General features: G+C 34.4%; 49 protein-coding genes, 1 pseudogene and 1 riboswitch (1 of these 51 running past the window's edge). Of the genes and pseudogenes, 30 read left to right on the forward strand and 20 right to left on the reverse strand.

All coding sequences use genetic code 11. The features are described 5' to 3' along the window. Window positions 1-1,533: 1,533 nt before the first annotated feature. Both BOQ62_RS07885 and BOQ62_RS07890 read right to left on the reverse strand, forming a co-directional pair. Window positions 1,534-3,027 carry a RagB/SusD family nutrient uptake outer membrane protein gene (locus BOQ62_RS07885; RefSeq protein ID WP_129038471.1) on the reverse strand — a complete coding sequence of 498 codons (1,494 nt, stop codon included), beginning with the start codon at window positions 3,025-3,027 and terminating at the stop codon, window positions 1,534-1,536. Between the two features lie 20 nt (window positions 3,028-3,047). Then, complete coding sequence (locus BOQ62_RS07890) at window positions 3,048-5,981, reverse strand: SusC/RagA family TonB-linked outer membrane protein (protein ID WP_129038473.1); 2,934 nt, start codon at window positions 5,979-5,981, stop codon at window positions 3,048-3,050. Window positions 5,982-6,064: 83 nt separating this feature from the next. Then, window positions 6,065-6,163, reverse strand: a riboswitch (SAM riboswitch). Between the two features lie 244 nt (window positions 6,164-6,407). On the opposite strand from BOQ62_RS07890, the gene BOQ62_RS07895 reads away from it, so the two are divergent. Beyond that, window positions 6,408-6,815: a type II 3-dehydroquinate dehydratase gene (locus BOQ62_RS07895; RefSeq protein WP_129038475.1), complete on the forward strand. Its 408-nt coding sequence runs from the start codon at window positions 6,408-6,410 to the stop codon at window positions 6,813-6,815. A 169-nt stretch (window positions 6,816-6,984) separates the two neighbouring features. Here the strand turns inward: BOQ62_RS07895 and pckA are convergent, their stop codons facing one another. From pckA to BOQ62_RS07940, 9 genes are all read right to left on the reverse strand, one after another. Beyond that, entirely contained in the window at window positions 6,985-8,601 is a 1,617-nt protein-coding gene (pckA, locus tag BOQ62_RS07900) for a phosphoenolpyruvate carboxykinase (ATP) (protein WP_129038477.1), read from the reverse strand. Between the two features lie 127 nt (window positions 8,602-8,728). After that, complete coding sequence (locus BOQ62_RS07905; RefSeq protein WP_129038479.1) at window positions 8,729-9,634, reverse strand: GYDIA family GHMP kinase; 906 nt, start codon at window positions 9,632-9,634, stop codon at window positions 8,729-8,731. A 9-nt stretch (window positions 9,635-9,643) separates the two neighbouring features. After that, the gene (gene fabD / locus BOQ62_RS07910; RefSeq protein ID WP_129038481.1) at window positions 9,644-10,519 is read right to left on the reverse strand and encodes an ACP S-malonyltransferase; all 876 of its coding nucleotides are present in this window, start codon (window positions 10,517-10,519) and stop codon (window positions 9,644-9,646) included. Window positions 10,520-10,589: 70 nt separating this feature from the next. Beyond that, window positions 10,590-12,563 carry a LysM peptidoglycan-binding domain-containing protein gene (locus tag BOQ62_RS07915; protein WP_228413809.1) on the reverse strand — a complete coding sequence of 658 codons (1,974 nt, stop codon included), beginning with the start codon at window positions 12,561-12,563 and terminating at the stop codon, window positions 10,590-10,592. Between the two features lie 38 nt (window positions 12,564-12,601). Continuing rightward, a complete protein-coding gene (gene bshC / locus BOQ62_RS07920) occupies window positions 12,602-14,188 on the reverse strand; it encodes a bacillithiol biosynthesis cysteine-adding enzyme BshC (protein WP_129038483.1) in 1,587 nt (528 codons plus the stop codon). Window positions 14,189-14,200: 12 nt separating this feature from the next. Then, complete coding sequence (locus BOQ62_RS07925) at window positions 14,201-16,141, reverse strand: putative porin (RefSeq protein WP_129038485.1); 1,941 nt, start codon at window positions 16,139-16,141, stop codon at window positions 14,201-14,203. A 92-nt stretch (window positions 16,142-16,233) separates the two neighbouring features. Then, window positions 16,234-17,040, reverse strand: coding sequence for a DUF4843 domain-containing protein (locus BOQ62_RS07930; RefSeq protein ID WP_129038487.1), 807 nt, complete (start codon window positions 17,038-17,040; stop codon window positions 16,234-16,236). Window positions 17,041-17,065: 25 nt separating this feature from the next. After that, the gene (locus tag BOQ62_RS07935; protein ID WP_129038489.1) at window positions 17,066-18,595 is read right to left on the reverse strand and encodes a RagB/SusD family nutrient uptake outer membrane protein; all 1,530 of its coding nucleotides are present in this window, start codon (window positions 18,593-18,595) and stop codon (window positions 17,066-17,068) included. Window positions 18,596-18,606: 11 nt separating this feature from the next. Beyond that, window positions 18,607-21,498 (reverse strand): SusC/RagA family TonB-linked outer membrane protein, encoded by a 2,892-nt coding sequence (locus tag BOQ62_RS07940; protein ID WP_129038491.1) that lies wholly within the window; start codon window positions 21,496-21,498, stop codon window positions 18,607-18,609. Window positions 21,499-22,422: 924 nt separating this feature from the next. On the opposite strand from BOQ62_RS07940, the gene BOQ62_RS07945 reads away from it, so the two are divergent. Further along, a complete protein-coding gene (locus BOQ62_RS07945; protein ID WP_129038493.1) occupies window positions 22,423-23,094 on the forward strand; it encodes a hypothetical protein in 672 nt (223 codons plus the stop codon). Window positions 23,095-23,420: 326 nt separating this feature from the next. Here BOQ62_RS07945 and infB read toward each other — a convergent pair whose 3' ends face one another. From infB to rimP, 3 genes are all read right to left on the reverse strand, one after another. Next, a complete protein-coding gene (gene infB / locus BOQ62_RS07950; protein WP_129038495.1) occupies window positions 23,421-26,405 on the reverse strand; it encodes a translation initiation factor IF-2 in 2,985 nt (994 codons plus the stop codon). Window positions 26,406-26,481: 76 nt separating this feature from the next. After that, on the reverse strand, window positions 26,482-27,717 hold the full coding sequence (gene nusA, locus BOQ62_RS07955; RefSeq protein WP_123909237.1) for a transcription termination factor NusA: 1,236 nt from the start codon (window positions 27,715-27,717) through the stop codon (window positions 26,482-26,484). 16 nt (window positions 27,718-27,733) lie between these two features. Beyond that, window positions 27,734-28,201, reverse strand: coding sequence for a ribosome assembly cofactor RimP (rimP, locus tag BOQ62_RS07960; protein WP_089692763.1), 468 nt, complete (start codon window positions 28,199-28,201; stop codon window positions 27,734-27,736). 214 nt (window positions 28,202-28,415) lie between these two features. Between rimP and BOQ62_RS07965 the strand changes: the two are divergent. The 21 genes and pseudogenes from BOQ62_RS07965 (at window position 28,416) to BOQ62_RS08060 (ending at window position 46,408) form a co-directional block, all read left to right on the forward strand. Continuing rightward, window positions 28,416-29,734, forward strand: a pseudogene (locus BOQ62_RS07965) (UDP-glucose dehydrogenase family protein). Between the two features lie 4 nt (window positions 29,735-29,738). Next, window positions 29,739-30,818 (forward strand): dTDP-glucose 4,6-dehydratase, encoded by a 1,080-nt coding sequence (rfbB, locus tag BOQ62_RS07970; protein WP_129038497.1) that lies wholly within the window; start codon window positions 29,739-29,741, stop codon window positions 30,816-30,818. A gap of 1 nt (window position 30,819) precedes the next feature. After that, window positions 30,820-31,281: a hypothetical protein gene (locus BOQ62_RS07975; RefSeq protein ID WP_129038499.1), complete on the forward strand. Its 462-nt coding sequence runs from the start codon at window positions 30,820-30,822 to the stop codon at window positions 31,279-31,281. Window position 31,282: 1 nt separating this feature from the next. Beyond that, the gene (rfbA, locus tag BOQ62_RS07980; protein WP_129038501.1) at window positions 31,283-32,146 is read left to right on the forward strand and encodes a glucose-1-phosphate thymidylyltransferase RfbA; all 864 of its coding nucleotides are present in this window, start codon (window positions 31,283-31,285) and stop codon (window positions 32,144-32,146) included. Between the two features lie 173 nt (window positions 32,147-32,319). Then, complete coding sequence (locus BOQ62_RS07985) at window positions 32,320-32,994, forward strand: ABC transporter permease (RefSeq protein WP_317127367.1); 675 nt, start codon at window positions 32,320-32,322, stop codon at window positions 32,992-32,994. 14 nt (window positions 32,995-33,008) lie between these two features. Further along, window positions 33,009-33,167, forward strand: a complete 159-nt coding sequence (locus BOQ62_RS24065; protein ID WP_317127368.1) for a hypothetical protein — start codon at window positions 33,009-33,011, stop codon at window positions 33,165-33,167. 33 nt (window positions 33,168-33,200) lie between these two features. Further along, window positions 33,201-34,460 (forward strand): polysaccharide ABC transporter ATP-binding protein, encoded by a 1,260-nt coding sequence (locus tag BOQ62_RS07990; protein WP_129038503.1) that lies wholly within the window; start codon window positions 33,201-33,203, stop codon window positions 34,458-34,460. Window positions 34,461-34,563: 103 nt separating this feature from the next. Then, window positions 34,564-34,857, forward strand: coding sequence for a WxcM-like domain-containing protein (locus BOQ62_RS07995; protein ID WP_317127369.1), 294 nt, complete (start codon window positions 34,564-34,566; stop codon window positions 34,855-34,857). Continuing rightward, on the forward strand, window positions 34,847-35,263 hold the full coding sequence (locus BOQ62_RS08000; RefSeq protein ID WP_129038505.1) for a sugar 3,4-ketoisomerase: 417 nt from the start codon (window positions 34,847-34,849) through the stop codon (window positions 35,261-35,263). Before BOQ62_RS07995 ends, BOQ62_RS08000 begins: the two co-directional genes overlap by 11 nt. After that, entirely contained in the window at window positions 35,260-36,042 is a 783-nt protein-coding gene (locus BOQ62_RS08005) for a DegT/DnrJ/EryC1/StrS family aminotransferase (RefSeq protein WP_129038507.1), read from the forward strand. The genes BOQ62_RS08000 and BOQ62_RS08005 overlap by 4 nt, the downstream gene beginning before the upstream one ends. Before the next feature lie 132 nt (window positions 36,043-36,174). Next, window positions 36,175-36,663 (forward strand): acyltransferase, encoded by a 489-nt coding sequence (locus tag BOQ62_RS08010; protein WP_129038508.1) that lies wholly within the window; start codon window positions 36,175-36,177, stop codon window positions 36,661-36,663. Continuing rightward, on the forward strand, window positions 36,653-37,585 hold the full coding sequence (locus tag BOQ62_RS08015) for a GNAT family N-acetyltransferase (RefSeq protein ID WP_129038510.1): 933 nt from the start codon (window positions 36,653-36,655) through the stop codon (window positions 37,583-37,585). Before BOQ62_RS08010 ends, BOQ62_RS08015 begins: the two co-directional genes overlap by 11 nt. Window positions 37,586-37,588: 3 nt before the next feature. Beyond that, complete coding sequence (locus tag BOQ62_RS08020) at window positions 37,589-38,689, forward strand: DegT/DnrJ/EryC1/StrS family aminotransferase (protein ID WP_129038512.1); 1,101 nt, start codon at window positions 37,589-37,591, stop codon at window positions 38,687-38,689. A 3-nt stretch (window positions 38,690-38,692) separates the two neighbouring features. Beyond that, on the forward strand, window positions 38,693-39,028 hold the full coding sequence (locus BOQ62_RS08025; RefSeq protein WP_129038514.1) for a hypothetical protein: 336 nt from the start codon (window positions 38,693-38,695) through the stop codon (window positions 39,026-39,028). A 193-nt stretch (window positions 39,029-39,221) separates the two neighbouring features. Further along, window positions 39,222-40,190, forward strand: a complete 969-nt coding sequence (locus BOQ62_RS08030; RefSeq protein ID WP_129038515.1) for a hypothetical protein — start codon at window positions 39,222-39,224, stop codon at window positions 40,188-40,190. 15 nt (window positions 40,191-40,205) lie between these two features. Continuing rightward, on the forward strand, window positions 40,206-41,318 hold the full coding sequence (locus tag BOQ62_RS08035; RefSeq protein ID WP_129038517.1) for a glycoside hydrolase family 99-like domain-containing protein: 1,113 nt from the start codon (window positions 40,206-40,208) through the stop codon (window positions 41,316-41,318). Further along, window positions 41,315-42,442, forward strand: a complete 1,128-nt coding sequence (locus BOQ62_RS08040; protein ID WP_228413811.1) for a glycoside hydrolase family 99-like domain-containing protein — start codon at window positions 41,315-41,317, stop codon at window positions 42,440-42,442. Before BOQ62_RS08035 ends, BOQ62_RS08040 begins: the two co-directional genes overlap by 4 nt. 104 nt (window positions 42,443-42,546) lie before the next feature. Then, entirely contained in the window at window positions 42,547-43,368 is an 822-nt protein-coding gene (locus BOQ62_RS08045; protein ID WP_129038519.1) for a glycosyltransferase family 2 protein, read from the forward strand. Between the two features lie 233 nt (window positions 43,369-43,601). Next, entirely contained in the window at window positions 43,602-44,513 is a 912-nt protein-coding gene (locus BOQ62_RS08050) for a glycosyltransferase family 2 protein (protein ID WP_129038521.1), read from the forward strand. Window positions 44,514-44,757: 244 nt separating this feature from the next. Then, window positions 44,758-45,426 carry an NAD-dependent epimerase/dehydratase family protein gene (locus BOQ62_RS08055; RefSeq protein WP_129038523.1) on the forward strand — a complete coding sequence of 223 codons (669 nt, stop codon included), beginning with the start codon at window positions 44,758-44,760 and terminating at the stop codon, window positions 45,424-45,426. Window positions 45,427-45,550: 124 nt separating this feature from the next. Beyond that, window positions 45,551-46,408 (forward strand): glycosyltransferase family 2 protein, encoded by an 858-nt coding sequence (locus tag BOQ62_RS08060; protein ID WP_228413813.1) that lies wholly within the window; start codon window positions 45,551-45,553, stop codon window positions 46,406-46,408. A gap of 155 nt (window positions 46,409-46,563) precedes the next feature. On the opposite strand, the gene BOQ62_RS08065 is transcribed toward BOQ62_RS08060, so the two are convergent. Continuing rightward, window positions 46,564-47,472, reverse strand: a complete 909-nt coding sequence (locus tag BOQ62_RS08065; protein WP_164976708.1) for an acyltransferase family protein — start codon at window positions 47,470-47,472, stop codon at window positions 46,564-46,566. A 293-nt stretch (window positions 47,473-47,765) separates the two neighbouring features. Between BOQ62_RS08065 and BOQ62_RS08070 the strand changes: the two genes are divergently transcribed. The 3 genes from BOQ62_RS08070 to BOQ62_RS08080 are packed head-to-tail and all read left to right on the forward strand — an operon-like array spanning window position 47,766 to window position 50,301. Beyond that, window positions 47,766-48,308 (forward strand): acyltransferase, encoded by a 543-nt coding sequence (locus BOQ62_RS08070; RefSeq protein WP_129038526.1) that lies wholly within the window; start codon window positions 47,766-47,768, stop codon window positions 48,306-48,308. Next, window positions 48,308-49,147 (forward strand): glycosyltransferase family 2 protein, encoded by an 840-nt coding sequence (locus BOQ62_RS08075; RefSeq protein ID WP_129038528.1) that lies wholly within the window; start codon window positions 48,308-48,310, stop codon window positions 49,145-49,147. The genes BOQ62_RS08070 and BOQ62_RS08075 overlap by 1 nt, the downstream gene beginning before the upstream one ends. Continuing rightward, window positions 49,147-50,301, forward strand: a complete 1,155-nt coding sequence (locus BOQ62_RS08080) for a glycosyltransferase (RefSeq protein ID WP_129038530.1) — start codon at window positions 49,147-49,149, stop codon at window positions 50,299-50,301. Before BOQ62_RS08075 ends, BOQ62_RS08080 begins: the two co-directional genes overlap by 1 nt. A gap of 1 nt (window position 50,302) precedes the next feature. Here the strand turns inward: BOQ62_RS08080 and BOQ62_RS08085 are convergent, their stop codons facing one another. From BOQ62_RS08085 to BOQ62_RS08095, 3 genes are read right to left on the reverse strand one after another with little or no spacing between them, the layout of a single operon-like run. Beyond that, window positions 50,303-51,061 (reverse strand): SDR family NAD(P)-dependent oxidoreductase, encoded by a 759-nt coding sequence (locus BOQ62_RS08085; protein ID WP_129038532.1) that lies wholly within the window; start codon window positions 51,059-51,061, stop codon window positions 50,303-50,305. After that, window positions 51,061-51,294 carry a phosphopantetheine-binding protein gene (locus BOQ62_RS08090; protein WP_129038535.1) on the reverse strand — a complete coding sequence of 78 codons (234 nt, stop codon included), beginning with the start codon at window positions 51,292-51,294 and terminating at the stop codon, window positions 51,061-51,063. Before BOQ62_RS08090 ends, BOQ62_RS08085 begins: the two co-directional genes overlap by 1 nt. A gap of 27 nt (window positions 51,295-51,321) precedes the next feature. Further along, on the reverse strand, window positions 51,322-52,293 hold the full coding sequence (locus tag BOQ62_RS08095; protein WP_129038536.1) for a 3-oxoacyl-ACP synthase III family protein: 972 nt from the start codon (window positions 52,291-52,293) through the stop codon (window positions 51,322-51,324). A 146-nt stretch (window positions 52,294-52,439) separates the two neighbouring features. Here BOQ62_RS08095 and BOQ62_RS08100 point away from each other — a divergent pair, with 146 nt between their 5' ends. From BOQ62_RS08100 to BOQ62_RS08115, 4 genes are all read left to right on the forward strand, one after another. Continuing rightward, entirely contained in the window at window positions 52,440-52,916 is a 477-nt protein-coding gene (locus BOQ62_RS08100; protein ID WP_227941083.1) for an acyltransferase, read from the forward strand. Window positions 52,917-52,952: 36 nt separating this feature from the next. Then, window positions 52,953-54,101, forward strand: a complete 1,149-nt coding sequence (locus BOQ62_RS08105; protein ID WP_129038538.1) for a glycosyltransferase — start codon at window positions 52,953-52,955, stop codon at window positions 54,099-54,101. Window positions 54,102-54,112: 11 nt separating this feature from the next. Further along, entirely contained in the window at window positions 54,113-54,667 is a 555-nt protein-coding gene (locus BOQ62_RS08110; RefSeq protein ID WP_129038540.1) for a serine O-acetyltransferase, read from the forward strand. 532 nt (window positions 54,668-55,199) lie between these two features. Beyond that, the gene (locus tag BOQ62_RS08115) at window positions 55,200-56,693 is read left to right on the forward strand and encodes a phosphoethanolamine transferase (RefSeq protein WP_129038542.1); all 1,494 of its coding nucleotides are present in this window, start codon (window positions 55,200-55,202) and stop codon (window positions 56,691-56,693) included. A gap of 9 nt (window positions 56,694-56,702) precedes the next feature. Here BOQ62_RS08115 and BOQ62_RS08120 read toward each other — a convergent pair whose 3' ends face one another. Both BOQ62_RS08120 and BOQ62_RS23045 read right to left on the reverse strand, forming a co-directional pair. Further along, window positions 56,703-57,308: a DUF2306 domain-containing protein gene (locus BOQ62_RS08120; RefSeq protein ID WP_129038544.1), complete on the reverse strand. Its 606-nt coding sequence runs from the start codon at window positions 57,306-57,308 to the stop codon at window positions 56,703-56,705. A 133-nt stretch (window positions 57,309-57,441) separates the two neighbouring features. Then, window positions 57,442-57,671 carry the 3' portion of a helix-turn-helix domain-containing protein gene (locus BOQ62_RS23045; RefSeq protein WP_228413815.1) on the reverse strand. The gene runs 88 nt beyond the window's last position, so the window shows 230 of its 318 coding nt (coding positions 89-318); its start codon lies beyond the right edge, outside the window; the stop codon is at window positions 57,442-57,444.

Consider the following 57,671-nt stretch of genomic DNA (forward strand, 5'->3'; position numbering starts at 1 on the left):
AGATAAAAGTGTTTCATCTGAAATTTCCCGTAAAACTTCCAAAATTCTTCCGTAATTTGCAATTAAGTTGTTCATTGTAAATGTTTTGTAGCAAAAAAATTACTGGTTTTCAATCGAATGAACAACTTATTTTTTTGCATTCATAATGCACAACGGGTTACTGTTATAATAAAGTATCATTACAAATCAAGCATCTGAATGAATCTATTTACATCAAAACTAAAAATTTCCTTATTGATCATCTACTTCATTGTTCATCAAAGCTGTCTAGCTCAGAAAAAAGATGAAATTCATTTGGTGTATAAGGATATTTTTTATCATGATAAAGTAATTGATAGAATTAAATCTTATGATAGCAAAACCGCAATCTATCAAGTAAAACAATTATATCCCGATGGAAATTACAAGATAAAAACAGTGACATTAAATCTGACAACAAAAACATTAAAGACATTTATAATTTGTATTTAAAACTACAACCTAGAAATTTGCACAATTGTACATTTAATGATAATAATGAACTCTTCTTAAGTTCAACAATCAGTTTTAATAAAAATGAAAATGTGGATAATTTACCATGTAATATCGATTGGGAAGACAAAGAGAAGTATAATCAAATTGAAACAAAACTATATGAATTTATTTTACCTACGTATAGGTTACAATTTCCGGATGAATCTGTACAGAAGTAATATCAAAGCTTCAGATATGTTAGCAAAACAATAAGTATCATCAATCCCCCAATCATTTGGGGGATTTTTATTTCACAAAAAAGCCACCGCAAAAGCAGTGGCTAAAAATCAAATCTAATTATAAGTATGTCCCCTTATAAGTTCGGGTTGTTTTCAGATCATCTTTGTGGAATACTGAATAAATAATAACTACTGTTTGGTGTGAACCCATTAATTAGTAATCAAAAGCTTAATTTTGCACACTAAATGAAATATTTTTTATTTATACCTTTTATGATCTATCAGTTTTTGAAAAAGCGAAATAAAACTGATAGCGATGCTTATATGAATAGCATTCTCATTTTTTTTATATATACATTCCTCTATACTTTTTTTTAATCCCTCAAAGTGTAGATTTTGTATTTATTATAATCAATAAAATTTCTACTGTTCTGGGATTTTCAACGAATAATAAGTTGGTGAAATATGCATTTTTCATTATATTAACAATACCCTTTTTTGCTTTTATTAGAAAAAAAAGGTTGGATACTATAAAATTTAATGACTTTGAATATAAAATAGCTTACGTACTCACAGGTTTTATCCTCTGGTTTCCTATAGCTTTGTTTATTTTTTTACTTATTAAACTTTTACTAGTTGAAAATAAAGTAGTATAAATTTAAAATCTACGAGTTAAAAATTATTATTTATTCTCGAAAAAGGTTGATTAATTTAATAGTGTAATATATTTAAATCAGAATAGGAAGATTCCTATTCTGATTTTGTTTTTTACAGTTTTTTATTAAAAAAGCCACCGCAAAAGCAGTGGCTAAAAATCAAATCTAATTATAAGTATGTCCTCTTATAAGTTCGGGTTGTTTTCAGATTCTCTTTGTGGAATACTGAATAAATAATAATTACTGTTGGGTGTGAAAGCCGATTTATCCGGGAAATCAAGAACAGAATGTCCTTTACCGTCTACGGTTTTCACTGTTCCGTCCGGTGTAGTGATCTGTACTTTTATCGGTTTGCCATCTGCATCTACAAATGGCTTTCTTACCACTGTACCCTGCGTTCTGATAATATCTGAAAGGGAGAATCCTTCTCCGAATAATTCTTTTCTTCTTTCAATTAAAACAGCATCTATCACCGCGTTCTGAGATAATGAACCATTATAAATATTGGCATTTCTTGCTGATTTCAACTGATTCAGAACTGCTACAGCTTGAGAAACATTTCCGTTTCTGGCTTCAGCTTCAGCTTCAATCAGATACATTTCCGCAGCTCTCATGTACACAATATCTGCAATAAGGGTTGGTTTAAATTTAAACTTAGCATATCTCAGCAATCCTTCTCTTCCTTTCTGTCCGTCCCATGAAAACAACTGGGATCTGATATCATTGGCATCAAAAAGGTCTTTAAAATAAGGATCCGCCATAAAGCTGTAATAATAACTTCCTGATGATGATACATCCAGATAATGGAAGGCATAGCTCGCATCAGACTGCTCCTGAGTTTGTGCATGCCCCCAGATCCATTCAACATTGTTGATATCATTGAAGCCATCTTTATATTTTTCCGGAGCCATTAAAGGAGAACCTTCTCTTGCAATTTTGGCCGATGCTGAAGCTTTACTCCATTCACCGGTATTCAGGTAGGTTCTTGCTAAAAGTCCGTTCACAACAGCACGGTTGATCTTATCCTTATTATTTCTTGTATAGCTTTTCAACAGGTTATCCGCATCGGTAAGATCACTTTTAATCAAAGTATAGATTTCCTCAAGGCTCGCTCTTTTCTTCCCTACTGTACTTGTTGTGGAAGGTTCAGTGTAAATGGGAGCCGTTAAAGCTGTTTTGTCTTTCAGGTAGCTGAACTGATAAAAGCTCGCCAGATTCAGATAACAGAAAGCACGTAATGCTTTCGCCTGTCCTTTCACCTGATTCTTTTTCTCCTGGCTACCTTCTGTTCCATCAATTCTTGTAATCACATTATTCATATTATTGATGGTAGAATACAACATAGTCCAGATAAACAACGGACGGCTTGCTGTAGTGTTCACCATCTCTGTGAAAGCATAAGTAGAAGCAAAACCATATTTATTAGTCAACACTGCTACATCACTTCCCATCGCATCACTGGCTCTTAGAACAGTGGAGTAACCGATATTAGCATACGTTGTCCCGTCATTATTAAATTTTGCCCAGGTACCATTCACCACTGTTTCGGCACTTTCGGCGGTTTTGAAAACCTCCACACTGTTAGCCTGATCCGTTGGCGCAGTATCCAGATCATTTTCACAGCTTGTCAGCGACAAAAACCCGATGAGTGCAAACGATATATATTTTAATTGTTTCATTGTTTCAATTTTATAAAAGATTAAAGAGTTGCCTGAAGACCGAAAGTGATGGTTCTCATTGCAGGATATCTGTAATACGTTGTTCCGTCCAAAGCCTGCTCAGGATCCATTCCTTTATGTTTATAGAAAGTCAGAAGGTTTTCTGCCTGAATATAAATTCTGAACTTTTTAAGTCCGATTTTCTCAAAATAAGATTCAGGAAGGGTGTATCCTAAGCTTACATTTTTAAGTCTTGCATACGTTCCGGAATATAAAAATCTGGAAGATGTTGATGTCCAGTTATTTGTTGTTGTACTTAATCCAGGAACATCCGTGTTAGGATTATCTGGAGTCCATCTGTTCAGCATTTCTGCGCTCCATGCGCGTCCTCCTGCACTTCCGTTATGCATGATCGAAGTATAGTCATTATCCAAAATTTTGCCTCCTATTTTGAATGTCAATAACCCTGAGAAATCAAAATTCTTATAATTGATACTTGTACTGATTCCTCCCGTCAGTTTAGGTAAGGCAGAACCTTGCAACAGTTTTGTAGCTTTTGAATATTCTGACGTCGTTCCTTCCACTGAGTTTCCGCTGGCATCTGTAGTAACTGTTTTCCACAGCGGCTTTCCATTGCTTGGATCTACCCCGGCCCATTCAGGAATAAAGAAATCATATACAGAACCTCCTACTGTTAATAACTTAGTTCCCACCACAAGAGAACCTCCGGGTAATTTGGTTACTTTATTGTTTAAAGTACTCAAGTTCACATCTACATTCCACTGGAAATCATCTGTCTTAACTGGGGTTGTGAATAATGAAAATTCAAACCCTGTATTCTGAATGGTTCCGATATTCGCAGGATAATCACTGATTCCCAGAGATGGTGCCACCGGCATGTTAAACAGAAGATCCTGGCTTTTTCTTTTAAAATATTCTATATTTCCTTTAATTCTGTTATTCAGAATAGCGAATTCCAATCCTACGTTTAAATTAAGATTGGTTTCCCATTTCACATTATTGGTAGACGTTTTCTCCAGTGTTGTCCCTGGTTCACCACCAAGGCTGATAAATCTGTATAGTTCCTGATATGCGTAATAAAGCGGCTGCCCGTTAGGTCTAAGCAATTTATCATTCCCCTGACCTCCATAGCTGGCACGCAATGTCAATTGATTGAAGACATTCAGGCTTTTAATAAATTCTTCATTGGATATCTTCCATGAACCTCCTACTGACCAGAATCTTCCCCATCTGTTATCTTTTGCAAATCTTGAAGAACTGTCTGCTCTTCCTGAAGCTGACAGGAAATAGGTATTATTATAGTCATATTCTACTTTTCCAAGGAAACTTAATAAGCTTAATTTATTACTGTTTCCGCTGAAGCTTCCTAATAAAGAGGCTGCATCCGGCTCATAGTAATAAGGCAGTGAGAACTGACTTCTTGTTCCGGAAATCGTCTGATAATCGTATTTATAGAATTCATGTCCTGCCAAAGCATTGATGTGATGTTTTCCAAATTTCTTATCATAGGTAAGAATATTACTGGTTGTATAAGAAAGCGTTCTTGTATTGGTTTTCGTCACCGAGCCTCCTATTTCGGCACCTTGCCCCAACAATGGATTTGAATAATAATGTCCATTATAATTCACCAAATCAACAGAAAAACTTGTTTTGAATTTCAACTCTGGTAAGAAGGTCAATTCCATGAATCCTTTTCCTGAGAAGTTATCTTCTTTATTATCATTTTTATCTAAAGGCAGTGTTGCTGCAGCATTCTGATTCTGAAGAGCATTCGTAGGTCTGTATTTTCCAAAATCATAAATCGGGTTTCCATCAGATCCCAAAATATAAGTACCATCCGGATTTCTTTCATAATAAGGATAAAATGAAGGAATAAATCTTGCCGCATTGATGATGTTGCTCGCCTTGGAATCTGAAGAAGTAGGAGCCTGCTGAATACTGTTTGTATAATTTAAGTTCACTCCGACATTCAGCCATTTTTTCACTTCAGAATTGATCTTTAATCTGGTGTTGTATCTTTTATATCCTGATTCTATCGCCATTCCTTTATCATCCAGATACCCCAGTGAGAAGAAATAATTGCTTTTCTCGCTTCCTCCACTGATGTCTAGATCTACCTGATTTCTCGAAGCTACTCTTTGCAAAATGTCTCTCCAGTCGTCATTCCAAAGTGCCGATGCACCAGGTAATAGTTTTCCATCTGTTCCTACCGGCTTAGGGTAAGCAGTTCCATATGGATTGATGCCCAATGAAGAAACAAGGTTGTCCGTTGCCATCTGAGCCGCTTGCTGAGCATTCACTTTTCCAGATTGATATCCGTTTCTCAACGCTTCCCAATACAATTGGAAATACTGATCTGTATTAACCTGTTCATAATCTTTCACCGCTCTTCCGGAGAATCCCTGACTGATATTAAAATTGACTCTGGCTTCTCCTTTTTTACCAGACTTTGTGGTGATGATGATAATTCCGTTAGCTCCTCTTGATCCATACAAAGCACTTGCTGTAGCATCTTTCAGAACACTGATGGATTCAATATCGCTTGGGCTGATAGAGTTCAGATTTCCGTCAAAAGGAATCCCATCCACTACATATAGCGGATCACTGGAAGCACTTATGGAACCAATTCCTCTGATTCGAATGGTTGAAACTGCACCAGGCTGCCCAGATGCGCTGGTCGTTTGAATTCCTGCAACCTGTCCTTCCAATGCTTTGGTAATATTGGTGACAGGTCTGTTATTAATTTTATCACTTGAAATGGTTGCTACGGAACCGGTATAGCTGTTTCTTTTAGCTTTTCCATAGGCTACCACTACTACTTCATCAATCTCCTTTTCATGAAGGCTATCTTTTTTCGGCTTGGAATTCTGTGCATTCATACTGGTCACTCCAAGAAAAAAAGCAGCAACCGGAGGTATCCAAGCTTTAGAATTGAATAAATTTTTGCTAATCATAATCAATTTTATTTATCATATATTAAAATTTAGCCCTTTGCAGAAAAGCCAGCAAAGGGCATCGATAAATACGATAAACCAAATGCTTATTTCTCCTAAAAAGGCTGAATGTAACACCTTGCCCCACGGGTAGGTTGTCAAGATCTCACAGGGTCAGTTCCCTCCATCTTTCTTTATAAGCCGATCGAAATATGGTTGCAAAGCTAAAAACTTTTAGTCTACAAAACAAGTAGACTTATTTGTTTTTCATGATAATTTTTCAAAAATTAACGTAAATTTTTAATAAAACTCCCTACAACAAAGTGTTACACTCCTTATCATTTTATCAGACATGATAAATATCATTATTAATAATTCAATTAACGAAAAGCGAATCAATGAAGAAATTTTTGACCATTAATTAAAAAAAGTTTTTAATTTTATAGTATGAAAGTTTTGATCATCAATGGCCCTAACCTTAATCTGTTAGGCACAAGAGAACCGGAAATCTATGGAAATGTTTCTATGGAAAGCTATTTGGAGATATTAAAATCCGAGTTTCAAACTCATGAATTAAAATATTACCAGTCTAATATTGAAGGAGAGCTTATCAACAGACTTCAGGAGGATGATTTTGATGCAGTAGTAATCAATCCGGGAGCTTTTACTCATTATTCTTATGCTATTGCAGACTGTCTAAAAAATATCAGGAAACCAAAAGTAGAAGTTCATATCAGTAATATCTACAAAAGAGAGGAATTCCGACAAAAATCTGTAACAGCAGCTAATACGGATGCGGTTTTATCTGGTTTTGGAATGGATGGGTATAGATTGGCTTTATTGAGTTTAAAATAAGTTTTTAACCACAGATTGCACAGATTTTCACAGATGCATATGGATAATTAGAAGATAATTTATGAAGATAAAGGATAAGATTTAATATAAACATCTTAACTGAATCTGCGGAACAAAAATAAAAAAGCCTCATCGATGATGAGGCTTTTTGTATGTTGATAGGTAACTATTAGATAGTCTGTTCCTGCAATTGAGGTCCTGAAGCAATTAATTTCTTACCTTCTTCAGTATCACAATATTGCTCAAAATTTTTGATATATCTTGAAGCAAGATCTTTTGCTTTTTCTTCCCATTCTGAAGCATTTTCATAGGTATCTCTAGGATCTAAAATACCTGTAGAAACATTTGGTAATTCAGTAGGAATCTCAAGGTTCATGATTGGAACCTGAGTTTTTGGAGCATTATCAATAGAACCGTCAATGATAGCATCAATAATTGCTCTTGTATCTTTCAGAGAGATTCTGCTTCCGGTACCATTCCAACCTGTATTTACTAAATAGGCTTTAGCACCATGTTCCTGCATTTTACCGATCAATGTTTTAGAATACATTGTTGGGTGTAATGTAAGGAATGCTTCACCAAATGCAGGTGAGAAAGATGGTTGAGGCTCTGTAATTCCTCTTTCAGTTCCTGCTAATTTTGAAGTATAACCGCAAAGGAAATGGTATTGAGCCTGATCTTCATTCAGGATAGAAACCGGAGGAAGTACTCCGAATGCATCTGCTGAAAGGTATACGATCTTCTTAGCATGACCTGCTTTAGAAGGCAATACAATTTTGTTGATATGATAGATTGGATAAGAAACTCTTGTATTTTCTGTGATAGATCCATCAGTATAATCTGCTACTCCATTGTTCACAACAACGTTTTCAAGAAGTGCATCTCTTTTGATCGCTCTGAAAATATCCGGTTCTTTTTCTTCTGATAAGTCAATTACTTTAGCGTAGCATCCCCCTTCGTAGTTGAATACTCCGTTGTTATCCCATCCGTGCTCATCGTCACCGATAAGATATCTTTTAGGATCTGCTGACAAAGTAGTTTTACCTGTTCCTGAAAGACCAAAGAATAAAGCAACATCCCCTTTTTCACCTACGTTTGCAGAACAGTGCATTGAAGCCATACCTTTTAATGGAAGGTAATAATTCATCATTGCAAACATACCTTTCTTCATCTCACCTCCGTACCAAGTACCTCCGATGATCTGTAGTTTTTCAGTAAGGTTGAACATAATGAAGTTTTCAGAGTTTAGTCCCTGAGCTTCCCAGTTCGGATTTGTTGTTTTTGATCCGTTGATTACTGTGAAATCCGGCTCACCAAAGTTTTCAAGTTCATAGTGAGAAGGACGGATAAACATATTGGTCACGAAATGTGCCTGCCATGCTACTTCAACGATAAATCTTACTTTAAGTCTTGTATCTGCATTTGTTCCACAGAATGCATCTACTACATAGATTTTCTTAGCTTCAGAAAGCTGATTCATCACTAGTTCTTTACAAGAACCGAAAATTTCTGCAGTTGTAGGTAAGTTTACTTTACCATCCCAGAAAATTGTATCTCTTGTAACATCATCCTGAACAATATATCTGTCTTTAGGTGAACGACCTGTGAAAATTCCTGTTTTTACCGATACTGCGCCAGACTCTGTAAGCTCAGCTTGCTCAAACCCCTGATTTTCAGGAGAAACTTCAGCCTGGTATAATTCTTCGTAAGAAGGATTATACACTACCTCATAGTTTCCTTTAATCCCTAATTTCTCTAAATCCTGGATGATTTTAGTGTTTTTCATTTTACTTATATTTTCTATTTCTTTATTGACTTCAACAAAAATAATATTAATTATTTGTTAAAGACGGTTTAAATATACTGATATAAGTCAGAATGGCAAATAAAAAAACAGGTTTGTAAGATATTGATTATAAATCAATTATATTTTCCCATTCCAAAACGGTTGTAAAACCTTTCTCCCAAAAATAGTTCTTATAGCCCCCAAATTTGGCACTCATTACAAAATCTCCACCCCATGCGCCTAAACTTTTGACAAATGAAGGGCAATCTGAGAATAATTTCTCTTTAACTGTCGATATTTCAAGAAAATTGGATATTTTATGCTCATGAATCATCATTAATTCGGAAAAATTTTCCAATTCATTGCATAACAATATTTTTTTTGTGAGATCGGAAAATTCATTCACCAATTCCGGAGACTTCTTTTTCGACTTGTAAAAATTTATTCCTTCTCTGCTATCTTGCTTCTGATTTAAATGAATAAAAATCAGTTCGTTTTTAAAAGATGGATTAAAATTTACCTTTTCATATTTTATCTCAGGCTTACTTTGGAAAAGCACTGCTGATTTTTCTTTCGCCACTGCAATGTCATATCCACTTCCTCCCAAGCTGATGGAGTTAAGATGAAAAGGATCAATCTCTGCCCATTCTGCAAGATTGTTCATCAGGGTAGAACTACTCCCAAGCCCATAATCTGCCGGAAACTGAAGGTTTGTTTTTAAATGGTAATTAAGATCAGTCTTGAATTTACTGTTAGAAAGCAGCTGAACATTTTGTAATGTTTTGGCAATAAATTCAGCGCTTGATGGAATATTGGTTTCTAAAATCTGCCAGTTTTTATAATCAATGACAGCTCTTAACCATAATGTATTCTGATGATAGGCTTCCCAAAGAATAAGTGACTTTCCGTCTTTTATTTCTTCAAAAAAAAACTCTTGTCCCAGCTTGGTAGGTACCGCTAAGACAAGAGCTCCATCTATTGCGAAATATTCTGAAGTAAGCATAAGCTTGCCCGGTGAAAATATCGCATTCATATATTTTTATTAGATTGCAGAAACTGCGTCTACAGATCCATCAATTTTTTTGATCAATCCCTGTAGGGTCTTACCTGGCCCTACTTCTACGAAGTTAGTGGCACCATCTTTAATCATATTCTGTACAGACTGAGTCCATTTTACAGGACCTGTAAGCTGAGCGATAAGATTTTGTTTAATCTCATCAGGATTGGTTACCGCTGTAGTAGTAATATTCTGATATACAGGAATAGTTGCTTTTCTGAATTTTGTGTTTTCAATCGCTGCTGCCAGTCTTTCCTGTGCAGGCTGCATCAAGGGTGAATGGAAAGCTCCGTTTACGGGTAATAATAATGCTCTCTTCGCTCCTGCTTCTTTCAGCTTAATGCAAGCTTCTTCTACTGAAGGTGTTTCTCCTGAGATTACTAATTGCCCCGGGCAGTTATAGTTTGCCGGAACAACAATTCCGCTGATTTGTGCACAGATTTCTTCAACCTTAGCATCTTCTAATCCTAAGATAGCTGCCATTGAACTTGGATTGGCATCACAAGCTTCCTGCATAGCTTTTGCTCTTTCAGAAACTAATTTCAAACCGTCATCAAAGGATAAAACTCCGTTGGCAACCAAAGCTGAAAACTCACCTAAAGAGTGTCCTGCAACCATTTCAGCACCAAGACCATTTACGGCTTTTAATGCGGCTACTGAATGTATAAATATTGAAGGCTGGGTAACCTCTGTTTTCTTAAGATCCGCATCCGTGCCATTAAACATAATGGAGAGAATGTCGAAACCTAAAATTTCATTGGCAGATTCCATCAGATCTTTAATATCTTTTCTAGAATCATACAATTCTTTTCCCATTCCTACGAACTGAGAACCCTGCCCTGGAAATACAAGTGCTTTCATGTATTGAATTAAATATTATGCAAATATAATTATAATGTTAACAATATTCTTTTAAACAGTTATAAATCATTTAAGGTACTAACCTGATTACTCTATAACCGGTATTTACATAAGCACCATTAGCTTTAGATTTTACAAACTCAAATTTTGTAGCAAGCTGAGTCTGCACCTTATTCATCTGTTTAAAGATCTCTCCTTTTTTATTTTCTCTGGTTAACATGTCATTGACAACATCAAAACCTACGATAGCATATTTCGGCGGAGTTTTACAGTATTTGTTTTTATAAGCAGCCAGAATTTCTTTTTCAAAGTTTCCGTCTGTATTGATCTTTCTATCCATCAAATATACAAGACTTGCCTGGCTTAGCTCATCTACTCTCTTCTCAAAAGTTGGAGAATAAAACATACTGAATGCCTTCATTCCCTGTACTTCTTTAGACATAGCAGCAATTCTGTTGGCAAAAGCATCCCCTGCTGTATTATCATCACTGGCTAAAATGGCAATAACTGGTGCAGACTGTCCTGTCATCATATTCTGATCCGGCTGAATATCTGCCGAAGAGTTAACAATAATAATATTTGGATTTTTTACTGCTTTTTCAAGTCCTGCTTTGATATAGTTTGCATCTTCTTTTTTAGCGTCTGCTACTATATATATTTTCTGATCAGAATAAATTCCTTTTACTTCTTCTACAATCTTATCAGCATAGGTCTGATTGTTGGTTTCAACAATAATAAGATTACTGTAGTTATATAATTCCGGAGAGTTGGCAAATGGTGCCACAATCGGGATTTTCTGATTTTTGGTAAAATCAAGAACATCAATGACATTGGACTTAAAGAAAGGTCCGATAATAAGATCTGTATTATCAGGATTGATCTGTGTCAAAGAATTTTTGAATGAAGCTTCATTTCCTGAATCCACTACTTTAATGTCCAGTTTTTGGCCTCCTCTTGCATTTCTTTCGATAGCAAGCTTAGCTCCCGTCAAAAAGTCAAGAGCCATACTTCTGTATTGAGTTTCGTTGGTACTGTACCCAAACGGAAGCATAAGGATAACACTAAGAGCGTCTCCGTTTTTCTTTATATAAGCTGCATCCTGTTTTTTGATTTTTAAAACCATTCCGGTTTTTAATCCATGTGAAAGGTCAGGATTAAGTGCTATAAGTTCATCTATTGAAATACCAAATTTATTCACAATAGAGAATACAGTATCTCCTTGTTGAACGGTATAGGTTACATAATCATCCCCCGCAGCAACGTTGGAAGAGGTAGTTGATTTTTCGTTTCCTGAATCCATTTTTGCTTTTGGATTCGTAGATTCAACCACTGTTTCAGAGCTGTTGGTATTATTAGTGCTGGATTTTTTTATTTTAATAGTATCACCAGGTTTAAGTCCTTTTTCTTCCAATCCTGGATTTAAAGCATAAAGATCCTGCTGGCTGATTCCAAACTGCTTTGTAATTCTATAATAATTGTCTTTAGACTGAATCACATAAGATTCTCCTTCTACAGCAGTGGTAACAACGGTAGGTGTAATTGTTGTTATTGTTTTTTCTACAGGGGGTTCAGCATGTTTTTCTGCTGTTACAGCCTGTTGAGTACCTCCATATTTTTTGATACTTGCAAGAGGTAAAGTAATCTCGTCTCCGATTTTCATGTGAGAATCCAGTTCAGGATTCAGTTTTCTCAAATCGGTTTCAGAAATTCTGTATTGTTTTGTGATACCGTAAATGGTCTGCTTTGGCTGTAAAACAATTTTCCCCAAAGAAGAAGTACTTGTGCTTACAATTGCTTTTTCAGCTGGAGCTGATTTGGTAACAGCTGCTGTAGCTGTTTTCTCTGATTTAATTGTTAAAACATCTCCGATAGCCAATTTACCATCTTTATGTTTTGGGTTGAGCTTCAGCAATTCATCTACAGTTATTCCATACTTTTTTGCAATGTTGTAAGGATTATCACCTTGCACAACGGTATGTGATTTCTGGGCTGAAACTCCCAAAACCATACATAAACTGGATAGAATAAAAAACCTCTTTATCATATTCGATAATTATAATTTACAAAAATACTTCTTTAAAATTAAATGGCAACAATTATTAATTTTGAATCTTGAACGACCATTTCCTCTAAACAATTTTCAAGCCACGAATAACCATAATCTGAAAAGAATACACTAAAATTATAAACTCTTTCCTGCCATGTTTTTGCAGGATGAACATCTAAAAACAGATTTTCAAGTCTTTCCAGCAATTCATTCTGTTTTATTTTTTCGGCATGAAGCAAACGTTTTTTCATTCTTTTAAATGACTTTAGTTGTCTTACTTCTTCAGCCTTCACCATATTTCCGAAAGATTTTTCAGTAGTTTCTGCAGAAGTTCTCAGTGCAGAGAAATTGCTGATTAGTGACTCTTCTTTCTCTTCCAGTAATTGTAAAATCGGATTATCTTTTAAAATTTTCTGATTGGTAAGCACTGTAAAATTCTGAAAGAAATCTTCAATTTTAAGATCCAGTTTCTCAATTTTCCCTACAGTTTTCTCTTTCAGGAAAAGCATTGAATTTCTTGGAATCAAAATAGGGAAAGAAATCGAAATTTTGGAGAAATAATCTTTCAATTCCAGCCAGTACATAATTTCGGCATTTCCTCCAATATAGGCCAGATTAGGAAGTACGTTTTCCTGATACACCGGACGCATTAAGGCATTCGGACTGAATCTTTCAGGATGATTTTCCAACTCGTTAAGAATTTCTTCTTCAGTAAACTGAATCGTTTTATCTACAATGATATATTTCTGTCCATTAAATTCTATTCTATCTCTGGTTTCAGAAAGATAGAAAAGATTAATTTCACGAGGATTTACCTGAACCTTTCCATATTTTTCTGTCAGAAGATCTACTTTATTTTTGGAGTTTTTCTGTAAACTAAAATGAAGAAGTTCATCTTTAAAAATCTCCTTCATCTGGCTTTTAAGTTCCTTAGAATCTCCATCTAAAATCAAAAGTCCAAATTCTGAAAAAAGACGGTTGACAAGAATCTTAATTGCTTTAGTTAAAGTATTTCCGGATTTATAAGCTTCTTTCATCATCAAGATCAGCTCTGTTCCGAAGATAGAGTCTTTGAATTCTTTTTCAAATTCAGAAATAAAATAGGTGTCGCTGATTTCAATTCTCCCTACAGGACCTCCTGATTTCTCGTTGGTTTCGTAATAATTATTTTCGGTCTTAAAGTGATTGATCTCTGCGAAATCATGATCTTCCGAAGCCATCCAATAGATTGGGACGAAATTAAAATCTGGAAACTTTTCTTTCAGATACGTACATGTCTTAATAGTCTGAAGAATTTTATATACGAAGAACACAGGTCCTGAAAACAGATTCAGCTGATGTCCTGTTGTAATTGTAAATGTATTAGGCAGCTTAAGATGATCTAGATTTTCTCTTTGTTTTGAGGAAAGAGTGAAATCCGAAAGCTGGCTTTCAAGTACTCCAGATAAAGTTTCTCTCTTTTCTGATGAAAAGGAGTCTTTTTTAAGATGAATTTGTTGTCTGAAATGATCTAAAGAAAATGTATTATTTTCAAAACCCTCAATTTTTTGATTTAAAAAATCTTTTACGAGCTGAGGAATGCTTTCGATATCGTTAAATGATATTTTATTAATTGTTTTCAACCTGTACAGTTTTTAGTTGAACAAATACCACACAATCCCAATGTTCAGTCTGAAATCATATACCGGGTAATGTGGAAATGCATATGCTTTGTTATTGGAAATAACGGTTCCTATCTGCTGACCTTCTATGAAAAAGAACATCTTTTTCACTTTCATATTGATATAGATATCTGCGATAGGCTGCCCTCCAATTGAAAAAGAATCTGCTCGCGGAAGAATATATTCGTTAAGAACAGGGAAATATTCTCTTGAAGCAAATTTCGAAAAATAATATACTTTAACCCCTGCCTGAATCTCCGCTGCTTTTTTGAATGCCTGTGTCTGATAGAAGAAATTGGCTCTACCAATAAAACTTGGTAAAGGAAGTAATTGTTTATTAGTCAGCGTATTTTGGAAATGCAGTCTTGTATTCAGATGGAATTTGTTGAAGCTGAATGTAGCTTCTCCTCCGATCTGAGATATGTTCACAGAGTTATTACTTTGCTTCGGACTCATACTGCTGTCAAAGTATGTATAGTTATCTATTCTGAAATAATTGGCAAAAATTTCAGTTTTAAACCATTTTAGATTGATACTTCCCCCTACTTCCATGACAGACTGATTTTTTGCATTTTCCAGATAATAATTGAAATTATTGTAAACGGAAGTATTCATTAAATAATTGAATGAAGGGTATGCATTTTGGAAGTTTACCTTTGCATTAACAAAGTAATCTTTGATTGGCTCAAATTTCAGATTATTGGTTGTTTTGAGATAGCTTTTAAACTGGCTTCCGTTTGAAAATTCCAGGAATGAGTTCAATTGAATCTTATCCCAAAGTTTTACCTGCAGATTTCCTACAGCTCCGATTCTGTTTTCTTTAAGTTCATTCGGAAAAGGAAATGCATTATTAATAGACGCAATATCTGTTACCCCAAACTTAATGATCTGATAACGTAGCCCAGCATCCAGCTTGAATCTCTCATTATTAAAGATCAAGCTTACCGTATTGCTGAAATTTTCGGAGTATTTTTTTGTGGTTAGCGGAAAACCACTTACTAAATCCGTTGGAGCATCATACCAATAGGTTTCCGGAGTTGTTTGGTTATAATAATATTTATTTCCCTGATGAGAAAGAATATGTCTTATACTAAATGGAAATTTCTCAGAATTAAATGGTTTAAATTCCTGACTCAAATAGTATCTTCTGTAAGCAAACTGTGAGCTGGAAGAAGCTAAACTTACCTGAGCATTCTGTCTGTTGCTATAATTACTATCCCCATTCATGAATAGATTATCTTCCGTAATACCACCACTTTCCTGATTGTTTACATTCTGGTGAAGATAGTGAGCAAAAAGTTCATAGTTTCCACTTTTTGAAACATAATGGCCTGAGAAAAGTGTATTGTTATTTGCGGCTAATGAGTTTCTGTAAAGTCCCTGAGAACGCAGTCCCATATATTCAAGTGCAAAATTGAATCTCTTCCCGATATTCTGGGTATAAGTGGATCTCAGAGCAGCTCCGTTTCGCATTGCATTGTGATAAATAAATGTAGCAGTAGGTGTTTTTACGTCATAATATTTCACATCATTTGCTCCAATGATCATATACGATTTATTGGATGGCAATAAGGAAAGATTCTCTTCAGCATTAACTTCGAAAACAAGAGGATTGAATCCCGCCCCAATGTTGGCAGGCTGTATTCTTCCAAAGTTATCTTTATTATTTTGCTGTGAAAAGATATATGTTTTATCAAAAGTCATTACGGTATCAAAGACTTTCTTTTCAGAAAACTGAGTCTGATACAGGTAATCATTAATAGTAGGTTTGAAAATTTTCAGGGAATCTTTCTTCCCGGAATCGATCACCAATGTGTCTTCTTTTTTGGTTTGAGGCTTGGTATCAGCTTTATTAACAACCTGAGCCTTGGATACAAAACTTAAAGACAAGAGTATGAAAAGGATGTACTTCATTATTCATTATTGTACAGCAAAAATAAGAAATAAAAGGACATAAAAAACCCCACAAAAGATGTGGGGTTTGAGATATTTTTATTAGAAAAATTTTAGTTTTTCACTAAGACAAATTTATTACCGCTAGAAGTACCTGCCGCTCCTGAGAAAGTAAGAGCAGAAATATTTATACCACTAGTACAAAAGTTAACTGTCCCAGTACCACTTACATTCATATTACCTGTAGTTCCTCCATAGCTAAAAGCTTCATTGGAAGCTACTGTAATATTTCCATTATTCTGAACAGTAACAAGCATGTAAGATGTAGTTGGATTGCTAATATAAATATTGCTGGTTGACAATATCTTAAATTGGTTAGCAGCAGGACCTGGCTGTATAGTAATCGTTGCTCCTGGTGAATAATCTTCCCAAGTATCCGTTACCACCTTATACGTTCCCGTGAATCCAGACATATTAAATGGACATTCTAATGAATATTTCATTGTATGAACCTGGTTGAATGTAGCATTGCCAACTGAGGGAGAAGAAATCTTAAAAGTAATTGTTTTTTGAGTTTCCGTAGCTCCACTTTCTAATAATTGTACTTTAAAACTACCAACCTTCTGCCCCGCAGCAAGATTATCTGTTTTATTTATAATCTTGAAGTCTACACCTTCTACCGCTGTAGAATTAGCAGCATCAACAGCAATTTTTACTTCTGTATTTTGTTTTGCTTCACTTAAAGTAGTATACACCACTGCAACTTCTTTAGATGTTGATCCTTTTACTACTGTAGCCTCTGAGCTTACAGCACCAAAACTCACAAAATTATCACCGTCATACACTGCATCGTCTCTCTCTGAACAAGCAGAGATCATTAATGCAAAAATCGGAATACTTAAATATTTTAAAATTTTCATAGCTAAAATTCGCTTTTAATTAATATTAATAACCAGGGTTTTGTTGCACTTGAGAATTTAAGTTAATCTCCTGAACAGGAATAGGCAATGTATACTTATAGCTATTGTTCGGAAGGTTTGTAACTGTAACCACGTCATCCGTCTGGTTTCTATCCATAGTAACACCTGCAGCTACAGCCAATCTTTTTAAATCGATGTATCTGTGTCCTTCCAATGCAAGATCTACTCTTCTCTCTTTCAAGATATCAGCATAAGCTGCTGTTGAAGAAGCATATACCGGAAGAGGAGCCGTCCCACTGTTATATCTTTTCGCTCTTACTTGCTGAATTAATGTTGCAGCACCAGCAAAATTGTTAGCTGCAGTTTCACATTCTGCTAAGATGAAATACATTTCTGATAATCTAAATACCTTTAAATCATTTCTTGTAGCAGCACTTGTTTTACCAGGATATTTATCTACTACGAGCTGATCAGTATCTCTAGGAGAAGTACTTGTTAAATAATTAGGATCAATTATAGACGAAGCATCAACATATACTGTTCTTCTAACGTCACCTGGAGTTGTATTAATGATATTAAACAGGTTTCTACCTAAAGCCCACATTGGGTTTCCTGTAATACTAGAACTGTTGGTATTCCATCTTGTTCCAATTGAACTTCCGTTTCCAGTAGCTAATCTGTTTAATGCAAAAAGAATTTCCCCTTCACTTGTATCATTCCACATATTTGGATATGCTGCTGCTCCAGTTAATGATATACCAGAATTAGATATTACATCTTGTGCATATTGTTTTGCTAAAGCATAATTCCCTCTATATAGATTAAATCTTGCGGATACTGCATTTACAAATCTTTTATTTACATAATATCTATTCAAAGGGATTGAAGTAGCAGGAGGTGTAGGAGTTGGAAAAGGCAGTGTTGTATAAGATGTTAAAATACTTCTAGCATAATCTAAATCCGCATTAATAAAATCATAAACATCTTGATTTTTGCTTCTTGGTAACTTTGTATCTACTACCGGAACATCTTTTAAAAGTAAAACGCCCAAACCATTAGGATCTTTCATATCAGGAGCAAAGAAGGTCTCCAGTTGAAGGTAACAGTAAGCTCTTATAGCTCTCGCCTGAGCAATTACATAATCATATTGCTTTTTCTGTTCAGCATTAGCAGGTGTAACGTTTGCCGCACCAGCAAGCAACCTATTTACACGGTTAATTACCAAATAATGCTGAGCCCAAATTCCTGTTGTCAAACCTGTTGTAGGATCAATAAAATAACGATGTATTTCATATTCCTGACCACCACTACCAGCTCCTGGTTTTACTTCATCTGTAAATACTGCAGAAAAGTAGATATCATTATTGATATCCATGTTTGCATACACAGATCCTATTAAATAATCATTAAGATTTGATACACTTGTAAATAATGTAGCATCATCCAGTAATCCAGGCTGCTCTATATCGATAGCATCTTTACAACTGTTTAAAGTAAAACCAACTGACGATAGACATACTGCTATCACTAATGCTTTTTTATATATTTTATTCATTTTTTCTTTTTTTAAAAATCTACATTAACCCCTAGAGAATATGTTTTTGGATTTGGATATACGTTAAGTGAATACGTTGTAATAGGCTCCACATCAAAACCTTTCCATCCTGTGAAAGTATATACGTTTTCAGCTTGAGCAAATACCTTAATAGAATTAATTGGTAAGTTGCCTAATATTTTTTTGCTGAAAGTATATCCAACACTTACATTCTTTAATCTAACAAAATCAGACTTGAAAAGGAATCTATCAGAAGAACCTGATAATGTTGCATTCACTGCTGATAAGCCTGGTACCGTAGAGTTTGTATTATTTGGATTCCAAGCATTCAATAAGTCAGAAGAAACGTTAAGTCCAGAAGCAGCATAAGCAGGATTCATTACCCAAGAATATAGGTTATCATAAATATATCCTCCTTTCTGATAAGAAAATAATGCATCTACAAAGAACCCGTCATGCTGGAAATTAAATCCGAATCCACCAGTATATTTAGGCATAGGGCTTTTTCCTGTAAGTCTTCTATCACCTGCAGTTGGTGTTTGAGTTACATTTCCGTTTTTATCTAAGAATAATTGTTCCCCGTTGGCTGGATTAACTCCCAAATAAGGATAAAGCTGCCACTGATTTGCAGGTCCTCCAACAGCGTCAACAGCGTCGTCTGTAAGGTCATTAGCTTCCATGCTAACAATCTTGTTAGAGTTATATCCCATATTCGCATATACGGATAATTTGGTATCTGCTTTTCTAAGGATATGAACTCTTAGGGAAGCTTCAACCCCTTTGTTATCCATTACACCATTATTACCTCTTAATGAACCTTGACCTGTAACATAAGTTACCGGAATAGAGTTGAATAATCTTGATGTTCTTTTTTGATAATAGTCAAATGTACCTTCTACTAGCCCTTTATAGTTGAAATCTAATCCTAAATCAAGTTGTTTTACTTCTTCCCATTTTAGGTTCTTATTTCCAAGGTTTGCCAAATAATATCCTGGCAAACTCTGATAAGCAGGAGCTGTAGTAGGATTCGGCCCGTTATAATCCAAATATGAAGAAGGACCTACTGTTAGTACATTGGTATTATTAGTAACCGTAAATAAGTTTTGGTTACCTGTTGTTCCAAGGGAAGCTCTTAGTTTCAATAAGTTGAAGCCAGATCCTTCCATAAAGTTTTCTTTATCGATATTCCATCTTGCTGCTACTGACCAGAAAGTTTCCCATCTGTTATCTTTAGGGAATCTGTATGATCCATCTCTTCTGATAACCCCAGACACACCATACTTTCCTTGGTAGTCATAATCTAGAGTTCCAAAATACGCCAGCGTTCCTGCAGTAACTTTTAATGCACTTGCAGAAGGGCGATAAAGATCTGGTGTAGCCGGGTTGAAAGGAACATAACCGGTTCCTGCACCGAATTCCCAAACTAAAGGATCAAGACCGTTTTGCTGTTGAGTATAACTCTGCCAGTTTACTTTAATATAATCTAAATAAGCAGCGGCAGTAATAGTATGATCACCAAATGAATGGTTATAGGTAATATTTGTAGTAGTGTTAAACGTTAAATCGTTTACTGTATTAAACTGTTCAAATCCACCATACTTTGCTGATGTACCATCAGGTTGTTTTTGACCTGCAGCTACTACTAAAGATAAATAACCATTAGCCGCTCTTGCAAATTGTCTTTGATAATTTTTATAGTCAACACCTGTTCTGTTTCCAATACTTAAATCTGATGTAAGTTTATAATTAGCACTCACGTTAGCTGTTAAGCTGGTTTCAGTAAACTGGTTTCTGATACCTCCCATGATATTATCATAAAGGATGTACGCTCCGTTTCCGTTACCACTTGCCGTTCCAATTTGGTTGAATAATCCCAATCCATTAGTAAATGTAGGTGCTGCTAAGTAAGGTGCAGAAAGTACAGTTCCGAATAGAGGATTCTGTACAGTGTTTGCATTAATAGCAGTGTTGGTTTCGTCATCCAACTGGTTTCTTTTTGAAAATCCTAATCCTAAGATTGCACCGAAAGTTAATCTTCCATCGTTGCTTTTCCCGTTAAGGTTATTTCTTAAAGTAAATCTTTTGAAGTCTGTTCCACGAATGTTACCTTCACTATCAACGTAACCTAAGGAAACGAAGTTGCTGATATTTTCTCCACCTGCACTTACAGATAACGTATGTTGCTGGCTCATACCTACTCTCGAGAATAAATCTCTCCAGTCTGTATTGGTAGTGAAATTATTGATATCATTTTGAGACATGGTAGAACCTTTTCCTGCTCCAGCATTTTTCTGAACCTGTAATAGCTGTTGTCCGGAAGACATATTGTAATCCGTTTTCGGTAACACAGAGAAAGAAGTTAATGCATCATAAGAAATTCTAAGCTTTGAGTTGAATTTTCCTCCCTTAGTAGTAATTACTACAACCCCGTTCGCAGCTCTGTTTCCATAAATAGCCGTAGCCTGAGCATCTTTTAGAATACTGAATGTATCAATATCATTAGGGTTTAAGTTTCTAAACTGTGATCCTGATGTAATGATTCCGTCTATAACATATAAAGGATCCGTAGAACCATTTAAGGAGCTAAGTCCTCTGATAATAATATTAAACTTACCGGATCCTGGAGATCCAGATGCTGAGTTCGCCACTATACCTGGTGCTGTACCCTGTATAGAGTTAAGAACAGAAATATTTGGTCTGTTCTCTAATGTTTCAGAACCGATGGTTACTGAAGAAGCATTAGATTTAGCTTTTGTGGATGTCTTGCTATAACCTAACACAACAATTTCATCAATTTTCTGTTCTTTGTCTTTTTTAGAACTTGTTGTGTCTTTTTGAGCAAATACTACCTGCCCTGTGAAAAATAACACACCGGCTGTCAGTACACGTAATTTAACATTCATATTAACAAATTTTAATATATTTAATGGGCAAATATGTTAATAAATATTAACATCCACAAATTAAACCAATGTTTAAACTACTCTTTTTTTAAATATTTACTTTAAATTTTACTCAAATCAAATAAGATTCCATAATAATAGATAGTTTTTATTGTGTGAAAATTATTTTTTTACACTTTAAATTCATTTTAACAAATTATTAATAACCTAAAAAATACTATTTAGAATCATTATAAATTATATAGGTGTAAAAAATAAAACCTTGCCATTATAAAAAAGTGGTTTTCACTTATTTAGGATATAATTATTTTAATTTTCATTGACACTCAATTCCTAGCAAATTTCAAGAATATCTCTAATTTATCAGTTAAAGAAAATATTAAGATTTTTACTGAATTTAAAGGATTGGGTAACTTCTTTAACAATATCTGTGAAATATATTGAACTTTTGAAATCTATATAAAATTAATGCAATTACTTATCATCACTCTTATTTTAGAGTTTCATATTACTTTTACTACAGTAAATATATACATGATAATTTTTCTCACTTCAGAGATTTTAATCTCTTTTAAAACTCTAAATATTTAACTTTCTATACTTATATACAATAATCAATAGTAAATCCTAAAGAGTAAGTTTAGAATTTAAAGCAGTAAAAGTTAAATTTATCCAAAGCATAATTAAATTCTACCTCACTAATTTTAACATTTCTAAATGAATTAAACTATAATAAATTGCAATTGAGATTATCTTTTTCTCAGGATGGCATCTCAAAAATCCTATTCTAAAATTGAAACTTATTAATCATATTAAAAAATAAATTGACAAATCCAAGCAAAACATTATAAGACTCATCATTTTTCACTAACTTTACCAATAATAACCCATCAATTATATAAGATAATCAGAAATAATTTAAAAATGAAAAAATTATTATTCATCGCTTTATTTTTACCGTTTATATTTGTAAGTGCCCAACAATCTTTAAATATTAACAATGTAACCGGCTCTCAGTCTGTCTTCGAAAGTGTAGTAGCTTCAGGAACTGGAGCTCCTATAAAATATGAAGATATACAAGGTTCTCCTTACCAATCCCCACTTTTCCAAAAAGCTTCTGTTGGAGAAAAATATGGAAATATCGATGTGAGATATAATGCTTACACGGATGACATAGAGTTTTTAAATAATGGAAAAACTGAAGTTCTGCCTAAACAGGACGATTTCGCTAGAATTGAAGTTCTTTCATCTAAACAAGCTTTTGTCTATTTTAAGAACTCTGCAGAACCGAAAGGTTACCTTACCGAAATAGCAAAAGGGAAAAATTCTGTGTATAAGAAGGAAAAAACTATTTTCAAAGATGCAGCTGCAGCTGCTAATACCTATCAAACAGGAAAACCTGCCATGTTTGTAAAACAAGATCCTGTTTATTATATAAAAACAGCTTCAGGAAATATGAATAAAGTGTCTTCACTAAAAAAGATAACAGATCTTTTCCCTGAAAAAGAAAAGGAGTATAATATGTATATTAAATCTAATAATTTGAAATTTAATGATGGTGATATAGCTAAACTAATGGCTTTTATTAATCAATAATTAGAGTTTTAATTCATAAAAAAATCATATAAATCGGTGTATAAATAATTTATACACCGATTTTTTATATGGTTAATTTTTCATCCTATTTTTCTTACGTATAAAGTATTCCATCTTGGGCATTTTTGACTTTCTTTCTTTCTTTATTTATTTATTTATTTATTTATTTATTTATTTTCTACTAAAGAATTTTTAAAAGCAATTTAAGACTATAAATGCTGTTCTAGTATCAACAATCACCCTCCGAAACTATACAAAAATGCCACCTCACAAGTGAGATGGCATTTTAACTATGATATACCGAGTCCTAAGACTCACATCATCTATTACTTTAGTTTTTTCTTGACTGCTACTTCTTCGTAAACTTCAAGAATATCTCCAACTTCGATGTCGTTGTAACCTTTCAGATTCAGACCACATTCGTAACCTTTTGTGACTTCTTTAACATCATCTTTGAAACGCTTCAAGCTTTCAAGTTCTCCGTCAAATTTCACAATACCATCTCTCAATAAACGTACTTTAGACTGTCTTGTTACTTTTCCGGTAAGAACCATACAACCTGCAATTGTTCCTACTTTAGAAATCTTAAATACCTCACGGATTTCAACATTACCAATCACCTGCTCCTGAATCTCTGGAGAAAGCATACCCTCCATTGCTTCTTTCACCTCATCAATCGCTTTATAGATTACAGAATATGTTCTGATTTCAATTTCTTCACGATCTGCAAGGTCTTTTGCATTAGCACCTGCTCTTACGTTGAATCCAATAATAATTGCATCCGATGCTGCTGCCAAGTTGATATCAGATTCTGTGATCTGCCCAACACCTGAGTGAAGGATTTTCACACTGATTTCTTCTGTTGACAATCTCTGTAACTGATCAGAAAGTGCTTCTACAGAACCATCCACGTCACCTTTAAGGATAATATTCAATTCTTTAAATTCTCCTAGAGCAATACGTCTACCCAATTCTTCAAGCGTTGTATGTTTCTTAGTTCTGATTGATAATTCTCTTTGTAATTGCTCTCTCTTATTGGCAATAGCTTTACCTTCACTTTCGTCAGCATATACTCGGAATTTATCACCTGCAGTAGGTGCTCCGTCCAGACCTAAGATGGTTGCAGGAATTGATGGACCTGCTTCTTTAAGATTCTTTCCTCTTTCATCAAGCAAAGCTTTTACTTTACCATGGTTTTTACCTGCTACTACATAATCTCCAACTCTTAAAGTTCCTGTCTGTACCAACATTGTTGCTACATAACCTCTTCCTTTATCTAAGGATGCTTCAATAACAACTCCGTTTGCTGCACGTTCAGGATTTGCTTTTAACTCAAGCATTTCAGCCTGTAATAGAACTTTTTCAAGTAATACATCTACATTATTACCGAATTTAGCCGAGATCTCTTGTGCCTGAACATTTCCACCCCACTCTTCTACTAAAACCGGAGGGTTCAAGCCAGAAAGCTGTTGACGGATGTTATCAGGGTTCGCATTAGGCTTATCAACCTTATTGATTGCAATAATCATAGGAACCTGTGCAGCTTGAGCGTGAGCAATAGCTTCTTTTGTTTGTGGCATCACATCATCATCAGCGGCAATTACAATAATTGCAATATCCGTGATCTGAGCACCTCTTGCTCTCATCGCTGTAAAGGCTTCGTGACCTGGCGTATCTAAGAATGTAATTCTTTGTCCGTTTTCAAGCTTCACGTTATAAGCACCAATGTGCTGAGTAATTCCTCCGGATTCACCAGCAATTACGTTAGTTTTTCTGATGTAGTCCAATAATGACGTTTTACCATGGTCTACGTGCCCCATTACAGTAACTACAGGAGCTCTTTGCAATAGACTGTCTTCTGTATCAACTTCTTCTTCTGAATCTGTATCTTCAAGATCAGCATCTGAGAATTCAATTTTATAACCAAATTCGTCTGCTACTAATAATAAGGTATCAGCTTCAAGTCTTTGGTTCATGGTAACCATTACTCCTAATGAGAAGCAAGCAGAGATTACTTCAGTTGGAGAAACATTCATTAAGCTTGCCAATTCACCTACAGTGATGAATTCTGTTACTTTAAGAGTTCTGTCTTGTGCTTCAAGCTCCTGCTGACGCTCATCCTGCTCTCTACGGAAAGTTCTTTTGTCTTTTCTGTGTTTTGCAGATTTAGATTTCCCTCCTTTATTAGTAAGCTTTTCTAATGTTTCTTTGATCTGGTTTTTAACTTGTTCGTCAGTTAGTTCAACTGGCATCACTCTTTGTCCAGGTCTGTTGTTCTGGCCTCCTTTCTTGAAGCCGCCGCCACCTTGACCTTGAGGACGGTTTCCACCTCCCTGGTTATTTCCAAAACGGTTTCCGCCCTGGCCACCCTGACCTTGCGGACGGTTTCCCTGACCACCTTGACCTTGACGGTTTCCACCTTGACCACCATTGTTATTATGCGGACGGTTTCCTCCTTGGCCTTGGCCACCTTGGTTATTGTTATTATTTCCTGAGTTTTGATTATTCCCCTGACCTTGTTGGTTATTCTGGCCACCAGGTTTTTCAATTCTCTTTCTTTTCTTTTTTGCTCCAGAACCTGGTTTTGGTGCAAACTGAGTCAAGTCAATCTTTTCTCCAACGATCTTAGGACCGTCAAGCTTCTGATATACTGTCTCAATTTTCTGAGGTTCCTGAGCTTCAGGTTCAGCCTCTACTTTTGGAGTTTCTACTTTTTTCTCCTCAACAACAGCAGGTTTTGGAGTTTCTTTTACTGTTTCCACAGGTTTCACTTCTTCTTTTTTCTCCTCCATTTTTGGCTTGTCTTTTTTCACAGGTCTGTTTCTAGATTCTATTTGAGACAAATCAATTTTATCCAAAACTTTGAATTCCTGTTTTTCAGGAGCTGCTTTCACTTCCGGCTGTTCTTCTTTCACGATTTCTTCTTTCTTTTCTTCAACCGGTTTCGCAACAGGAGCTGCTTCAGGAGCTGCAGGAGTTTCTTCCACTTCAGGCTTATTAGATTCCAGATCTATTTTACCTAAAATTCTAGTTTCTGGTTTATTTGCTTTAGCTCTTATCACTTCAGGGGTTTTCTTTTCTTCAATTTCCAGTTTTTCTTCCGGAACTTTAGTGATCACCACCTCATGGGAAGCTTTTCTTTGTTCGCCGTCTTTAGCAAACTCAGCCTCCAATGCAGAATATGCCGCTTCTTCCAATTGAGCGTTAGGATTGCTTTCAACCTCGATACCCTTAGCTTGTAAAAACTCTACTAATCTGGACATCGAAATATTGAATTCCTTAACCGCTTTATTTAATCTAATTTTTGGCATCTATATTATTTACTGTTTTTAATTTTTAAAATTAAAGTATTTCTTTTTTACTGTTTATTAAAATTTATTTAAAATCTTAATCTTCAAATTCTTCTCTCAGAATACGTTTAACCTCTTCAATTGTTTCTTCTTCAAGGTCTACCATATTTAAAAGACTCTCAGTTTCTTTATCCAATACTGATTTTGCAGTTGTAAGTCCTACTTTCTTAAACTCATCCAAAATCCACTGCTCGATATCATCGTTAAATTCTCTCAATTCAACATCATCATCTTCGCTGGACTCTCTATATACATCAATTTCATATCCTGACAACCAAGAAGCCAGTCTAATATTCTGTCCTTGTTTTCCAATTACTTTAGAAATCTCTTCAACAGGAGTATACACTAATGCATAGTTTTGTTCCTCATTGATGTCAATTTTATTGACTGTTACATTTCCTAATGCTCTCTTCACCAAAATCTCAGGGTTTTTAGACCACTGAATAACATCGATGTTTTCATTTCTCAACTCTCTTACAACGCCATGAATTCTGGATCCTTTTACTCCAACACATGCCCCTACCGGATCAATTCTGTCATCATAAGCATCAACTGCAATCTTCGCCTTTTCACCAGGAATTCTCACTACTTTTTTAAGCATAATTGTTCCGTCCTGGATCTCAGGAATTTCCAGCTCCAATAATTTCTCAAGGAATTTAGGTGCAGTTCTAGAAATAATAATCTGTGGTTTAGAACCTTTGAAATCTACTGTCTCGACAATAGCTCTGATATTCTCACCCTTTTTAAAGAAATCGGATGGGATCTGGTTTTCTTTTGGCAAAATAAATTCATTTCCTTCATCATCCAGCAAAATCACATGCTTATGACGGATATGGTGGATTTCTCCAACAACTATTTCTCCAATTTTATCTCTAAACTGTTCGTACAGCATTGCATTATTATGCTCCTGAAGTTTTGTAGCCAGAATTTGCTTAAGGGTAAGGATGTTTCTTCTCCCTAATTGCGCAACAGGAATTTCCATTGTAAAGTCTTCACCTACTTCGAAGGTAGGGTCAATCTTCTTAGCTTCAGAAATTTCAATTTCCAAATCATCATCTTCAGACATTTCGTCCTCTACAATTGTTTTATTTAAAAATATCTGAAAATCTCCTTTATCCGGGTTTACAATCACATCGAAATGATCATCTGAATCAAATCTTTTTCTCAAAAGAGTCTTCAGTGAATCTTCAATAATTGCCATAAGATCAATTTTACTGATCCCCTTTTCGTCTTTAAAATCACCAAAGGATTCAATCAACGCTATATTATCCATCTATTCTTTTTTCTTTTTAAAATTTAATTACTACTAATGCTTTTTTGATCTCGGAGTAAGCAATCTCTTTCTCCTCTTCTACATCTACTTTTCCTTTTCCGATATCTTTCGGTTTACGGTAACGTAAAGTAAGTGTAATCTTCTCTTCATCTACTTTTGATAATTCTCCTTCAATTTTAGAAGAATCCTCCAGCATTACCTCAATTTCTCTTCCAATATTTTTACCGAACTGTCTTGGTGTGGATAATGGCTCGCTCAATCCGGCAGACATCACCTGTAGGCTGAAGTCATGCTCTTCACGATCCATATTGAATTCTATTGCACGGCTTGCGTCAAGACAATCCTGCAGAGAAACTCCATTATCACCATCTAAAATCACTGTAATATCATCCCCTGCAGAAATTTTAAGATCAATAAGAAAGAGATCTTTTCTGGTCTCAAGGAATTCATTTAATAATTCTTCAATTCTTTTTCTAAACTCCATATATATTTATCTTGATTTACAGTACGAAAAAAGGCTTTCTTCCGAAGCCTTCCCATTTTTTCCGTAAATCCATGGCAAATATACGATATTTTTCTAAAAATGCAAAATTATCTTAAGTATCAAGCAAATAGCGCCCAGCTCATTTACAATAAATTAAAAGAATATGTCACAGTATTTTTATATTTTTGTCCCTAAGAATTTAAAAACAGACATTTTGAATATAACGATTGTAGGAACAGGTTATGTAGGGTTAGTTACAGGAACAACCCTTGCAGAACTTGGCAATTCAGTATACTGTGTTGATATTGATGAAAAAAAGTAGAAGGTATGAAAAACGGCGTAGTTCCCATCTATGAGCCGAACCTTGAGGAAATGTTTTTAAGAAACATCCAATCTGAAAGATTATTTTTTACAACCGACTTAAAAAAAGCTTTAGACAAAAGCGAAGTAATTTATCTGGCACTCCCTACACCTCCGGGTGAAGATGGCTCTGCAGATTTATCTTATGTTCTTCAGGTAGCTAATAATATTGGCGAGCTGATGACAGAGTACAAAGTGATTGTTAATAAGAGTACCGTTCCTGTAGGAACAGCAGATAGGGTAAGAGAAACGATCTCTGCTAAAACACAAATCCCTTTTGATGTAGTTTCCAATCCAGAATTTTTAAGAGAAGGCTTTGCTGTTGAAGACTCAATGAATCCCTCACGAGTAGTCGTGGGTGCAAGCTCTGAAAGAGCAAAAGACATCATGTCTAAAATCTACCAGCCTTTTACCAATATTGGAATTCCCATTATCTTTATGGATGAAAAATCATCCGAACTTACAAAATACGCAGCCAACTCGTTTTTAGCAGTAAAGATTACCTTTATGAACGAAATTGCCAACTATTGTGAAAAAGTAGGCGCAGATGTAGACAAGGTAAGACTAGGAATGGGCAGCGATGACAGAATAGGCCATAGATTCTTATTCCCGGGAATCGGATACGGAGGAAGCTGTTTTCCAAAAGATGTAAAAGCTCTTATAAAGTCTGGAAAACAGGAAGATTTTAATTTTCAGATTCTTGAAGCTACTGAAAGTGTCAATACCACCCAAAAAATCATTTTAGTATCTGAAATTGAAAAATATTTCGGTGGAAATATTGAAGGAAAGAAAATTGCCATGTGGGGACTTGCCTTCAAAGCAAATACTGATGATATAAGAGAGGCTTCATCCTTAGACAACATCGCCCTTTTATTAGAAAAAGGTGCGAAAATCATAGCATATGACGCAGTTGCAGAAAGTAATGTTCAGAAACTTCTTGGCGACAAAATACAATATGCCAAAGGAATGTATGATGCCTTAGAAGACGTTGATGCATTATTTATAGCCACAGAATGGCCAGAGTTTAAAAATCCTAATTTTGAATTGATGGCCAGGAAAATGAAAAACAAAGTCATTTTTGATGGCAGAAATATGTATCCATTGGAAATCCCGGAACAAAACGGATTCCATTATAAAAGTATAGGAAGAAAGACCATCTCAAAATCAGAATAAAAAAATGAAAAATATTATCATTACAGGAGGTGCCGGATTCATCGGTTCGCATGTTGTAAGAGAATTTGTAAAAAACAATCCGGATACTAAAATCATCAATCTTGATGCTCTTACGTATGCCGGAAATTTGGAAAACCTAAAGGACATTGAAAATGAACCTAATTACGTTTTCGAAAAAGCAGATATTACAAAACCTGAAGAACTTAGAAAAGTTTTTGAAAAATACAATCCTGACGCTGTTGTACATTTGGCTGCAGAAAGTCACGTAGACCGAAGTATTACAGATCCCATGGCCTTTATTAATACAAATGTGAACGGAACTGCTAATCTTTTGAATCTTTGCAAAGAATTCTGGACATTAAATCCTGATCATACTCATGGCAGGTTCCCGGACGAGAAAAGAAACAATCTTTTTTATCACATTTCTACGGACGAAGTATATGGAAGTTTGGGAGAAACAGGGTTCTTTTTAGAAACGACTTCATATGATCCTCAATCTCCGTACTCCGCTTCCAAAGCAGCATCTGACCATTTGGTAAGAGCTTATGGAAATACCTATGGAATGCCATTCATCGTATCCAACTGTTCCAATAATTATGGACCGAATCATTTTCCTGAAAAACTGATTCCTCTTTGTATTTCGAATATCATCAATGAAAGGCCGCTTCCTATTTATGGTGATGGAAGGTATACAAGAGACTGGTTATTTGTGATTGATCACGCCAGAGCCATTCATCAGATCTTTATGGAAGCAAAAACCGGAGAGACTTATAATATCGGAGGATTCAATGAGTGGCAGAATATTGATCTCGTAAAAGAACTGATCAAGCAAATGGATGCTAAACTGGAAAAACCGGAGGGCTATTCTGAAAAACTGATCACTTTTGTAAAAGACAGACCTGGCCATGACAAACGTTACGCCATCGATGCTACAAAATTAAATAAAGACTTAGGGTGGAAACCATCGGTAACTTTCGAAGAAGGTTTAGGGAAAACCATAGACTGGTATCTTGAAAATAAAGAATGGCTTGAAAATGTAACCAGCGGAGATTATCAAAAGTATTACGAAAAGCAATATTCGTAGAATGAAAAAATACTTTTTTTTATTTTTCGTAATCTTATCAGTTTCGTCATATTCACAATCTGTCATCCAGACCAAGTTTCCCACTGAAACCCAAAAGAAACTTATTGATGAACTTATTGAAGTTTCCGGATATAATAACTCGTTGATGAAAACAGCAAACTTACTATTGTTCAGAAAGTCTATGCAATATGAAAATGGTAAAAATTTCGAAATTTTAAATAAAGAAGAAAAGAAAATCGTCCTCGACAGAATAAAACATAGTTATTCAAGAAAAGATAAACTCTATTTTGATTTCATGAATTTGACTGAAAAGAATCTGATCAATTTGATTAAATTTTATAATGAAAATCCAAATTTGAAATCCAGCAATTATATATTTTCCTCAGATATTATAATTCATAATCTGGACAATGAAATCAGCCTTGAAGTCAATAAGATTTTAAAAGACAAATCCACAAAATAAAATGAAAGGAATAATATTAGCCGGAGGATCCGGAACCAGACTTTACCCTCTAACCATTGCTGTAAGCAAGCAGCTAATGCCTGTTTACGACAAACCAATGATCTATTATCCACTTTCCACGCTTCTTTTAGCTGGAATCAAGGATATTCTAATTATCACTACACCACACGACCAGGAAGGTTTTATCAAACTTCTGGGTGATGGTTCTCAAATCGGCTGCAACATAGAATACGTAGTACAGCCCAGCCCAGATGGCTTAGCACAAGCTTTTATTCTAGGTGAACAATTTATTGGCAACGATCCTGCTGCACTGGTATTGGGAGACAATATTTTCTATGGTTCCGAAATGGGAACTTTATTAAAAAACAAAACCAATCCAGAAGGAGGAGTTGTTTTTGCCTATCACGTTGCCGATCCTGAAAGGTATGGAGTTGTAGAATTTGATAAAAACCTGAAGGCTGTTTCTATTGAAGAAAAACCTTTAATACCTAAATCAAATTACGCTGTTCCCGGACTTTATTTTTATGATAATAATGTGGTGGAAATTGCTAAAAACATTAAACCTTCTCCAAGAGGGGAGCTGGAAATTACTGATGTCAACAATGTCTATTTAAACAGCGGTAAGCTTGAAGTGGCTGTTCTTGACAGGGGAACTGCATGGCTGGATACAGGAACATTTGATTCCCTTCATGATGCTTCAGAATTTGTAAGTGTTATTGAAAAGAGACAAGGGTTTAAAATTGGCTGTATTGAAGAGATTGCATTCAGGAACAAATTCATCAATGAAGAAAAACTTCTAGAAACGGCTGCCAAATATGGCAAAAGTGGTTATGGAGAATACCTGAAGCAACTTATCAGTAAATAACAAATATCATTTATAAAATTATCAAACTATTGGCTTTAAAGCTAATAGTTTTTGTTCATACCGTCAAATATCAATATATTAGTTGTTGTTTATTGATTTTCACAGAAAAAAATCTACAACCCGAAATATATAAGTAAGAATTAATTATTATAAATTTGCAAAAACTTACACAAATGAATGACCCACAACAGAAGTGGACTGAAACGATTGGTTCTGATCATTCGTTATTTGACTTGAAGCTAAAAGAAGTCTGGAGATACAAAGATCTTGTTTACATGTTTGTAAAAAGAGACTTTATATCCAGTTTCAAGCAAACGATTTTAGGTCCGATCTGGTTTTTTATCAATCCCATCCTAACGACCATCGTCTATCTGGTTATTTTTGGAAGAATTGCCAAACTACCTACAGACGGGGCACCGCCACTTCTTTTTTATCTGGCAGGTGTTACACTCTGGAATTATTTTTCTGCTTCATTACTGGCCACCTCCTCTACTTTTACCGGAAATGCCGGAATTTTTGGAAAAGTATATTTTCCAAGGCTTGTGACTCCACTCTCTATTGTTATTTCCAATCTTATGAGATTTGGTGTGCAATTCATCTTATTTATTCTAGCCTGGGCATATTATTACAGCAAAGGAGAAGCACATCCTAATATCTGGATTCTTGCCACTCCGTTTCTTATATTCTTAATGGCACTTTTTGCATTAGGAGTTGGAATGATATTTTCTTCACTTACCACAAAATATAAGGATTTGAGTATGCTTCTGGGGTTTGGTGTCAGTTTATATATGTATGCAACACCCGTGATTTATCCTGTATCTTCATTACCGGGATTTTTAAAAAATTAGCTTATTATAATCCATTGACAGGTATTTTTGAATGTTTCAAATATGCATGGATTGGTGTAGGAGACTTCTCCCCAGTCATGCTTGGAATCAGTACTGGTATTATTCTTATCCTTTTAATGATAGGAATTGTTGTATTCAATAAAGTTGAAAAAACTTTCATGGATACCGTGTAATTATTTTTCTTTTAAAAATTTAAATTAAAAAACATGCTGGCTTTAAAAGCAGAAAATATATCTAAACAATACCGTCTGGGACAAGTCGGTACCGGAACTTTGTCTCATGACCTCAACAGGTTCTGGCACAAAGTAAGAGGAAAGGAAGATCCTTATCTTAAAATTGGGGAAACCAATGACAGAACTACTAAAGGGGATTCCGAATATGTATGGTCTCTTCGCGATATCAATTTTGAAATTGAGAAAGGAGATGCTGTTGGAATTATCGGAAGAAATGGTGCAGGAAAATCTACCTTATTAAAAGTATTAAGTAAGGTTACCAAACCTACGACAGGTCAAATTTATACCAACGGAAGAATTGCTTCTTTATTGGAGGTAGGAACAGGATTCCATCCTGAAATGACAGGACGTGAAAATGTCTTTCTTAATGGAGCTATTCTGGGAATGACAAGAAAGGAAATCACGAGAAAATTTGATGAAATTGTAGATTTTTCAGGTGTTGAAAGATACATAGATACTCCTGTTAAAAGATATTCATCGGGGATGTATGTTCGTCTGGCTTTTGCCGTAGCAGCTCATCTGGAATCTGAAATACTGATTGTAGATGAAGTACTGGCAGTAGGAGATGCAGAATTTCAGAAAAAATGTCTTGGAAAAATGAATGATGTGACGAGAGGAGAAGGGCGGACTATTCTTTTTGTGAGTCACAATATGACTGCTATTAAAGAGCTATGCACAAAAGGGATTCTTTTGAATCAAGGACAAATTGGCTACCAAGGTGACATTCTCAATACGATCATAGAATATCAAAAAAGCAGCGCAAGAGAAAGCTCTTACCAGTATAATGGTAATCTGAACGAAGCTATAGGTAACGAAAATATCAGAATAAAAGAATTTTCAGTATCTCCTATTAATAGAGATTTACTAGATATTGATTCCGGAGTACATGTAAAACTTGTTTTTCATAATTACTGTCCGGATATTACACTTGATACTACATTTGAATTGAAAAACTATGAAGAATTGGTAATTTTCCATGTTGGAAAATTTGTTTCTGAGAATAACGATTCAAAAATAGGCGAATATTCTGTAGAATTTGATATTCCTGCAGGGCTTTTGAATGCAGGAAACTACTATTTTAAGCTTTACTTCGGAAAGGATCAAAAAATACTTTTATACGGAATTGACGAATTTATTGGATTTGAAGTAGAAAATGTAAAAGTTGGAACGATGATGCATATTTATCCAGGAGTTACCAGACCATTTTTTGAATACAAAGTACAAACACCATGATCCCCAGAATAATAGAACTCCCAAAAATATATGATAAAAGAGGAAACTTATCCTTTTTGAATATCCTCATCAACTTCCTTTTGAGATACAAAGAACCTATTGGATATATGACGTACCTGGAGGAGAAGTAAGAGGAAGCCATGCTTTCAAAGCACAGCAAGAATTTATTATTGCACTTTCAGGAAGTTTTGATATTGTAATCCATAATGGAAAAGAAGAACAAAGGTTTTCTTTAAATAGATCATATTATGGATTATATATTCCCAGAATGTTTTGGCGAAGATTAGAAAATTTTTCAACCAATTCATTAGCACTCATTGTTTCTGACAGAGAGTACAATGAAAATGATTATATAAGAGATTTTGAAGAATTTAAAATACTTGCTGATGAAAAATAATATTTCTGTATTTGACTGTAATGTTATTGATTTGGGTAAAATCAGTTTTGATGAAGGTAACCTTACAGTGGTTGAAAATAACTCTGCATTTCCATTTAATGTAAAAAGAGTTTTCTACTTGTATGATATTGCCGGAGGAGAAAGCAGAGGTGCACATTCGCACAAAGAATGTCATCAGTTTCTGATTGCAGCAAGTGGAAGTTTTGAAGTATCTTTAGATGATGGTAAATTCAAAAGACAGGTCTTTTTGAATCGTCCTGATTTAGGATTACATATTCCCCCCGGGATATGGGCTTCTGAAATTAATTTTTCTTCAGGAGCAATTTGTTTGGTCCTTGCATCTCATTCTTACAATGAAGCAGATTATATAAGAAATTATGAGGATTTCAAAAAAGTTAAGAAATGATCTTTTATAAAGAACAAATTATAAATCCTGAAAATTTCAGGCAACCTTCTTTTTTCATTAGCCCATTCAGAACATCTGATTTGGGACAAAATGACACAATTATAAAAGACGATTCTGTCCCTGATGACGAATTATTAAAAAAATATTATTCATTTTTTGGAGAAAAGCATGAATTCTTTTTGAGAGGTAAGGAAGCAATACACCAAGCATTAAGTTTCTATAACCTTAAAAAAGATGATGAGGTTCTTATCATAACTACAACATCTAATCTTTATATAAGTAGTTGTGTAACTAAAGAAATTGAAAAATTTTGCCATTGGTCCAGAGAAAAAACGAATAAAACGAAATTAATTTTTGTTATTCATGAATTTGGAAAAATTTTTCCTGATATGGAAAGAATAAAAAGTTATAATATTCCTATCATTGAAGACTGTGCAATGAGTATGCTATCCAACAATTCACAAAATCAAATAGGCAAATCTGGAGATTTTACGATTTATAGCATTCCAAAATTCTTTCCAGTTCAATTTGGTGGAATATTAAGGTTTAATAATAACCATAAATTAAAATCTGACCAACCCTATCGAAATTATCTGAGGAAAATATGCCTGCATTATTTGAAAAATATTGAACATATCATTACCCAAAGAAAAACAAATAATCAGTATTTAATTTCAAAATTAAAAAAATCGGCTTCAAATCATTCTTTGATTATACTGAATATGAAACCCCTTCTGTTTGTATGTTTGAAAATAACGGCTGTAATTTATCTGAGCTGAAAATATTTCTTCAGCAAAATGGGATAGAATGCAGTATATTTTATGGTAAAGATGCATTCTTCATACCTGTTCACCAAAACTTGGGAATTTTTGAAATGGATTATATTGTCAATCTTATAGAATACTTTGTCTATGAAAATAAGTAATATTTCAATAGGTGAAAATGTTATTATTGATCCTACTACATCAATAAATAATGTGAGAATTGCAGATAATGTAAAGATTGCAAAACTATGCAGTATTTACGGATCTGAGAAGAATCAGCTTGAAATTGGAGAATCATCTTATGTTGGGATGTTCAGTATTCTCAACGGGTTTAGTAGAAAACTTACTATTGGTAAACATGTTTCTATAGCACAAAACGTGAATATTATGACAGATTCCGGTCCTAATGCAAGTGAAGAAATGCAAAAAATATTTCCTCTTATTTCTGGAGAAGTACAAATTGGTGATCATAGCTGGATTGGTGTCAATGCGGTCATTATGCCCGGCGTACAATTAGGAAATTTCTGTGTTGTAGCAGCAAACAGTTTTGTTAATAAAAGTTTTCCAGATTATTCTATGATTGGAGGAAATCCTGCAAAACTTATTAAAACATTATTATTACCAGATGAAATTTGAAATAATCAAATACAATAATTCTTATAAAGAAATTTGGAATTCTTTTATCTTAACATCAAAAAACGGACTTTTCTTTTTTGATAGAGATTTTATGGAATACCACTCTGATCGTTTCAAAGACCATTCACTTCTAATTTTTAAAAATAATAAAATTGCGGCTGTATTACCTGCTAACGAATCAGAAAGACAAATTATTTCTCATGGTGGTTTGACTTTTGGGTCATTAATTGTATCATATGCCATAAAAGCCAGTGAAGTATTGGAAATTTTTAATGAAATAAAGAAATACTATTCTGAGCTTTCTTTCTATGAAATAATATACAAAGCGATTCCCCATATTTTTCATAAATATCCTGCAGAAGAAGATTTGTATGCACTTTTCCGTAGTGATGCCAATCTCTACAGAAGAGATATTTCATCGGTTATCGATCTTTCACATCCTATCCGATTTTCAGAGACCAAAAGGCAATTGGTAAGAAAATGTAAAGAAAATAATGTAATTATTACAGAAAATACAAATTTTGAAGAATACTGGAGCTTACTTTCCTCTGTTCTTCAGAAATTTGATACAAAACCAGTACATACAATAGAGGAAATCACTCTTTTAAAAGAAAAATTCCCAGAAAACATAAGACTTTTCGAAGCCAATAAGCATGGCAGGATTTTGGCTGGTATTGTTATTTTTGATTTTGGAGACACCATTCATACTCAGTATATGGCAGCCTCATCAGAAGGAAGAAAAGCAGGAGCATTGGATTTTATCAATCATTTTCTTTTAGAAAAATTCAAAGACAGAAAATATTACAGTTTTGGAATTTCTACAGAAAACCAGGGCAAATATTTAAATGAAGGGCTAATTCAGCAGAAAGAAAACATGGGAGCAAGAGGAATTGCTTTAGATTTTTATTCAATTAAACTTTAAACTATGATTAAATTTCTAGATTTACAAAAGGTAAACTTACAATATCAAAACGAAATAGAAGCTAAACTTTTAGAAGTCTTCCGCTCCGGATGGTATCTTATGGGCAGTGAGCTTTCAAACTTCGAAAAGAAGCTTTCAGATTATATCGGAGTCAAACATACTATTGGTGTTGCCAATGGTCTGGATGCTCTAAGACTTATTTTGAGAGCTTATATAGAATTAGGAGTAATGAATATCGGGGATGAAATTATTGTTCCTTCCAATACTTATATCGCTTCTATTCTAGCTATTTCAGACAATGGCTTAATCCCTGTTTTAGTAGAGCCAGAAATTAATACCTATAATATTGGCATCTCTAAAATTGAAGAAAAGATAACTTCTAAAACCAAAGGTATTCTTATCGTGCATCTTCAGGGAAGAGTTGTATTTTCTGATCTGCTTAAACAAATTGCAAAAAAGCACAATCTCAAAATTATAGAAGATAATGCTCAGGCAATAGGTGCAGAATGGAACGGAATAAAATCAGGAAATCTTGGTGATGCAGCTGGTTTCAGCTTTTATCCTGGCAAAAACCTGGGTGCTTTGGGAGATGCAGGAGCCGTAACTACCAATGATGATGATTTAATGAAAGCCGTCAGGGCTTTAGCCAATTATGGTTCCAATCAAAAATATGTAAATATATATAAAGGATTAAATTCAAGGCTTGATGAAATTCAGGCAGCAGTTTTGGATATTAAATTAAAGTATATTGACAACGAAAATAAAATAAGAAGAGAGATTTCAAAGCGTTTTATTGACGAAATAAAAAATCCGGCAGTCATTCTGCCAGAATATCCGGCTGATGAAAATGAACATGTCTGGCATGTATTTGTTATTCGCTCCGAAAGAAGAGATGAGCTACAGTCTTATCTTACAGAAAATGGTGTGCAGACTTTAATTCACTATCCTATTCCACCCCATAAGCAAGAGGCTTATAAAGTCTGGAATGATCTGTCATTTCCAATCAGTGAGAAAATTCATGCTGAAGTATTGAGTCTACCAATTTCTCCTGTTATGGATGCTGAAGAAATAAATAAAATTATTGAGATTATAAATAAGTTTTAATCCATGTCAAGACTATTAGAGAATAAAAAATATTTCCTTAAAACATTAAAAATAGCTAAACTTCTTTTTGACGAAAAGAAGTTTAATGATTGTTTGATATATATAGAGAAAATATCATATTCAGCATGGTATAATTTTCCGGGATATTACACCTCTAATTGTTTTGAATCAATTATCAGAAAGATAGCTCTTAAAAGTTTAGACTTTGAGAACGTAAATATTCAAGATACCACAGAAGATAAAACATTGCATCTTTTTTCTGAAATAAATAGCATTGGAGGACATTCAAAACTTATTTTCAGTTGGATGGAAAATGATAAAAAAGTAAACATTATCTGATGAGTACCTGGCAAAATTTTCAGGAGGTTTCTGAAATAGCTAGGTCCTATCAATATAAAATAGATAATAATGTATTTATTTATGATCAGAAGTTGAACATTATTGAAAATCCCAGAAAATAGTAGATACTTTAAAAGAAAATAATTTCAGTAGAATTATCCTGCATATTCATCCGCATGATGTAATTCCATCAATGATTTTTTCTTCCAATAAATTAAAAAGTCCTGTTTTTTTTCTCAATCATGCTGAGCATACTTATTGGCTGGGTGAACCTATTATAGATTTTCTGCTTCAGATAAGAGAATCAAATATTTTAAAAGATTCTAAAAATAGAAATATTCCTGTACAAGATCAATTCTTCTTGCCAATACCTGTAGATGAATCATATTCATTAAAAAAGACGGAGAAAAATACATTCAATATTATTTCAATTGGCAGAGAATCGAAATATGAGCCTAACCAGGAATATAATTTCTATCAGGAAGCATTAAAAATTGTAGAAAAATTTGAACATGTTATCTTTACTATCGTAGGTATTGAACTCAATAATCCCAACAGGAAAATTTATGCACATGAACGATTAATTTTCATTCATCCTACAAGAGAGATTAACCAATACATTGAAAATGCAGATTTATATTTAGAAGGTTTTCCTATACCATCTTTCACATCACTTCTGGAACCAGCAATGGCAGGAGTTCCTTTTGTGCTGCATTATAATCCGGCAAGTGTTTATAAGGTTTTTGATGACAATAAGGAAAAAGGAATATTTTACCCGAAAGACCTAAAAAGCTGGGAGTTAGAAGTAGAGAAGATGATCTCAGATAAAAACTACAAGAACCTCATCACCAGACTACAATTAACATATTTACATGAGAACTATTCATCACAAGGTTGGAACAAAAAACTAACGGAGATTAAGGATTCTTGTAAAAACAAACAACATAATATCCGAACTATCCCTAATGAAGAAAAGTATGTGGATGGCAGAGATGAAGAATTGGTATCAGTTATTGAGTCAAAGCTAACCAATCATTATTCGTATACAAACCTGCTAGGATTTTTTTCAAAATTAAAAGTCATAGCATTATCTTTTGATAATCCCTCATGGGTAAAAATTAAACCCTGGAAACAAACGATAAAATATTTATTTAATAGATAATTTAAGCACATAAATATGAAATTAAGACCAATCGCCATACATTTACCACAATTTCACCCGTTCCCGGAAAATGACGAATGGTGGGGTAAAGGTTTTACAGAATGGACGAACGTAACAAAGGCAAAACCATTATTTGACGATCATTATCAGCCACATCTTCCTTCTGACTTAGGATTTTATGATTTGAGGCTGGAAGAAGCAAGAATGGCACAGGAACTTCTGGCCAAAGAATATGGAATTTATGGGTTCTGTTATTATCACTACTGGTTTAATGGGAAGAGATTAATGCATGAGCCTATTGACAGGAAATTAAAAAATCCAAAAGAAGATCTGCCTTTTATGCTGTGCTGGGCCAATGAAAACTGGACCAGACGCTGGGACGGCAGCGATCATGAAATACTCATTGAACAAAAATACTCCGTTAAGGATGACGAAGATCACATTGATTTTTTGCTTCCTATTATTACGGATCCAAGATATATTAAAGTAAATAATAAGCCCATTATTGTTATTTACAAACCCAATATTCTTCCTAATGTACAGGAAACCATTAAATGCTGGCGGCAAAAAGCCAAAGCAGCCGGAGTGGAACTGTATATATGCCATATGGGGTTTTCCTATGAGAAAGAATGGGATCAGTTAGTAAATGGCTTTGATGCTATAGTTGATTTTGAACCTTTCGGAATACGCAGAAAAAGTGTTTTGGAAGAAGTTCATGACAGAAAAAGAAGGAGACCTGAAAAAGGAATTATAAATAAAATTAAAAGACGCCTGAGTAAAAATGTAATTAAGAATACATACAATTGCGTTCCTTACCAATGGATGGGAGAAAATTTAACTCCTCAGAAGGATTTTCATTGCAAAATCTTTCCATCTATAGTACCCGGATGGGATAACACTTCCAGAAGAGGTAACAACCCCACCCTGATACTCAAAGATTCGACACCGGAACATTTTGAAAACTGGCTTTCAAATCTTAAGTTAGATTTTACCCCATATTCTGAAGAAGAAAACTTCATTTTTATTAATGCATGGAATGAATGGGCAGAAGGTAACCATCTGGAGCCTGACCAAAAATTTGGAAGAAAATATCTGGAAGTTGTTAAAAAATTATTCTTGAATCAATGATGAAGAAAATAAAACCCCTTGCATTCTACCTTCCTCAATACCATCCTGTTCCCGAAAATAACGAATGGTGGGGTAAAGGTTTTACAGAATGGACCAACGTAGCAAAAGCAAAACCTCTTTTTGAAGGACATGAACAACCTATATATCCTGCTGATCTGGGATATTATGACCTTCGTGTTCCGCAAGTCAGAGAACAGCAGGCTCAGATAGCAAAAGATTACGGAGTTCATGGATTTATCTATTATCATTATTGGTTTGGCAACAGAAAACAATTACTGGAAAGAATTGCAAATGATGTTCTTACATCCAAAAAACCAGATTTCCCCTTCTGTTTCTGCTGGGCAAACGAAACCTGGTCCGGTATATGGCATGGTCTTGCAGAAAAGATTCTTGCAGAGCAAGTCTATCCGAATGAGCTGGATTTAATAGACCATTTCAACTACCTGCTCCCATTCTTTAAAGACGAAAGATATATTAAGGTAGACAATAAGCCGCTTTTCATAATCTACCATCCGGAACATTTAAATGAAGGAGATCCTCACTATATTTCGAAATTCAGGGAACTGGCAAAAGAGAACGGATTTGATGACTTATATGTCATGGCATCCAATAAACTCCGTGATGATATTGATTTAAAATCCATGGGGTATGACGGGAAAATATCCAATGCATTTCAGAAAGCATGGGTACCTTATATTAAGAAAGGAGAATATATTTCCCATTACCAATATTATAAAAATAGAATAACAGAACTACTCGGATTTAAGAAAAAAATTAAACCGAAAGTCCTGACTCAGGATGCTAAAGCTGTTGTTAATGATCTACAGTTTGTAGAAAGTAATGTTGCTACTTATCCATGTGTTCTGCCTAATTGGGACAACACTCCCAGAAGTGGCTATAGAGGAGTTGTCCTTACTGATACATCACCGGAATTATTTGAGAAGCAGATTGAAAAAGCGATTGATTATCTTGAGGATAAAAATGATTATCCCGAACAGTTATTGATTATCAAATCATGGAATGAATGGGCAGAAGGTAATATTCTGGAGCCAGATAGAAAGCATGGCTTTGGATATTTGAATACATTAAAAAAAATATTGGATAAATATAATAAAAACAGCTAAGTACTTATTCTTAGTTCGTTTGTATTGTTGAACTTATTTGAATGCCTAAGTATTCAACCCGAAATACACTAGAAAAAACTTTGTAGTAAAAACCTTATTAAAAAATGACAAGTAAAGTTTCAATTATAGTTCCCTGCTTTAATCATGCTTTATATTTAGAAGAATGCATTCAGTCTATTACAGCTCAATCCTATATAAATTGGGAATGCATTATTATAGATGATGGTTCCACAGATAATTCATCAGAGGTAGCTCAAAAACTGATAAATCATAATATACGCTATATTTATCAGAATAACAAAGGAGTGTCCTGTGCCCGAAACAATGGAATAAAGCAAGCTACAGGAGACTATATTTTGCCTCTTGATGCAGATGATACACTAAACCCTTTAGCATTAGAGAAAATGCTGGAGGTTTTTACTAAAAATAAAGAAACAATGATTGTTTTTTCAGATACGATGATGTTTGGTCATATCAATACTAAAACAACAGTAGATGAAAAACTCAATATTAAAGAATTATTACTGCAAAATAAATTATTCTGTACTTCAATGTTTCCAAAAAAATATTTCGACCAGGGTATAATATATGATGAAGAACTCACACATGGGCTTGAAGACTGGGAATTCTGGATACACCTTATTTCTTCTCACCGTAACCTCCCTGTTACCAAAATAGATTATCCGGTTTTCAATTATAGATCTCATGCCGGTAGTTCAAGGAACAATGATATTTTTAAGAATGATGACAAAAAAGAAATTATCTATAATATGATTTATGAAAAGCACAAAGCTCTTTTTCATGAATTTTACCCAAGCTACATTTCACTCTTAAAAAGAAAAACCTTCTACGAAAAAAAACTGGAAAATATATACAATAGTAAACTATATAGAATGTATAACTTTTTAATAAATTTATTTAGATAAGCCCTATATCTAAGATCTTTATATGCAAAAACATGGGCTTAAACAGCTTACCTGTTAAACTTTTGACATTTTCAGCTTAAACACTCATTTATATTGTTAAATAAATCTAATAGACAAGCTCACTAAGAATAAGTACTTAAAAATTATTCATTTTTTACGTGAATCATTATCTAATGAATTTTCTAAAAAATAAAATCTCCCAAAATATATATTCATTAAACTAAAGATTGAAAATGGTTAAAATAATTATTGTAAACTATAATTCGGAAAAATGGATTGACCAGTGTTTATCATCCATTGATCAGGCAGGATTAATTAAAGATACCATTATTATTGATAATGCCTCTACCGATGATAGCCTTCATCTGATTGAACGAAGCTTTCCTCAGGTTGAACTTATTAAACTGTCTTCCAATTTAGGTTTTGGACAGGCAAATAATATCGGGATTAAAAAAGCATATGAACAAGGTTCAGATTATGTTTTTTTAATGAACCAGGACGTCTATATAGAACCCAATAGTATCGACTGTTTGATTTCAACTGCAAAACTAAATCCGGATTTCGGCATATTAAGCCCTGTGCATCTCAACGGAAATGGTTCAGAACTGGACTTTGCCTTTTCAAATTACATCATTCCTTCGAAGTGTAAAAAATTATACTCAGATATATTTTTACAAAAACTAGCTCCGCCGTACGAATTGCCTTTTGTAAATGCCGCAGCCTGGTTATTAACACGGAAATGTATCGAAAAAGTGGGAGGATTTAATCCATCATTATATCATTATGGAGAAGATGACAATTATTGCCAAAGAGTATTGTATCATGGTCTGAAAATAGGTATCGTTCCGCAATCCGTTATATATCACGACAGGGAATACAGAGTGGAAAATAAATACTTTGACAATTCCGCTCTGCTTTATGAAAGAAAATTAACTGTGATGTTTTCGGACCCCTTTAACGATACACAATCGGTAAGGGAAATATATATTCATTCTTATAAATTGATAATAAAATCTTTACTAACATTCAGATTAAGATCGATTAAAAAGCATTATGGCAATCTCAAAACCTGTAATTCGTTAGACTGGAAAATGATTCTCAATAATAAAAAACAATCTATCACCCAAGGAAAAAATTTTTTATAAACAGTTCCCTTAGTTTTTATATTAGTAACGGGTCATAACAACAGCACCTTTTTTAAAGGTTATTATCCGGTGTAAATTCCCAACCTTATCTGACTCTATATACACTAAAAAATATTAAAATAAGCCGGATCATATAAAAAATCCCGGATGTGCAGAACTGGGAACAAGCTTGGGCTTTTAAAAAAATTGTAAGCCATTTTTAAGTTTTTAAATTAATAAACACAATCTAATTAGAAAACAATATATGATTATAGGTAATGGAATTTTGGCAAATGCCTTAAAGTTTTATGATAAAGACGATGTTATCTTCTTCGCATCAGGAGTTTCCAATTCCCTGGAAAAAGAAGCTTCCGAATTCGAGAGGGAGATCTCACTACTGAAATCCGTTGTAAGTCAAAATCCTGACAAAAAATTTTTCTATTTTTCAACCTGTAGTATTTATGATCCTACAAAAACAGGAAGCCCTTACGTAATCCATAAATTGAAGATTGAAAAACTGATCGCAGAACTTTGCCAACATTTCGTTATCTTAAGGGTAGGAAATGCAGTAGGACGTGGTGGCAATCCAAACACCTTGATTAATTTTCTGAAAAACGCTATCCTTTCGGAGAATAAACTTATGCTGCACAACAATGCAAGGCGGATACTCATCGGTACAGATGACATTGCTTCATTTATCTGTCGGTATATGGAAGATTTCAATAATGAGATTATCAATCTCGCTTATCCTTACCAGTATTCTTTACCTGAAATTTTATCACAGCTGGAAAACCACCTGGATAAGAAAGCAGATTATGAAATGACAGAAGAAGGTTCTTTTTATAAAATAGAATTCAACAGTTTTACTGAAGAATTTTTCTCAGGAATATCACCAGATAAATATCTAGAAAAGCTATATTCATACTATTTATAATAAAAACAGACGTAATTTCTCATTACAGGAACCCTGTATAGAAACGGTAATTTTTTAGTCCCAAAATAAAAATTATTACCCTTGAAAAAGCAAATATTAAAACACAAAATTAAAGCATAACATAATGAAAATTTCAGTAATCATTCCCGTCTACAATGCCGAAAAGTATGTTTCTCAGGCTGTAGAGTCTGCCCTTCAGTTCGACGATGTATATGAAGTAGTATTAGTAGAAGATCAATCTCCGGACAACGCATTAGAGGTATGCCGGGAACTTGCTGAAAAAAATGAAAGAGTAAAGCTTTTTCAGCATCCTGATAAAGGAAATCATGGAGCCGGTGCCAGCAGAAATCTGGGAATGGAAAAATCGGAAGGAGACTTTATAGCATTCCTTGATGCCGATGATTACTATCTTCCGAACCGTTTTGATGCAGAAAGAGAACTATTTCCCAATACAGAGGTAGATGGAGTGTATGGTGCCATCGGTGTCCATTATTATTCTGAAAAAGCAAAAGAACAATATTATAAAGTTTTTGGCGACCGCCTGACTACGGTTTATAAAAAGCATCCTCCTAAAGATGTATTTCCTGGACAACTTAATATGAAAGGTACTTTCGGGCTTTTCAGTATTGATGCTCTGACAATCCGAAAAAGCGCTTTAAAAAATCTGGAGTATTTCTTTAAAACTCATTTAAAACTGCATCAGGATACAGAGTTTCTATTCAGGCTCTCCTACTATGTAAACTTATATCCAGGAATTCTCGATAAGGCGGTGGCTGTAAGAGGAGTTCACGAGAATAACCGAATTACCAAAATAGATGCCAGAGAAGTTAAACCAGCATCTACAAGGGTTGTTCTATGGAAAGAAGTCAACCATTGGGCAGAACATGAAAGCACTCTTCCTGAAGATATTAAACTTCACATCAAAAGAGTATACCAAAGCTTTCAGATTGCTAATGCTCCTCTTTTGAAAAATGGGGAATGATTATAAAATACCTGCTCACCGATTATAACAGTATACGTTCTGGATTGTACAATATCAATTTCAGAAACGACTTATTCTCCTAAAATATCTTAAAGATTAGTCCATTTTTCCGGCTATTAAACTAAATACTTAGTTCAATAACCTTGTATTCCTTTTTAACGCTTCACAAAATGAATTTTTCTTAAAAGATCCCGCATTGGTTTTTCAATGAACTGGTAAAAAATTGCAGAACTGAACAGCATAACAATAATGTAAATTACAAATACAATATCAATACTGAACGTATATTGCTGCCATTTTAAAAACTCCCTTACCAGATAAAGAACAGGAATATGTGTGATGTATATCCCATAACTTATTTCTCCAAGATACTCTAGCGGTTTTAATGAAAACAGCCTGCTCACCTTTCCGTTATTAGCTGAAATCAGAATAATTGCAGGAACAAAAAGGAGTGCCATTAAGCCATTATGGTAGAAAAGCGGAACAAACATCAGAGATACAAGGATTAATAAGAAAACAATGATAACCTGACGATCGTAATTTTTTTGTCTATAGTTTCTCACGAAAAATATTCCGGCAAGATTCCCGATCAGGAATTCATTAAGATGCCAGAAAGGAAAATAATACAAAAATTCATGGCTTTTTGTGTGTGGCCCTTCATAAGCGCCATATACCGGATATAAGTTCGAAAATACCTGAGTTACTAACCACAATCCGATTGCAGCTACCCAGATTGTTTTATTTTTCTTAGAATAGAAATAATTGTATAAAAATGGAAAAAGCAGGTAGAAAAAAAACTCTACGGAAATAGACCATCCTGGAAAGTTCAGAATCATGGCTTCTCCCGGTATCCAGCTCTGGATGCCCAATCCGTATAAAACCAGCTTATACCAGTCGAACATCTCATACCTCGTCATAAAATACAGCAAAAGCCCCAGCATATAAAGCGGATAAATCCTGGCAAATCTGTTTTTATAGAATTCCAGATAATCAATCATATCTTTTTTATGATAGGCAATGATCATAATAAATCCTGAAAGAATAAAGAAATAGCTTACTCCCACATTTGCTCTCAAAAAAGATTGGAAATATAATCTATCTTATATAAAAACAGATCTTTATTGAAATGGGAAATAACAATTGCCATAGCGGCAACAAACCGGGTAAATGTAATCTGACTTATCTTCACAGAGTCGTAAAATGCTTAACTTTATCAAAACATAGCCATATCAACTCTGAAGGCCTGTCTTATTTCATATAAAGTGTTAATTTTAAGGCACAAAAATAAGATTTATTATTATAATTATGTAAAACAAATTATATTTGTACCCTACAAATGTGAAAAATAAATTTAGGTATGCTTGATGAAATTTTAGCAAAAATTCAACGAAGGAGTCAGATTTCTCGTCTCAAAAAACATCCTCATGTTTCTTTTAAAGGGATAAAGCTTGGGATCAGTAATCATTTTGTTCTGCATGAAAATTTAAAGACAGTTACAATTGGCAGTTCCGTCAGTTTCAGAAATTATGTTCATGTTCTTGTAGAGAAAAATGCCACATTAGAAATCGGGAATAACTTTTTCATGAATAACTTCTGTTCCATCAACTGTCTGGACAGTATTTCTATAGGTGATAATACCTTATTCGGGGAGAATGTAAAGCTGTATGACCACAATCACGCGTACCAGTCTCAACCGGAATTTAAATTGTTTTCTTCTGAGTTTACTACGGCTCCCATCAAAATCGGAAGCAATTGCTGGCTCGGAAGTAATGTTACCGTCTTAAAAGGAGTTACCATTGGAGACAACTGCATTATTGGTGCAGGATGTACCATTCACAAAGATATTCCGCCTAATACAACTGTAATCAATCGTCAAGATTTAATATTCAAGGAACATTAATGAAGTTTTCTATTCTTATTGCACACTATAACAACGCTCTTTTTTTCAAAGACTGTTTTGAAAGTATTCTTCAGCAAACTTATACAGACTGGGAAGCCATTATTCTAGATGACGCTTCATCAGAAAGTGAAAAGAAAATGGTTCAGGAACTCATTTCAAATGATAAAAGGTTTAAATTTTTTGAAAATGAAAAAAATTCCGGTGTAGGTGTGACGAAAAGCAAACTGATCGAGCTGGCAGAAGGAGATATCTGCGGTTTTTTAGATCCCGATGATGCTATCAACCCTACAGCCATTCAAAAATGCATGGAAATTTTTCAGGCCAAAAAGAACACCGTACTTACCTATTCAAGGTTTATGACCTGTGATCAGAATCTGAAACCTATTGCTCCATTCAAATCTGCTATGCAGGTACCCAATAGTGATCCTTATTTTTTTAATTTCCCGATTCAGATTGCTCATTTTGTGACTTTCAGAAAATCAGTGTATGAACAGACTGAAAAAATGAACCCTAATTTAAAAATTGGAGAAGACCAGGATCTGTATCTTAAAATGTATGAGAAAGGGAAAGTTCAGTTTATTAATGACACCAATTACCTTTACAGAACACATCAGGGAGGAATCTCCCAGAACGACAATAAAAAGAAATCTCATGAGTATTTTGCTCAGGTGATTTTCAACACAATGAAACGAAGAGGTCTTGCAACCATCAACGGTAAAAAAGTTCCTGAGAATTATACAGAAGCAAATCAGATCTTTGACCTTTTGCAATATCAGCACCAGCTGCCTTTCCGTATTAAGAAAAAAATAAAAATTACTTTACAATCAATTTTCGGTTAATGTTAGAAAAAAAGATAAAAATTTTGTTCAGACACCGTTCTATGGAAATGGGGGGTGTAGAAAAAGTATTGTTGGGACTTCTCAACAACCTCAACCCTGACAAATTTGAAATAACGGTATGCCTTACCCTTAACCAGGGAAAATTGCGTGATGAACTTCCGAAACATATCAGAAAAATATACCTTACGGATGGAAAAGAAGACTTTTCCGACAACTCTATTTTACAGAAACTTCAGCTTGTTAAAAGAAGATTAAAGCTAAGGAAACTGAAAAATAATCCCGCCATTGCAGATCGACTTATCAATGATACTTTTGATATAGAAATCGGGATGGATTACAGGGATTATGATGCGATCCTGAATTCTACCCATACAAATTCCAAAAAGATTGGATGGTTTCATTCTGAAGTCAATGTACCTCAGTTTCAGCCATTGGTTCCGGACATTTTAAAGAGTTTTCCTCAGTTTGACCATATGGTATACTGTTCTCATAAGATAAAGGATATGATGCATGAGTATTATCCTGCCCTCAATTATCCGCCGGAGAGTGTTATTATCAATCCTATTCCTATCGAAGAAATAAAGCGAAAGGCAGAGGAAAAGCTTGACAACTTCCCTGAAGGACCTGTTTTTGTTTCCATTGGAAGACTTCATTCAAGGAAGGGATATCATAAACTTATTGAAGCTCATACAAGGCTTATCAATGACGGCTTCCATCATACTATTGTTGTAATTGGTGATGGTGGTGAAATGAAAAACCTAAAGGAACAGGCTGCAGCGAACAATGTGGAAAAGACATTCATTCTGGTTGGAAATCAAATGAATCCTTATCCTTATATCAAAAAAGCAGATTATTTCGTTCTTCCATCAGAATCTGAAGCATGGCCATTGGTTATTGCAGAGGCATTAATTCTTCAGAAGCCTATTGTTGCTACCAATGTAGGAGATGTGGGATTGATGATCAAAGACAAAGAAACAGGATACCTCATCAGTTATGACGTTGATGAGATGTATAAAGGAATAAAAACCTTCCTTACAGATCCTGCTCTTGTTCTTCATATCAGAGAAAATCTCAAAAATATTGAAAGTCAGTTTGACAATAAGAAAATATTTGACAGTGTAGAAAACATTATAGAAACACTGCACAAACAATAAACTATTGGGCGGAATATCCACCGTCAATCACAAGATTGGTTCCTGTGACCCATCTTGAGGCATCAGACAGTAGAAAAATACAAGCATTCGCTACATCTTTAGGGTCACCTATTCCCAGCGGATGCTTTTTTATAATTTCGGATGAAGCTTCGTCACCAATATCTTCAAACATTTTTTCCAGAATAGGGGTATTAACCATTGCAGGGCTTATGCTATTGACACGAATATTACTTCTGGAAAGTTCCATAGCCAAAGAACGGGATCCCGAAATAACAGCTCCCTTACTGGCAGAATAAGCCGCTTTTCCTGCCTCTCCTACCATTCCTGCAACGGAAGAAATAAATACAAAACTCGAGATTTCGTCTTTATATTTCTTTAAAGATAAAATTTTAGCAATTTCAAGTCCTGCAATGACGTTGACAGCAAATATATCCTGATACAACTGAGGATTGTGCTTTTTTAACGGTAATGTTTTCTCAATACCGGCACAGTGTATAAATCCTGATATTTTCCCTAAAACTGAAACTTTATCTGCAATGATAGCTTCAAGGTTTTCAGATTGGGTAATATCTTCAGTAATGGTTTCTACTTTTGTTTCAGGATTCAGCATAGAAACCGTTTTCATGAGTTCATCATGGTTTCTTCCTACGAGAATAAGATCAGCACCACTTTTGCTGCATTCTACAGAACAGCTTCTCCCAATTCCGGAAGAAGCGCCTGTAATGAGAATAATTTTATTTTTTAATGAGAAAGCATCCATTAATCTTCAAAATTTTCTTTTCCTATAACATTCATCAAATCTGAAACTGTTTCGATATCTTTAAAGTGCTTTGTATCAATTTTTTTGTTAAAATTTTCGTCTACAAATGCAATAACAGAAAGTAAACTGATAGAGTCATAGCTTTCCAGTGATTTTAAATTCGTTTCAGTAGTTAATGTGTTATCTTCCTCCAACTCCTCTTGTAATTTTTCTAAAAAAACGGATGTCTTCATATTGTATAATTTTAAATGTTTGTTGTTTTAAATTTCCATAATAGTGGCTCCCCATGAGTATCCAACCCCAAATCCGGCCATCAAAACTTTATCTCCTGCTTTTAGCATTCCTTTATCCATCATATTTTTAAGGGCAATAGGAATGGTTGCAGAAACGGTATTCCCGGTTTTTTCCATATCAATATAGAACTTTTCCGCCGGAATCTTTGTTTTCTTTCTTAAATAATTCAACATAAAAGAATTCGCCTGGTGAAAAACAAAATGGTCAATATCATCCATCGTCATTCCGTTTACTTCCAGTGTTTCTTTTACAAGTCCCGGGATATTTTCAATGGTAAAATTAAAAATCTCAGGGCCATTCATGTAAATATTTTCAGGACTGAATTCATGCTCTGGATTCAGTTCAAAATCTTTCTTAAAAGCACCTTGCTTTACGATAAGATTTTCGGCACCACTTCCGTCTGTTCCCAGGCAAAACTGATAATCATTACCTTCTGCTTTTTCAATAATTGCTGAAGCAGAGGCATCTCCGAATATGCTTCTATTTCCTTTATCATCGGGGTGAATATGTTTGGAATATGTTTCTGAAGTCACCAAAAGGATACTTTTAGCAATCCCAGCAGCAATCAAGCCTTTCGCAAAAGCCAATCCATATACAAAGCCTGAGCAGCCAAGGTTAAAATCTATAGCTCCTACATTTTTTCTAAGCCCAAGTCTGTCCTGCAAAATACAAGCTGTTGTAGGCAAAAAGTATTCCGGGCTTTGGGTACAGAACAAAATAAAATCTACTTTATTTCTGTCATAGTTTTCGAAAATTTTTTCTGAAGACTGTACGGCCATATCCAGTACAGTTTCGCTATCTGAAGAAATATGACGTTGGGAAATACCTACTTTCTCCTGAATCCGTTCAGAGCTCCATTCGGGGAAAAGTTTTTCAAGATCCTCATTAGTTAACACCTGCTGAGGCAGATAATATTCTATTTTTGAAATTTTCATCATATTAATAAATTCTTTTTCTTTGCAAAAGTAACGAAAACAAATTTACACCTGTCATGATTTTTATATTCCGAATTTTATTAAAAATAGACTCTCTGTATCATAATTTTTTGAATAGAGGCAGTCTTGAAGTGGCAAAATATAGAGGAATGAAAGTGGGTAAAAATTTTAATATGCCTGATAAAGTATATTTCGGGACAGAACCCTACCTGATTGAAATAGGTGATAATGTGAATATTGCAGGAGATGTAAGATTCGTGAATCATGGGGGTACCACTACCCTGCTTAGAAAACTTCCCGGATATGAAGATGCCAGAATCCTTGGGAGAATAAAAATAGGAAACAACTGTACAATTGGCCTTAACGCTGTGATCATGCAGGATGTGCAAATTGGAAACAACTGTATTTTAGGTGCAAACTCTGTATTATCACAGTCTATGCCAGACAATACGGTCTTCATCGGAAATCCGGCACAGTTTCTCTGCACTATTGAAGATTATGGAGATATCGTTTTAAAAAATAATCCGGAATATCCTCGTGAACTGGAGAAAGACAGAAAAAAACTGGATGCTTATATCAAAGAAAATCTTCCTCACAAGTATAAAAAAGCAAGAAAAATTAAATAAATTTAGTCTTGTAAAATCATAAAAGAAAAAAACAAATTGAAAAAGAAAAAACTCCTCATTCGTATAGGTTCATTACGTCATGGCGGTGCAGAAAAGGTATTAATCAACTTTTTAAAAAACCTTCCTCCTGACAAGTATGAAGTTGATCTTCTGGTGAATCTTTATTCAGGGCTATACATTAAAGAGGTTCCGTCATGGGTAACTTTATACTACCTGACCAAAGGGGAAATGATAACAACCAACAGACCGCAGGATATCCCTGTAAAAGCTTATAGGGTTCTTTATCAGAAAATGTTTCTTTGGTTCCCTTCCCTGCTTTATAAGTTTGTTTTAAAGAATAAAAAATATGATGTAGAGATTGCAGCAATTCATGCAATGCATCAGGAAATACTATCCAGCCCACAAAAAGATTCAAAAAAAATTATCTGGGTGCAGAATGATATTTTCAATTTAAAGGAATACACTCCGGAGGTTATCAGGCAGTTTTTTAAATTCGATAAAATTCTTGTGATTTCTAATAAGCTGCAGGAAGGAATGTACAAACTTGCAAAAAATGAAACGGAAAAGGCATCAGTTATAAAAATTTTCAATCCAATAGACAGAAATGATACATTAAGTAAGGCTGATATTGCAATTAATGATTATCCTTTCAACAGTGATCTTCCTACTTTTGTTACTGTAGGAACCGTATATCCACAGAAAGGTTATGACAGATTACTGAATGTGCATAAAAGGCTTCTTGATGAAGGTTTAAAACATCAGCTTCTGATCATTGGTGATGGGTATGATTTTGAGACTATTCAAAACCAGCTCAACACATTGGGACTTCAGGATACTGCAAAAATGCTTGGTTTCAGCAGCAACCCTTATCCTTATATGAAAAAGGCGGATTTCTATATCATGTCTTCAAGGCATGAAGGTTTCCCCACAATCATAGCCGAAGCACTTATTCTGGACAAGCCTATTTCGGCAACGGATATTTCCGGAATCAGGGATCTTCTGCAGGATGGAAAACTGGGAAATATCACAGAAAACTCCGAAGAAGGAATATATGAAGGAATGAAAAAGTTTCTTACGGATAAAAATATCACTGAAGAATACAAAAAACAGATCTCACAAACAGAACTGCCATTTGTATTGGAAAAATCTGTGGAGCATCTTCAGAAAATAATTGATGAAGTATAAAAACATTGACAATGGCTGACTATTCTATCATTCAAAAAGATTTTTACAGGGAAAGCGGAAAATGGCTTTCAACATTTCAAATCTGGAAAAAGTGTATTAATCCTAATCTTCATTTTGTCTATATCTTAAGAATGGCCCAGAAATATCAGAAAACATCTGTTCTGAATACTTTCTGGAGAATTGTACTGAGGCATTATCAAATCAAATACGGATTCCAGATTTATCCTGAAACCCAGATTGGGGAAGGATTTTATCTTGGACATTGGGGAAGTCTTGTTATCAACCCTAAAACCGTGATTGGAAAAAACTGTAATATTGCGCAAGGAGTTACGATTGGTCAGCAAAACCGTGGAAAAAATGAAGGATCTCCTATTATAGGCGATGAAGTATGGATTGGAACGAATGCCGTCATTGTGGGATCTATAACCATTGGAAATAACGTTTTGATTGTTCCTAATTCTTATGTCAACTTTGATGTTCCCGCCAATTCTGTTGTCATAGGAAATCCAGCCAAAATTATCCCTACAACCAATGCTACAATGGACTATATTAACCGTAAAGTGTAGTAAACCCAGCACTTATAGTAAAATTTCTACTTGCACGGATCGGTTATTTCGTGTACATTTGTAAAAAATGTATTGTTTGATTGTAAAATAATGATACAATCGTTAGGTTTTATAAACAATATATTGTTTTTATAATCTAATAACATCAATCTGTCAATGTTATTTGTTCTGAAAAAAATCGCTTAATCTTAAAAACACAACCCGGGCTTATTATTAATTTAAAAAATAATTTTTGATGAAAAACACACTTTCTTATTATTCCCATTCTACATCTGCTTTATCAAATCTATAGTTACATTTTTGTATCATAGCAAAATCTAAACGAAAAGATGCAGCTCTCCGCCATGAAATTGTAACCATTTATCTTTCAAAAGTTTCTTTTTGAGTTGATACAACATCTTGGATCTTTAAGAATTATTATCTGATATTAATTTTTTTCATGCACTCTACGATTCTGATGTTCAGGCAGACTACCGAAAAAACAAGAAAGAATATTTAAATTCATTTTAACAGCCCAGAAACATATACCACCATGTTCAAAAAAATAATTCCCATTCTTCTCATTATACTCTATCTTACAGGTTTTCTTCTTTCTTTTCCCTATATTTTTGATAATCTGTTTGGAGCTGAAAAACTGGACAGTATCCGGAATATTTTAGAATACGGTGTTATGTTTTGTTCCTTCCTCGTATTCAATGCACTTCTTTTTAAGAATAAATATACATCTGTGATTGCTGTCATCTTATGTCTGTTATTAAGCATTAACTTTTTGATATCAGCGTCCTGTTTTCTTATTTATCATTCCGGGTTTAATGTAGGAATGGCCATCAGTATCCTTGAATCCAATCCAGATGAAGCAATGAGCATGTCTTATATGTTTATTCTTCCAGGTATTTTATTTTTTGTTTTTCTGGGGATGTTACTGTATTCAGTGAACTATCTTAAAAAAGGTGTAGTAAAATTGGATGCTAAGTTTATCATTATTGCCTTGTTATGGCTTATTCTGCCTTTTGGTTATCATCTTAAACACAGGTATGTAAGCAATAAAGGAGGCGGCAAGATGATTAAGAATGTATACTACCATTTATCCGATTTCAATACTGCATTGAATATACAGAGAGACATCAATGCAATTAAAAAGAATATTCCTGTTTTCAATATCAAAAAAATACAGCCCGGTATAGAAAATGTAATTTTGATCATCGGAGAATCCGAAAGAAAACAAAACATGTCATTATATGGCTACGATAAAAAAACGACTCCTTATACAGATCAGCAGGCAGACAATATGATGATTTTTGATAATGCCGTTTCTCCTGCAGGGATCACCAATCTAAGTGTTCCTCTGATGCTGTCAAGTATTCATCCGGATGAATTCAGATACCGCTATGATAAACTTTCCTATAACATTATCAATCTTGCCAATCAAAGTGGATATAATTCTTTCTGGCTTAGTACACAGGCTAGCGCAAGAGGAATAACCGCTATGGCCTCCATGTCCAAGAACAAAAAATGGGTCAATGGATTTGATGAAGTTATTGTTCCTGAACTGAAAAATGCCATTCAAAAGAAAGAAGATAAATTTATAATACTTCACATCATGGGGAGTCATCCAAACCCGTGTAACAGACTTCCTCCTAACTGGAATTCTGAAGGCATGGATTGCTATGACAGCTCTATAAAATACACGGATTTTGTATTCAAAAATATTTTCAGTACGCTGAAAAATACAAATTCTGTAGTAATCTATGCATCCGACCACGGACTTAAAATACAGGGAGACAAATTACTTCATATAGACTCTAAGGAATCTACCCAGGTACCTTTCTTCGTTTGGTTTGGTGATAAAGTACCAGCAAACTACAGAATTACAGGACATGAGTCTAAACAGACACAAACCACCTATATTTACCCACTGATTATGAAATATATGGGGCTGGAAGCACCTCAGCATTATAAAAATGAGGGTAATAAGTATCTGAACTTAGAGATGAAGAGTATGGAATATGATACATTGCCGAAGTAATATATATTTCTATATTACAACTGTTTTTCTACTGATGAAATAGGCAGCAAACAGATTAGGAACCCAGCATAGCCATGCCACAGCAATATAAGAGCTGTCAGCATCTCCTGTCAGCATTTTCAGTAAGGGATACCATAACCGCAGTGTTACCGCAGCAAAAGTACAAGCATAGCTAAAGGTCATCAACTGTTGATGTTTGAGGATATTTCTTTGCTTTATCTGTACAACTGCCGCAAGGGTTGTTATCAGCCAGATGCATCCCAAACAGATAAACCCTGTTGCTGAAATGAGTCCGCCATTTGCATAAAACCCCATATAAATACCTGAAACAGAAGCTATCATAACAGCTATCACATAAATGCTACCAATAATCCGGTGCATTCTTATATTTTTATTTCGGAATGAAGTGCTAAACTGACTCCATCCTATAAAAAGAGCCAACCCTCCGAATACTATGTGAGAAAAAAAAGCAGATTTCCAGATTACATTATGAAGTACTTCTAAGGATTTAGAACCAAGAAAGGTATATCGATGCTCTACAAAAGCATAGATCAGAGGATACAATCCGATAAGTAATGCCAAAGCACACATGATTACAAAGAGTAACTTTTTCATAGTTGTTCATTTAATTTTCTGCAAAAATGAGCATTCCCACAGCTTCATCTGTTCCAAAATGAAAGATGGAACCTATTTATAAAACATTAATAATAAACAACTTGAGATAAAACCGTCAATAGATCAATATAAATTATTCCATATGAATGCTTTGGCTCTTTAAAAACTCAGACGGTGAGCAATTCATGTACTTTTTAAAGTTTCTGTTAAAAGAAGTCTTGGAATTAAACCCACATTCAAATGCCAATGAAAGAATCGTGTATTTTTGATTTTCCGGAAGGACAACGGTACGCTTAAATTCTTCAATACGCTGCCTGTTGATATAATCATAAAAGTTTTTATGCTCTATAGAATTGATCACCT

The sequence above is a fragment of the Chryseobacterium sp. CH21 genome (assembly GCF_004119445.1).
In the GTDB taxonomy this organism is placed as follows: domain Bacteria; phylum Bacteroidota; class Bacteroidia; order Flavobacteriales; family Weeksellaceae; genus Chryseobacterium.

What these genes read in the sequence shown, in the direction of transcription:
- BOQ62_RS07990 (WP_129038503.1), top strand. Translation starts at nt 33,201, where the DNA reads ATGCTGGCTTTAAAAGCAGAAAATATATCTAAACAATACCGTCTGGGA.
- nusA (WP_123909237.1), bottom strand. Translation starts at nt 27,717, where the DNA reads ATGGATAATATAGCGTTGATTGAATCCTTTGGTGATTTTAAAGACGAA.
- BOQ62_RS08020 (WP_129038512.1), top strand. Translation starts at nt 37,589, where the DNA reads ATGATTAAATTTCTAGATTTACAAAAGGTAAACTTACAATATCAAAAC.
- BOQ62_RS08060 (WP_228413813.1), top strand. Translation starts at nt 45,551, where the DNA reads ATGAAAATTTCAGTAATCATTCCCGTCTACAATGCCGAAAAGTATGTT.
- BOQ62_RS08090 (WP_129038535.1), bottom strand. Translation starts at nt 51,294, where the DNA reads ATGAAGACATCCGTTTTTTTAGAAAAATTACAAGAGGAGTTGGAGGAA.
- rfbA (WP_129038501.1), top strand. Translation starts at nt 31,283, where the DNA reads ATGAAAGGAATAATATTAGCCGGAGGATCCGGAACCAGACTTTACCCT.
- BOQ62_RS08100 (WP_227941083.1), top strand. Translation starts at nt 52,440, where the DNA reads ATGAAAGTGGGTAAAAATTTTAATATGCCTGATAAAGTATATTTCGGG.
- BOQ62_RS07895 (WP_129038475.1), top strand. Translation starts at nt 6,408, where the DNA reads ATGAAAGTTTTGATCATCAATGGCCCTAACCTTAATCTGTTAGGCACA.
- BOQ62_RS08000 (WP_129038505.1), top strand. Translation starts at nt 34,847, where the DNA reads ATGAAAAATAATATTTCTGTATTTGACTGTAATGTTATTGATTTGGGT.
- rimP (WP_089692763.1), bottom strand. Translation starts at nt 28,201, where the DNA reads ATGGAGTTTAGAAAAAGAATTGAAGAATTATTAAATGAATTCCTTGAG.
- BOQ62_RS08055 (WP_129038523.1), top strand. Translation starts at nt 44,758, where the DNA reads ATGATTATAGGTAATGGAATTTTGGCAAATGCCTTAAAGTTTTATGAT.
- BOQ62_RS07915 (WP_228413809.1), bottom strand. Translation starts at nt 12,563, where the DNA reads ATGATAAAGAGGTTTTTTATTCTATCCAGTTTATGTATGGTTTTGGGA.
- BOQ62_RS08015 (WP_129038510.1), top strand. Translation starts at nt 36,653, where the DNA reads ATGAAATTTGAAATAATCAAATACAATAATTCTTATAAAGAAATTTGG.
- BOQ62_RS08050 (WP_129038521.1), top strand. Translation starts at nt 43,602, where the DNA reads ATGGTTAAAATAATTATTGTAAACTATAATTCGGAAAAATGGATTGAC.
- BOQ62_RS07930 (WP_129038487.1), bottom strand. Translation starts at nt 17,040, where the DNA reads ATGAAAATTTTAAAATATTTAAGTATTCCGATTTTTGCATTAATGATC.
- BOQ62_RS07935 (WP_129038489.1), bottom strand. Translation starts at nt 18,595, where the DNA reads ATGAATAAAATATATAAAAAAGCATTAGTGATAGCAGTATGTCTATCG.
- BOQ62_RS08040 (WP_228413811.1), top strand. Translation starts at nt 41,315, where the DNA reads ATGATGAAGAAAATAAAACCCCTTGCATTCTACCTTCCTCAATACCAT.
- BOQ62_RS07890 (WP_129038473.1), bottom strand. Translation starts at nt 5,981, where the DNA reads ATGATTAGCAAAAATTTATTCAATTCTAAAGCTTGGATACCTCCGGTT.
- BOQ62_RS08120 (WP_129038544.1), bottom strand. Translation starts at nt 57,308, where the DNA reads ATGAAAAAGTTACTCTTTGTAATCATGTGTGCTTTGGCATTACTTATC.
- pckA (WP_129038477.1), bottom strand. Translation starts at nt 8,601, where the DNA reads ATGAAAAACACTAAAATCATCCAGGATTTAGAGAAATTAGGGATTAAA.
- BOQ62_RS08085 (WP_129038532.1), bottom strand. Translation starts at nt 51,061, where the DNA reads ATGGATGCTTTCTCATTAAAAAATAAAATTATTCTCATTACAGGCGCT.
- BOQ62_RS08030 (WP_129038515.1), top strand. Translation starts at nt 39,222, where the DNA reads ATGATTTTTTCTTCCAATAAATTAAAAAGTCCTGTTTTTTTTCTCAAT.
- BOQ62_RS08110 (WP_129038540.1), top strand. Translation starts at nt 54,113, where the DNA reads ATGGCTGACTATTCTATCATTCAAAAAGATTTTTACAGGGAAAGCGGA.
- BOQ62_RS08095 (WP_129038536.1), bottom strand. Translation starts at nt 52,293, where the DNA reads ATGATGAAAATTTCAAAAATAGAATATTATCTGCCTCAGCAGGTGTTA.
- BOQ62_RS07905 (WP_129038479.1), bottom strand. Translation starts at nt 9,634, where the DNA reads ATGAATGCGATATTTTCACCGGGCAAGCTTATGCTTACTTCAGAATAT.
- BOQ62_RS08025 (WP_129038514.1), top strand. Translation starts at nt 38,693, where the DNA reads ATGTCAAGACTATTAGAGAATAAAAAATATTTCCTTAAAACATTAAAA.
- BOQ62_RS08070 (WP_129038526.1), top strand. Translation starts at nt 47,766, where the DNA reads ATGCTTGATGAAATTTTAGCAAAAATTCAACGAAGGAGTCAGATTTCT.
- infB (WP_129038495.1), bottom strand. Translation starts at nt 26,405, where the DNA reads ATGCCAAAAATTAGATTAAATAAAGCGGTTAAGGAATTCAATATTTCG.
- BOQ62_RS08075 (WP_129038528.1), top strand. Translation starts at nt 48,308, where the DNA reads ATGAAGTTTTCTATTCTTATTGCACACTATAACAACGCTCTTTTTTTC.
- rfbB (WP_129038497.1), top strand. Translation starts at nt 29,739, where the DNA reads ATGAAAAATATTATCATTACAGGAGGTGCCGGATTCATCGGTTCGCAT.
- BOQ62_RS07940 (WP_129038491.1), bottom strand. Translation starts at nt 21,498, where the DNA reads ATGAATGTTAAATTACGTGTACTGACAGCCGGTGTGTTATTTTTCACA.
- BOQ62_RS08045 (WP_129038519.1), top strand. Translation starts at nt 42,547, where the DNA reads ATGACAAGTAAAGTTTCAATTATAGTTCCCTGCTTTAATCATGCTTTA.
- BOQ62_RS08080 (WP_129038530.1), top strand. Translation starts at nt 49,147, where the DNA reads ATGTTAGAAAAAAAGATAAAAATTTTGTTCAGACACCGTTCTATGGAA.
- BOQ62_RS07945 (WP_129038493.1), top strand. Translation starts at nt 22,423, where the DNA reads ATGAAAAAATTATTATTCATCGCTTTATTTTTACCGTTTATATTTGTA.
- BOQ62_RS08035 (WP_129038517.1), top strand. Translation starts at nt 40,206, where the DNA reads ATGAAATTAAGACCAATCGCCATACATTTACCACAATTTCACCCGTTC.
- BOQ62_RS07985 (WP_317127367.1), top strand. Translation starts at nt 32,320, where the DNA reads ATGAATGACCCACAACAGAAGTGGACTGAAACGATTGGTTCTGATCAT.
- BOQ62_RS07925 (WP_129038485.1), bottom strand. Translation starts at nt 16,141, where the DNA reads ATGAAGTACATCCTTTTCATACTCTTGTCTTTAAGTTTTGTATCCAAG.
- BOQ62_RS07975 (WP_129038499.1), top strand. Translation starts at nt 30,820, where the DNA reads ATGAAAAAATACTTTTTTTTATTTTTCGTAATCTTATCAGTTTCGTCA.
- BOQ62_RS08010 (WP_129038508.1), top strand. Translation starts at nt 36,175, where the DNA reads ATGAAAATAAGTAATATTTCAATAGGTGAAAATGTTATTATTGATCCT.
- BOQ62_RS08005 (WP_129038507.1), top strand. Translation starts at nt 35,260, where the DNA reads ATGATCTTTTATAAAGAACAAATTATAAATCCTGAAAATTTCAGGCAA.
- BOQ62_RS08115 (WP_129038542.1), top strand. Translation starts at nt 55,200, where the DNA reads ATGTTCAAAAAAATAATTCCCATTCTTCTCATTATACTCTATCTTACA.
- fabD (WP_129038481.1), bottom strand. Translation starts at nt 10,519, where the DNA reads ATGAAAGCACTTGTATTTCCAGGGCAGGGTTCTCAGTTCGTAGGAATG.
- BOQ62_RS07885 (WP_129038471.1), bottom strand. Translation starts at nt 3,027, where the DNA reads ATGAAACAATTAAAATATATATCGTTTGCACTCATCGGGTTTTTGTCG.